Below are 55,947 nucleotides of genomic sequence, written 5' to 3' on the forward strand. Positions count from 1 at the left end.
ATGACCGAGACCAGCCGGGATGTGACCAATTTGCCGGAAACGGAGGCGAAGCTACGCGAGTTCGTGGAGCAGGGCGTCATATCGGGCGGCATCCTTGCGTGGGGAACCGCGGATGGTCCGGTTCGCTACCATGGCGAAGGCGTACTGGGCTATGCGCGCAAGGACGGCGTGGACGAGCGGTCCATCTTCCGCGTCTTTTCCCAGTCGAAGCCGATCACGGGCATCGGCGCGATGATGCTGATCGAGGATGGCATTATCGGGCTGGACCAGCCGATCGGCGAAATACTCCCGGCGTTCGCCGAGATGCGCGTCATCGAGGGTGACGACCCGGAAGTGACGCGGCCTGCGGCTCGCCCGATCACTGTCCGCCACCTGCTGACCCATACGGCGGGCTTTGGCATGGACGGCATGACGCTGGGCGAGCTTTACACGAAGCATGGCGTGGCCCCGGGTTCGCGGGAGTGGGTGCCGGGTCCGGGCGATCTCCCGGTTCCGGCAACGCTCGCCGAATTGGGCGAGCGTATTGCCGCCCTGCCCTTGGCGACCGATCCCGGCACACGGTTCGATTACAGCGTCGCGCTGGACGTGCTTGGGCTGGTGATCGAAGTCGCGTCGGGCATGCCGTTCGAAACTTTCCTGAAGACACGTCTGTTCGATCCGCTGGGCATGGTGGACACTGGCTTTTCCATCACGGCCGATCAGGCCGCCCGCTTTGCCGATCTCCCCCAGCAGGAGGAGGACGGAACATGGGCATTGGCCGATGATGCGGCGGACAGTCTCTATGCGCGGCCTTATTATCCGTCGGGTGGCGGCGGCATGGTGTCGACGGCGCATGATTATTCGCGTTTTGCGGCCATGCTGCTCAACGAGGGGGAGTTGGACGGCGTACGCATTCTGAAGCCGGAAACGGTGCGGATCGCACGGTCGAACCTGCTGCCCGAAGCGGTGACGCATGTGGACGTGCCGATCGGCTATACGCTGTCGAACGTCGGCATGGGCGCGGGCATGTCCGTTTCCTTGGCGCCGAGTGAGCAGACCAACAGCTTCTTCGACTGGCCGGGTTCGGTGCCAGCGGGTGTGTTCGGTTGGCCGGGTGCTGCGGGGACGGCATGCTGGATGGACCCCGAACGCAAGTTCTTCCTCCTGTATCTCACGCAGTATTGGCCATCCTGGCTGAACGGCAGCATGCGGCCAGAGATTGTGGCTGCGGCCTATCGCGATCTGGAGAAGCAATAAGGAGGAAAGCTGCCATGCCGATACTAGACAATGACGCCGACTTCACGCCTCGCCTGGGATCGCCTGGCACTGGCGTTGTGATCACGGGCGGAGCTTCCGGTATCGGCCTGGCGGCGGCGCATGCGCTGGCTGCCGTCGGGCGGCCGGTCGCCCTGTGGGACATCAATGCGGAAGGCGCGGCCGGATCGGCGAGCATCATCGAGAGTCGCTATGGCGTGCGCGCGGAGGGTTTCAGCGTCGATCTGCGCAACCCGCAGGCCGTGACCCCCGCCGCCATCGCGACAAGGGCGGCGATCGGTGCGATCGGTGGCATCGTGCATTGTGCTGGCACGGCCGAAGCCACGGGCATCGATGGAGTGACGCCGGAAAATTGGGACGCGGGACTGGCGCTGCATGTACGGTCGATCGTCCTCATGACCCAGGCTTTTCGTGAAGACCTGCGTAAGTCGCCCGGGAGCGCCATTGTCGCATTGTCATCCATTAACGCGACGCTGGGCAACGGGATGATCCCGATCTATAGCGCGGCGAAGGGCGCGGTGATATCGCTGGTCCATTCGATGGCGGATGAACTGGCTGCTGATGGGTCCGCATCAACGCGGTGAGCCCCGGCATGATCGATACGCCGATCATTGCGGAGACCAAGGCCCATTTGCCAGGGCATTTCGAGCGGCGGATCATGCTGGGCCGCTATGGCGCGCCGGAAGAACTGGGACGCGTCATCCGTTTCCTGATGTCGGATGAAGCGAGTTACATGACGGGCGCGGAGATCGTCGTGGACGGCGGCAACATCAATTCGCAACGGCAATAGAACTGCCATCGCACCGCGCTCGGGAAGAGGGCGCTGCGGTCAGGTCAGCCGTAGCCGACCCGCAGCAGCGCCCCGGCACGCCTTAGAGTCTTTCTGACTTAGATTGAGGCATATCCGGCTCCACGGATGTAATTGGCGCATTCTGCGGGCGGGAAGTGGTCGAGCAGTTTTCCGATGCGTCGCCATGTTGCCTCGACGGTGCGTTCGTTGGCCTTGCGGAGCAGACGCTTGAGCTTGGAGAACATCTCCTCGATGGGGTTCAGGTCGGGCGAGTAGGGCGGCAGGAAGAACAGCCTGATGCCCGCCGCCTTGAGCAATTTGCGCACGCGGCTGCCTTTGTGGCTGCCGAGATTGTCGACCACGATGATGCTGCCGGGTTCCAGCGCGGGGATCAGGAACTGCTCGACCCACGCGGTGAAGCTCTCGCCGTTTATCGGGCCATCGAGGACGCAAGGGGCCACGATGCCATCATGCCTGAGGCCAGCGATGAAGGTCAGCGTCTTCCAGTGGCCATGCGGCACCTTGTCGATCAGCGGCTCGCCCCGGTGATGCCAGCCATGGGTGCGGGTCATGTTGGTCTTCGCCCAGGTCTCGTCGATGAAGACCATGCGCTTGGGATCTACCCAGCGCTGGACCCAGCGCCAGCGGTTGCGGCGTCGGATGACGTCGGGCCGGTCCTGTTCCTTGGCGAAGAGCGTCTTTTTTTAAACGTCTTGCCCAAGCGGCCCATGAACCGCCACAGCGTGTCGCAGCAGACCACCACACCACGCTCTTCACGCAGCTGGGCCAGCAACTCGTGCAGCGTCAGGTCCTTCTTCTGCTCGATCCGCGCAAGCAACCACTCGCGCTCACGCGCCAGCAACGGGAGCATGTGACCGCCGACCTTGCCCGGCTCAACAGACCCGCGCGTTCGCCATGACTGCGCCCAGCGAACCCCCGTGGCCGGGCTCACCTCCAGCAACCGCGCAGCCCCCCGCGCCGACATGCCTCGATCCAGAGCCCGACAAAACCGAACCCGCAAATCCTGTGATAATGGCCTCATCCATGCTGGCCTCCTCACCAGTGGCCACCTTGAATCACACTTCCAACCGTCTGGAAATCCCCAACGATTCATTCAACATCGGAAAGACTCTAGAGGCGGTTCACTTCCTTGGCGGTCAGGCTGGTGACCAGACCCTTTTCCGCTGCACTGAGCGTGGTTACGGGAATAACCACGAAACGGCCGCTGTAGATGATCTGGACGGCGGTCGTTTCGCCAGCGTTATTCTTCAGGAGGCGATCGATATAGCCGACCTTGCGGCCGTCGACCGTCTTCACAAGTGCATTGGCCTTGATCGCAGGCGCGTCGGCGGCGATCGCCGCAGTGGAAAGCGATAGCGACAGAGCCGCCGCGAAGGCAAAAGAAAGCTTCATGATAATCCCCTTGTGGATAGACGAGGGGCCGATAGCACGCTGTAAAACGAATAATAAGACATCCCGTGTTGCAAAAAATGCAATTTGCGTTTCGGGTTCGGAATTTGGCGGATATGGGATGGGATCGGCGGCTGTCAGCGCCTGATGAATGGAATGGGGAGGTTTCAGCCGGGATGATTGGTGTGCTCTTCCACCTTCAAGAATGTTGGTTCGCATGACCGGGCAGGCGCGTGAGTCGGGGCCGCGCCTTGCGGCATTTTCCGTGACCAGCATCGCGACCGGCGGGTTCAACATTCCGCTCCAGACCTATTTGCCTGCCTTTTACGCGACGGTGATCGGCATGGATCTGGCGACCGTGGGGCTGGTCTTCATGATCAGCCGCCTGTGGAGCGCGGCGGCCGATCCGGTGATCGGATGGGCTTCGGACCACACACGCACACGCATTGGAAGGCGGAAACCCTGGATTTTGGGCGGCGGTGTGCTGTTCCTTCTGTCCCTGCTCGCGGTCTTTTCTCCGCCTGCCGGAGCCACGCCGCTCTATCTTGGCGGATGGTTGTTGCTGCTGTGCCTGGGGTGGACTGCGACCTCCACGCCGCTTTACGCCTGGGGCGGGGAGATGGCGTCATCGCCGGTCGAGCGAGCGCGTATTCAGGCCTATATCCAGACAGGGTCGTCCATCGGCATCTTTATGGTGCTGGTTCTGCCTGCTGTGCTGGACGCGTTAGGACGGGGTAATCCTGAAGTCCGGGTCGGATCGATGGGGGCGCTGGTCGCCGCTGTCCTCGCTGTTGGCATGGTGCTCATCGCCCTTCTCTTTCGCGAGCCGTCGCTGCCGGAACGCGCGCCCGCAGGCGCGAATTGGCGGCAGGGGATGAAGGCGGTGCTGACCGATGCAGCACTTTGGCGGATCGTGGCGTCGGATTTCTTCGTCGCGCTGGGGCAGGGCTTTCGCACTGCCGTGTTCCTGTTCTTCGTGACGCGTTACATGGGCATGGCTTCACCTGCCATGCTGCTGATGCTGCAATATGCATTCGGCATGTTCGCAGCGCCGTTATGGGCGCGGATCAGTTACCGGTTCGGGAGGCTAAGAACGCTGATCATGGCCGAGGGCGCGCAGGTTGCGATCAACCTGATGGTCCTGTTCCTGACACCGGATCGCATGTGGCTGTTCATCCTGCTGATCGTCGGGCAGGGGCTGACGCAGGGATCGGGCAATCTGATGCTGCGGTCGATGATTTATGATGTGGCGGATCGTCATCGCGAGGGTAGCGGCGTGGAACGGGCCGGGCTGTTTTCATCCGTGTTCAATGTGACGACCAATGCGGCCTATGCGATCGCAGTGGGCATAGCCTTGTCCGTAGTGGGCTTGCTCGGATTTGATCCAAGGTCTTCAGGATCGGAAGGGGTCGCGGGTGTGCATTTGTTCTTTGCGATAGGCCCCGCCGTTGGACATTTGCTGTCGATCCTTGTGATCAGCTGGAACCGCGGGAGCAGAGGTGGAAGGCTGGACGCGGAAAGCCGCCTGCCTTCCGCTTGATCCTCAGATTCCGATGAATGAGGGTTGCGTCAAAGGTCGATAACCTTGTCTGGGTTCATGATGCCATCCGGGTCGAGTGCCCGTTTGATCTGGCGCATCACCTCGACAGCGGCGCCATGCTCCGTAACGAGATGGGCTTTCTTGCCAATGCCGATGCCATGCTCGCCCGTGCAGCTACCCTCCATGGCGAGAGCGATTTCGACGATCCGTTCCGACAATGCCTTCGCCTTTCGCGTCTCGTCGGCCGAGTTTGGATCGAAGACGAGGATGACATGGAAGTTTCCGTCGCCGACATGACCCACGATCGGTGCGGTAAGGCCGCTTGCCTCAATGGCGCTGCGCGTTTCCTCTATACAGTCGCAAAGCCGCGAAATCGGGACGCAGACATCTGTTGCGATCGCCTTGCACCCCGGGCGCAACGCCAGATTGGCATAATGAACCTTGTGGCGTGCTTCCCAAAGCGCGGTTCGGTCCTCTGTCTTCGTCGCCCAAGTGAATTGGCCGGCGCCATTGTCCGCCGCGATCTGGCTGAAGCTTTCCGCCTGTTCCGCGACGCCTGCCGGTGTGCCGTGAAATTCCAGGAACAGCGTCGGACGTTCGCGATAGTTTGTCCGACTGTAGGCATTTATCGCGCGGATCTGTAGCGGATCGAGCAATTCGATACGGGCGACGGGAAGGCCGATCTGGATAGTCTGGATTACTGCGTTCACCGCGCCGCGCAATGTTTCAAATTCGCAAACGGCGGCGGAGACCGCTTCTGGCTGGCCGTAGAGGCGCAAGGTGACTTCGGTGATGATGCCGAGCGTGCCTTCGGACCCGACGAACAGCCCGGTAAGGTCGTATCCGGCCGCGGATTTACGCGCCCGCCCGCCGGTGTGGATGATCCGGCCATCGGCAAGCACCACCGTCAGTCCCAGCACATTCTGCCGCATCGTGCCGTAGCGAACCGCGTTGGTGCCGGAGGCGCGTGTCGATGCCATGCCGCCGAGTGACGCGTCCGCGCCCGGATCGACGGGGAAGAACAGGCCCGTGTCGCGCAGTTCGCTGTTCAGCTGTTTTCGGGTGACGCCCGCCTGCACGGTGCAGTCCAGGTCTTCCGTGCTGACGCGCAGGACTTGATCCATGCGGGAGAGGTCGATGCAAAGACCGCCTCTTGCCGCCAGAAAATTGCCTTCAAGCGATGTGCCGGTGCCGTAAGGCGTGACGGCGATGCCCCGTTCCTTGCAGAAAGTGACCGCTGCGGCGACTTCCTCCGTGCTGAGGGGGAAGACAACCGCGTCCGGGGGCATGGCCGGATAGAAAGTCTCTGCCCGGCCATGATGATCGCGGATGGCAGCGCTATCGCTGAACCGATCGCCGAACATGACGCGCAGGGCGGACCAGTCAGCTTGCGGGACATGTACCGCTGTTGCCATTTGCATCTCTCCTGTGGGTCAGTGACCCACGTTACAACGCTCCGGCATATTCCTCCACCGTGTTAGCTGGAGCGGTTTGAGCGCCCCTGACCAGCCGCCCCGGTCGCGCGCCGGTCGCGTTGTCGGTGCGGCGGATGACTTTGCCTGATACGATGGTGGCGACGAAACCCGTTGCCTTCTGGTCCAGCCGTCGGCCGCCTCCGGGCAGATCATAACGTATATGGGGGGCGTGGAGGCGCAGGGCTTCAAGGTCGATGATGTTGATGTCCGCCTTGTAGCCGGGCGCGATCCTGCCCCGGTCGCGCAGGCCCATGGTCTCTGCCGGGCGTGAGGTGAGGGCGCGGATGGCTTGGGGGATGCTGAGCTTTGGTCCGGCTCGATCGCGGGTCCAGTAGGTCAGCAGGAAGGTGGGATAGCTCGCGTCGCAGATCGCCGCATAATGAGCGCCGCCATCCCCCAGTCCCATCACCGTGTCCGGATGCATGATCAGGTCATGCACCGTGTCGAGGCTGCCATTATAGAAGTTGCCGAGCGTGTTGTAGAGCATCCCCCTGCCATCGCCGCCGTTCATCATGAGGTCGTAGGCGACCTCCTCCGGCGTCAGGTTCAGGCTGCGCGCTTGCGCGCCTACGCTGCTTTCCGCCGGTGGTTCATAGTTGGGCGGGTCGGAGAGGGGGAAGATCCAGTCCCAGTTGCGGGTCATCATCGCCAGGGGATGGCCCTCAACCGGCTGTTCCGCGATAAGTTTTGCGCGAAATTCCGGGTCGCGCAGATGCATGAGTTGTTGATCGAGCGGCAGGGTGGCGATCGCTTCATAGCTTGGGCAGAGCGAGAAGGGGTGGCTGGACAGTTCAAAGCCGCAGACCATGCCGACGGGGCGGGGAAGTATTTGCGGGCTGATCTTCAGGCCCTCTGCATTGGCCTCCTCGCAGATGCGTAGCGCGTCCTGCCAGACGGGCTCACCCGTGTTGGAGGTGCCAAGCGTGAAGGTGGCTGGCCGGTTCGCTGCCCTTGCGACGGTGAGAAGGTGGGCAAGCTCGTCAATCCAGCTGGAAAAGGGGGCGTCCAGCACCATCTGCAAGACGCCGGTGTCGGCGTCCCGCATGGCGCTCGCTATGGCTTTGAGTTCCTCGACATCGGCCTGATAGCTGGGGATATTCTCTCCAGCCTTTGTGCGGTGGATGAGCAGGCGGGAGGTTGCAAAGCCGATCGCGCCCGCATCCAGTGCTTCGCGGGTGAGGGCCTGCATCTTTTGCAGGTCGGCAGGGGTCGCGGTTTCGCGCTGCGCGCCGCGTTCGCCCATCACGAAGACGCGCAGCGGGCTGTGCGGCAGGAGCGCGGCAACGTCGATGTCGCGGGGGCGGCTTTCGAGGGCGTTCAGATAGTCTGGGAAGCTTTCCCAATCCCAGCTGAGCCCTTCGGCCATGACGACGCCGGGGATGTCCTCGACACCCTCCATCAGACGGATCAAACGGTCGTGATCAGCAGGGCGGCAAGGCGCGAAGCCCACGCCGCAATTGCCGATCACGACCGTGGTCACGCCATGGGAGGAGGAGGGGGAGAGGTCCTCCGACCAGATGGCCTGACCATCATAATGGGTATGGATATCGACGAAGCCGGGAGTGACGGTGAGGCCGGTGGCGTCGATGACTTCGTGGGCTTCGCCGGTAAAGGGGCCGACGCTGACGATCCGTCCGTCAACGATCGCGACATCGCCAACGAAGGGTTCGCCGCCGCTGCCATCGACGATGGTGCCGCCGCGGATCAGCAGGTCGCATGTGCTCATTCGGCTGCCCTCGCTACAGGTTCAAGGCTGGTTTTGCCGTCCGACGCCCAGAAGGCGCCTTCTTGTGACGTATCGACCTCTTCGACGCCGCGCACGCCCAGTGCTTCGCGCGCCTCGGTCAGCGGCAGATGGAATGCGGTTTCAAGCTTCTTCATGAAGAGGGCGTCGCTTTGCTGCCCCACCTTCATGCCGCGCTGGATCGCATTGACGGCGGTCGGCCACACTTCGGGATAATGCAGCATCGTGCGCACGGTGTAGCGGAGCGATCCAAAGATTTGGATCATGTTGACCTCCGCCGCTAGATGCGGGTTGCGCATATGTTTGGGCACGTTGGTCAGGCGATACCAGTAGGGCACCAGTTCGCCCATGAAATTGAAGCCGCCGCCGCACAGGATATGTTCGAAGTCATGCGTTTGGCCAGAGCGCAGATTATAATATTGAAGCTGCGTTTCGGGTTCTTTCCAGGGCGTGATCTGGATCTCATAATCTCCGGCAGTCATCTGCTGGTAGAAGATGCCGCCCAAAGAGCCGGGTTCATATTGTTGGAAATCTTCGATCTTGTAGGTGGAGATGAAGCCTTCGCTGAACCAGGCGTCCAGTTCGGGATTTACCTTCCTCTCCTGCGTAAACATGTCTTCGATCGCGTCAAAGTCGCGGAGTGAATCCAGGATCGGGAGGAACTCGTACATTTCCGCAGGCGGTGGCATGTCGGGACCGTTTCGCCGCAACAGGATCATCGCCAGCCATTCGCGCAGGCGCGGATTGTTCAGATATTTGGACGAGGAGATGAGTATGCTGCTGTCCGTTTCCACGGGCATCAGGCCGCGCGCGAGATAGGGAATGTCGACCATCTTTTGTCGTTCCTTCAATCAAGTATCAATTGCTTGTTGCCTGAACCCCAGGCGCTGATCCGCTCGTCCCCCACCTTGAATTGCGGCAGCAGGTCGAAGAAGCTCTTGTCCGCGACGACGATGCGCTGAAGGCGGCGGGGCGTTATGCCGGTGAGGTCGCCGCGCGCATGCTGGAGCGCGATATTGTCCCAGATGACGAGGTCGCCATTGTTCCAATGGTGGCGGTAGATGCGATCTTCGCGATAGAGTTCGGCAAACAGGGCGTTCAGCGTGGCGTCGCTTTCCGGCTGGTCCATGCCGGTGATGCGGGCGGTCTGCATGTCGCTGATATAGAGGATGGGCTCGCCGGTCCGGGGGTGGGGGATGATGACCGGGCGTATCTGATGCGGCATGTCGGTCGAACTATCGTAGCCGACCGTCCGGTGCGTCTGGATCGGCGCGATCATCGTGACGGCTTCCCGGCCTGCGACGGCAGCTTTCAGTTGGGGCGGCAGGGCGGCGGCCGCAGCCGCGCCGTTGGCGAAGTCGGTCCAGCTTTGTCCGTCATTTACGGCCACGGCATGGAGGGAGATGATCTTGAAGGGTTCTTCGGTGAAGGCCAGATCGCTGTGCCAGGTGAGCGGCCCTGAGCCGAGGGCGCCATCGCTGGATATTTCGCGATATTCACCGTGCGATCCCAGGACGCGGCCGAAGTTTTCGAGCAGCCGGACCTGATCGGCTTCGCTGAGCTTCTGATCGCGGAACAGGATGAGCTTGTGGCGATCGAATAGCTCGGTCAGGCGCTGTTCGAAGCCGTCGGGCAGCGGCCATTGCAGCCGAACGCCGATTTCGACGCCGAACGGTTCCAGCGGCCGCTCCGTCCATGGCAATGCCATTTTATCGCTCTCCATCTTTCTATATGACCGAACGGTATCGAACCGTTCGATTTTCGTCAAGAAGCATGGGTGCATCAATGTCTGAGCCTGTTATAGCCGGTCCCAATGTGCGGGGATGCTGGATGAAAGTGGTAGCGGAGGTCGGGAGCCAACTGGCGTCGCCGCGCGTCCGGCATTTGCTGTCGTCGGCGCGCGCGCAGTTTGTCGAGCGCGGTTTCGACGCGGTGAGCATCGATTCGATCGCCCGCACCGCAGGGGTCAGCAAGGAAACGATCTACCGCCACTTCCCCGATAAGGAAGCCTTGTTCCGCGCGGCGCTGGATGCGCAGGGCGCGGAGTTCGATGCTCGCGCGGCGGCGGTGCATGAAGGCGCGGCTACTGGCGGATCGGAACTGGCGGGACTTGCGCGGGCGATCCTTGATTCGGCGCTGGATCAGGGAATGTTCGGCGCGCTCTGGGTTGCCGCTGGCGTGGCGCACAAGATGCCTGATCTGGCAGCATCACTACAAAGCGGACAGGGCATGCGGCTGGAACCCGTGCGGCTGGCGCTGGAGGATTATGCGAAGGAGAAGGGCGTTGACCGCCCGGTGCCGCTGGAACTGGCGCTGGATTTCGGATCGCTGGCGGTGGAAGGCCCCGTTGTCCTCATGGGTTTTCCGCCTGCTCCGCCAGAACATCGCGAGCGGATAGCGCAGCAAGCGGTCGCGCTTTTCGTTCAGGGTATCCGGGCGGGAAAGCAGAGTGGCTTGCCTTCGCCGGAGCCGTTATTCGACGCCGAGCCGCCACTGCGTGAGGAGCCGCTTCCCCATATCCGAACCTTGCTCGATGTAGCAGGGCGCCATTTTCTGGATGAGGGGTATGAAGGCGCCAACCTGAACCTCATCGGGGAAGAGGCGCGGGTGGGGCGGGGTACGCTCTACCGGCATTTCGCAAGCAAGGCGGGGCTGTTTGCAGCTGCAATGCGCATAATGGCCGAAGATAGCGCGCCCGCGGCAAGCCCGCCAGCGTTGCCGTTAGGTGAAGCCGATCCGGCGGCATTAAGCCGCTATGTTGAAGCGGCCTTGGATAATCTGGCTTCCAGCCGTTCAATCCGGTTACACCGCGTCGTCATCAGTCAGTCCCGCCGGGACGCTGCATTGGCGCGGGACGTTTACCTAATCCTGCGAAGGCCGTGGGTGACGGGGTTGACACCCTGGCTGGAAAGCCTGGGCGTCAAAGAGAGTGCGGACTGGCATGCGCGCCAACTGTTGGTGCTTGCGATGCGTGGCAACCGTCTGCTGGCGGGCGGGCATTCCATCTCAAAGCTTGAACGGCGGCATTATGCGGAACGTGCGGCGTCGATATTCCTGCGTGGTTTCATGGCAGTGCTTTGAGCCTATCTCGAATCCGCCGAAGCTGGTGAAGAAGGTCCCCAATTCACATCCTACGGCGTGACAGGCGTTCCCGATCGGATGAATGCTGCGGTTTCGGGCTCGTCGGATTTCATCTGCTCCAGAAATTGCTGGATGCGTGGTTCCGCGACGCCAAGCCCGCGCGCGCAGAAGAGGATCGCGTCGCGCAACACGCGATCGTCCTCATAGGGTATCGCAGTTTTTTCATGGCAGCGCGCCACCAGCATCATCGTGCTGATATGTTCTATGAAAGCGCCGACATTCGTGGTCGAAAGCGCCTCTCCGGATATTCCCCCGTCGGCCCGTGCCGCCTGCAACGCCTTTTCCAGATTGGGCAGTGTCAGGCGCAAGGCCCGGCGATAGACGAGGCGAGCGTAGCCTCCGTCGCCGGCAAGGCTGCCTAAGACCATGCGCAAGCCTTCTGCATTGAGGGCGTACATCCCGGCGGTCGCATATCTGAAGGTGCGCCGCAAAATTTCGAGCAAGCCCTCTGTGCTGGCTTCGGCGTCACCGAATGATCGGAAGACCCTATTCTGGTCTGCGATCACCTCGCGCAATACGGCCCGATAGATGTGCGTCTTGGTAGGAAAATGGCGGAACAGCAGGGCTTCCGACACACCTGCGGCGCGGGCAATCTGCTGCGTCCGCGCGCCTTCCAAGCCGTGGCGCGCGAAAACCGCCCTGGCCGCCGCGATGATGGAAGCGCGGCGACCGACGCTGGAAAGACGGGTGGCGGACATCGTTTGTAATATTACTCCGGGATCAGGCTGGGCGGTCGGCGTCCCCGCCTCGGGAAATGTGAGAAAGGCAGTTTAAGGCGTTACGGATCGGAAACAAGGCAGATGCACGTTGACCCGCTATTCCGGCATGGCGCCTGCCGTGGCTTTCCCGTCAGGCCGGTCCTGTTCGATCGTCGCGATAAATCGGCTCAGCAGCGCCTTTTGCCGTTCGATCATCACTGGAGAGAGCGGGTCAATGCCTGCCAGTCCTCGGGAAAGAGGGGCGGCCCAGAAATAGCCGAACATCATGTTGAAGATGGCAACGATCTGGAGGATCAGATCCTCAGCCGGAGGCTCGACCTCGGCCGCGCGTGTGATCCGCCGTCCATAATCCATCAGCCGTTCTACCCAGGCCATGCCGATCTCGTCCCGATCCGATGGGGGCGACAGGATCGACCGGATAAGCAGCATGGACACATTGGGATGCTGCGCCAGCACATCGATCAGCCTGTCGGACAGCGTGCGAAAGGAGGCTTCTTGCGGCGACCGGCTGATGGTCTCTTCCATCTCGTCCGCCAAGGGTTGGAGCGCCCGTTGCAGAACTTGCCGGTACAGGGCGTCCTTGCTTTCGAAATGCTTGTAAAGGCCGGGCTGCTGGATGTTCGCCGCTGCGGCGATGTCGCGTAACGCCGTCGCTTCATAGCCCTTCTGCGCGAACAGCAGTTCCGCCGTGTCCAGCAAGCGGTCGGCGGTGCGCTGGCCCTTGCTGGTGCGTTGGACGACATGTTCGCTGATGGCGCGCTGAGCGGTGCTGGTCATGGGTTTGTTCGTAACGGGCCGACCGGGATTTGGCCATATGTCGCGGCTGATCTGGTCGGAAAGCACAGCCATTCCTATATGGTCAGGGCCGCCGCCACCCATGTGGCAGGTTGCGCATTGTCCTTGACAGTTGCGTGTGGGGGCGCATGAGCGCCTGCAAGTGCGGAACGGCGCATCCCATTGCTCAGAGGATCAGAGATGGAAGATATTTACATTGTCAGCGGCGTCAGGACGGCGATTGGCGATTTCGGCGGCTCGCTGAAGCCCTTCATGCCTTCGCAGCTCGGCAGCATCGTCGTGAAGGAAGCGCTGTCCCGTGCCGGTGTGTCGGCTTCCGACGTTGAGCATGTCGTGATGGGTCAGGTCATGCCGACCAGCGCCCGCGATGGCATGCTGTCGCGCACTATCGCGTTGCAGGCAGGGGTTCCGTTTGAGGTTCCGGCGCTGACACTGAACAGGCTTTGCGGATCGGGCGTGCAGGCGATCATATCGGCCGCGCAGATGATGAAGCTGGGTGAAGCGTCGATCACCGTCGCGGGTGGCGCTGAATCGATGTCCAATGTGCCTTACCATGATCATGGCGCGCGCTGGGGCCGGAAGATGGGCGACAATCCGGTAGAGGACGCGCTGGTCTGCGGGCTTCAGGATGCGAGCGGCGGATACCATATGGGCGTGACGGCGGAAAACTGCGCCGAACGGCATGGCATCACGCGCGAACAGCAGGATGCGCTGGCGGTCGAAGGGCATCAGCGCGCGGTGCGGGCCATCGCGGAAGGCCGGTTCAAGGAACAGATCGTGCCGGTCGAGGTCAAGACGCGCAAGGGCGTGACCATGTTCGACACGGACGAACATCCCCGTGCCGACACCAGCGCCGAGACGCTGGCCGCCATGCGTCCTGCGTTCAAGAAAGATGGCACGGTTACCGCAGGCAACGCGTCCGGCATCAATGATGGCGCGGCCGCCGTCGTCCTGGCGACGGCAAGCGAAGTGGAACGGCGCGCGCTGAAGCCGCTGGCGAAGATCCTTGCCTGGGGCCATGCGGGCGTGGAACCGGAATATATGGGTGAAGGCCCGATCAAGGCGGTGCCGGTTGCCCTGAAGCGGGCTGGGCTGACGCTGGATCAGATGGACGTGATCGAAGCCAACGAAGCCTTCGCGGCGCAGGCTCTTTCGGTAGCCAACGCGTTGCAGTTCGATGGGGAAAAGCTGAACCCGAACGGATCGGGCATCGCGCTTGGTCATCCTGTCGGCGCGACTGGCACGATCCTGACGATCAAGGCCGCTTATGAACTGAAGCGGATCGGCGGCCGCTATGCCCTTATCACCATGTGCATCGGCGGCGGCCAGGGCATCGCGCTGGTGATCGAGAATGTCGACTGACAATTGAATGTCACGCCGAACCCCGGACATTCGGGGTTCGGCCTGACTGTCGATGCCCGTAGGAAAGCAGCTCTGCTGCTTCCGACGGTCCTATCCTGAACATGATGCGTCATGTCCTCCCAATATTTCGAGAACTCAATCACTTGTCGTGCGTTTGGACGAGGCGGCGGTTTGACCACCCGCTGGCATGGAGTAGATCATGTCCGTTCTCGTCGAGTTTCCCGGAGGCGCATGCCGCGAAGTTCCCAGTCAGCTTCGGGCGATCGGTCCACGGCAGAATGGTGCGCCTGAATTCGAACAAGTTCCGCTCAATTGCGATCCCCAGTGGAAATTTGAACGCGAAGATGGCCGCTGGGTCGCGGTGCGTCGCCAGGGGCAGTTGTTGGCACTACGTCCCGCTACCCCTGCGTGGTGGCATTTTGTCACACTTATGATGGAGCCTGAACGGTTCTCGACCGCTGCGGGCATTGCGGATCAGGGAGTCGAGGCGGGGCTTCAATCGGCGGCCTAATGGGCAAGTGTTCGCGTCCTGATCAGGGCGCTTTGCGCCGCCGGGCCTGAATGGCCTCCAGTTGATCGATGCATCCAAATCCCGACCGATGGGATCACTGATCAATCCTGATCGGGATCATCCGATGATCCTGCGACCTACTTGTCCGAAGGTGAACTTGCGGTGGTCGGCCGGGTCGCGATAGCCTGCATCCAGCACGATCACCGGTGAACTGGCGACACAGATGCAACGGCTTCGGCTCGAGGGAAAACAAGCCTCAAGAGGAGAGAGAGATGACGGACATGTTGATCCGTGGCGGCACGGTGGTCGATGGCACAGGCGCGCCCGGCTATGCTGCTGACGTGCGCGTGGCAGGCGGCAGGATCACCGAGATCGGCGCGGGTCTGACCGCCGCCGCCGGTGAGGAAGTGGTGGATGCCAGTGGATGCTATGTGACGCCGGGCTTCATCGAAAGCCATACCCATTATGACGCGACGATGTGGTGGCAACCGGACCTTGATCCGCTGCCCGGCAACGGGGCGACCACGGTGATCCTCGGCAATTGCGGCTTTAGCGCCGCGCCGCTTTCGAAGGAAAAGGCCGCGCAGTTGGAGATGATCAAGATTTTCTCCTTCTTCGAGGATATTCCCTTGAAGCCCTTCCTCCAGAACGTCCCCTGGGACTGGGAGAAGTGGTCGGAATATAAGGCGTCGATGGCGCGCAACATCAGCCTGCCTGCCAATTACTCTGCGTTCGTCGGCCATATTGCCCTGCGTCTCGCTGCGATGGGCGTTGAAGCTTGGGATCGCGCGGCAACGGCTGAAGAGATTGCCCGCATGGCCGAATTGCTGGAGGATGCGCTGGCCGCTGGCGCTCTTGGGCTCTCGGACAATCTGCACGACCATGATGGCGACGACCGCGCCATCCCCACTTTGCTCGCCGATGATGCGGAGTTCGAAGCGCTATTTGCGGTGATGGAGCGCTATCCCGGCACCACCTATCAGGTCATCATCGACACCTTCATGCGCAAGACCGGACCGGAAAGTCTGGAGCGGCTCGGGCGGCTGACGAAAGGCCGGACGATCCGTATGCAGGTGGCGGGTGGCATTCCGACGCTGGAATTCCAGAAGGATATTCTGCCCCGATTGCAGGACACCCTTGCGAAGCTGAAGGAAGAAGGGATCGATGTCTGGCCAGGCTATGCGCATGTCTCGCCGACCAGCACGCTGAGCCTTGTCAAGTCGCTGATCTTCGCCCAGTCCAATGACTATGTCTGGCATGAGGTTGTCCTTGCCGAAACGCATGAGGAGAAGGCACGCTTGCTTGCCGATCCCGATTGGCGGGCGCGGGCGCGGGAGAGTTGGGACACCAAGGCGTGGCCGCATTCGCCGATGAACAATCCGCAGGACTTGTATCTGCTGGATAGCGAAAATGGCACCGGCCCCGTGGGCGGCACTTTGAAGGAATTTGCAGAGTCGCGTGGCCTGCACCGTTCGGACGCGATGGCGCAGTGGATTCTTGAGAATGGCACCAAATCCACCGTGCATATGGCGCCCTTCCCGAAGGATGAGGACTTGACCATCCAGCTTATGCTGGACCCGCAGACGGTTGGGAATATCTCCGACGCGGGCGCGCATCTTCAGATGCTGTGCGGTGGCGGAGAGAATATCCTGCTCTTCACCAAATATGTGCGGGAAGGCTTGCTGACGGTGGAGCAGGCGATCCATGTGAAGACGGGTAAGCTCGCCAATTTCTTTGGCCTGCATGATACGGGCGAGATCAAGGTCGGACGCCGCGCCGACATTGCCGTCTTCAACCTGAGTGAGGTCGAATATCGCAATATGGAAAAGCGGTTCGACGTGCCCGATGGCGACGGCGGTACGACATGGCGCTTCACCCGTCCGGCGGCGCCCATGCGGCTTACGCTGGTGAATGGGGTCAAGACCTTCGACGGCAACAGCTATACCGGCGCCCGTCCGGGCGAATATCTGGTGCCCACCGCTGCGGCGAATGACGCGCTGGCTTCGTTGGAAGCCGCTGAATAAAGAAACGGGTGCGGGCGGTGCATGCCGTTCGCACCCCATTCTTGCAAATGGGAATATCGATTTGGCTAAATTCGGTGCGATCGACCAGATCGGGATATTGGTGGATGATCTCGATGCCAGCATAAATCGCTGGATTGACCATTCGGGCGTGGGTCCATGGACCGTATTCCGCAATGTCGCGCTGGATGGCCAATATCGTGGCGAGCCGACGCGGGTCACAATGCATGTCGGATTGTCCTATCAGGACGGCGTGCAAATTGAACTGATAGAGGCTACGAACGACGCTCCGTCACCCTATCGAGCTGATGATGGGTCGCGCTTGCTGGGCCTTCATCACATCGCCCGCATAGTCGATGATCTGGACGCCGCCGTTGAAACGGCGGTGGCGGGGGGCATGGAAGTGCTTTTCACGGCGCATAATCCTGCCACGCGCGTCGCCTATTTGCGCGTCCCCGGCGAGCCAGGGCAATTATTCGAATTTATCTGCGGCCCTGACATGCGCGGCATGTGCGAAGCTGGGATGGCGGCGGCCCGCGACTGGGACGGCAGCGAGCCTGTAACGGTGATCGACTTCGCGGCAATGTAGTAGGCGGCTGCCCCTCATCAGAGGGGCAGTGCCAATCGTGATCTTACTCCGCCGCCATGGAGGGCATACCCTGATGGCTCGGCCTCGGGTCTTCGCTGATCGCGGTGGTCCATGCCCATTCACCGGGCTTTGGCGGATTGGTGATGCCGAATTCCTCGCGAATATCTGTCACCTGCCAGTCGAGATAGTCGCGATAGGGGATTAGGAAGAGGGGATGCTTCCAGTTACGACCCTGTGCTGCGCCAATGTCTTCAGCGTCCAGCTCTATCTTCACCGAATCAGGATAGAATAGCCCGCTCTTCATCATCGTCTTGGCGCGCAGATAGGAGCTGACGCGGTTGAAGAAGGATGCGAGTTCGGGTGTGAAATACTTATAAAGCGCTCGCATGTTCGCTGCCAGCAACGCTATTTCACCGGCATGATTGGTTTCAAAACCCGTGATCATATGTTCAATGTCATGTGTATGAGTCCGTTCCTTCATGTAGAAGTCGAAATCGGTCTCTATCTCCATTCCCTGGAAGAAATGGTCCATATTATAGCCGCTATTGACCACGAAATCGTACATTACAGCACGTAGCGTGCCGGGCTCGGCCCCTGCCAGTTCCTCATTTTTGAAGAGCGAGACCTTTTTGCCGTCCAGCCAGGTCTTGAATTCAGGAAGTCGCGCCTTTTCTTCCTCGAACAGCTGGAAGATGCGGGGCCAGTTTTCCAGTTCCATTAATATCTTCACGACGTCGGGAATATAGGCCGTGTTAGGCAGTTCAGCCCCGTTCCGCCGCAGCATCTCCTGAGCGATCAGCGCGCGCAGTTGCGGGTGGTTGAGATAGGGCGAAGAACTGATCAAGACGGAGCTTTCGGTCGTGAAGCCCGGTCCCGAGCCATTATAATATGCAAAATCCGCGCTGCTTACACGCGCTGCGATCTCGTTTTCCATCATCTCTCTCCTCTTCATTCTGTCTTTTAGAAACTCACCCCAAGTTCGACACCATAGGTCCACCCGCGTTCGTAGCTGCGGTCAACATATCTGCTTTGTAGGGAATGCCGCTCAATATCCCGCTCGTGACATTGCCGGTGGATACCTTGCCATAAGCGGTCATCCGGTTGGTTGGCCGCCAGATTACGATTGCACGTGGTGACGCGCAGCTGCCCGCTTTGCTCCGCCCGATGGCGGTCACGGCGACGGGCACCTTTTGCAGGCTTTCATCGCGCCGTTGTGCTGTCACCATGAGGTCGGCCAACTGCCCCTGAACCGCAGCCTGCGTGGCCGGGTCGGCAGTCTGCGCCAGAGCCGCTGTCGGGCCGAGCGATGATAGGCCCGCTAACGCAACGGCAATAGATGAACGCATGGCAATCCCTTCCTTTCGTCGGGCGATGCCATCCCTCGGTATAGGCCGTGCTTCGTTTAGAAGCCCGGTCCACCATCCGGGACCGAACACGCGTATGCGCATCCGAAAGCGGACGTTTGGCGGTGTTCCGCCATTATATTGTTCATGATGCAGCCTGATCTGCGACGCATGGCCGCGAGCCCTTTCTGCATCCTCTCCTGACAGCTTCGGCCACCGATCAGCTCTTCGGCCGAGCCATCTCGTTTGCATGCAGCGTGTCTTGAAATGATCCCTTCGTCAAGTATCATCCACAATCAGCGAGGTTTCAGCGGCGCCACCGGACATGCTACTGCAAGAACAGCGTGCCATTCCCCCGGCAGGGCCGAGGTGCGGCGATCCGCCTGCGCGATTTCCCGCAGTTCGGACCTGAAACGCTCGATCCTTTCCGCGACGCGCGCGACGCCCACGGGCGACAGCTTGACCGTTTCCACGCCGAAGATCGTATCGGGGTCGCCATAGTTCAAATTGAAGAACAGATGCTTCATATGCTGTTCGAAATGTCTGCGCATGGGCTCGCGTTGCCACACATGGGCCGGGTCCAGTCGCGCGCGCAGACGTCCTCCCGGCAGGCGATCGATCAGCGCCAGCCTTTCCAGTCGTTCGACATGTTGCGCGATATGTTCGGGCGGTATGCCAAAGCCTTCCTCGGCTTCGGACACCGGCCAACCCGTGACGATGATGAAGAATATGGTCGATAATTCGGGGCTTGTGGTCAGCGCCTTTTCCTGCGCCAGCGTCAGCTTGTCCGATGACCGATCGCGCACGGCGGCCTCTTCGGCGATTTCGGTGAGTGTGGTGTCGGCGAGCGCGCACAGTTGCGACAAGGTGCGCAGGCCCAGCCCGCGTCCATGCAGCCATCGTTTGACGGTAGCGGTGCCCACGCCAAGCTTTTTCGCGACGTCGGCCTGGGTCAGGCCCGCTGCTCGCAGTCTCCGTCGGAGCGCCGCCAGCAGCAGTTCATGTTCCATTCCGAAAGGGTCGTTGGACGGATGACAGGGGCTCATCAGATGATCCCTTCCCACGCTGCAAGGATGATATGGGTCGGCCACGGCGCTAGATCATATCCCGCGATGTTCGATCGTGGATGGTTCCGCGATCGATATCCATCCCTCGACTCTTCGGCTGCACGGCTTTCGTGCAGCCGAAGCTTCTTGTCTTCTCCAGTCATGGCCTCTCCAGCTTATTCTTTTAGGAAGGGTAAGTAACTCGACGCCGCTGACAAGGTCCAACTGACCCTCGCCCCACTGGAGCATTTTCCTATCGCATTCGCGCATGCTTGTGCATAGTTTCGCTCTAGGAGCAGCGTGGGGGGTGAATGGAATGAGCCAGTTTCTCGATTATCTTCAGGCGCGGGCGGACGAGGAAGACGTGTCGGACTGGTTCCTGGTCAGTCAGGATATGATCGACCAGTTCGCCGAAGCGACCAAGGATCATCAATATATCCATGTCGATCCGGAACGCGCGAAACAATCACCCTTTGGCGGGACGATCGCTCATGGTTTCCTGACGCTTTCACTCTTGCCGCACCTGTGCGCCGATGCGCGAGGCAACGTCGTTCCCGACGGCGCTACGGAGATTAATTATGGCAGCAACAAGCTCCGTTTCCTGGCGCCCGTTCGATCCGGCAAACGTGTGCGCGGAAGGTTCAAGCCGCTGGAGATCGTCGAAAAGCGGCCGGGGCAGCTTCAGCTGACTACCGAGGCGACGGTAGAGATAGAAGGTGAGAGCAAGCCCGCCCTCATCTGCGAATGGATAACCCAATTCCAGCTTTGATCCGGCAATCGTCGGAGTAAGCGGATTGGGCTATCCATTTAGGCTGCGGTGTTGGTCGCGTGGAGACCGAAGGCCATGCGCGCGGCGTTGATGGTGTATTCATACTCCTCGCCACCGGGTACGAGGTCGTGCCAGTTCTTGTTCGTGATCGCCGCGAAACTGTCCTGCCATATTTTGCAGGCGATCAGTTGTATTTCTGTTTCCTTGGGCGCGCGCTGTGCTTCCAGGCAGTCACGCAATATCGCGTGAAAAACGGCGCCCCTTAATGGTGCGTGCTTCATTGGCATCCTCTCCAGGCAACTGATTCTCTGTCCAGATTGCCGAGGGGAAAGTTGCATAGAGGAGAAAAGACGTCAACTACGTCTCAAAATTTCCACGGGTATTTAACGTGTATTATATTGTGGTTTGACTGTTGCCCTGTCCACTTTTACTTTATGAACACCGCCGTTCATTATGTAAGCCATTGATCGGGAAGGCCGCAGGTCTTTCTGGATGCGGCCTTCCCCAGCATCAGAAGCTGAACTTGATGCCGCCCCTTACCGTTCGCGGTTCGACCACGCGGCTTAGCCTCCCTTCGACAGGCTCCGCATCGGCGGCGGGAAGGTAGGATTCGTAATAATAAGCGATGTCCTTGTCCCGGCTGCCAAGGATGTTGAGCAGTTCGGCATAGACTTGCACCCGCTTTCCCTTCCACGCGGCGCGGGCGTTGACGACCGTGCTACCGGAATCGCGCACGCTATTGTCCTCGATCAGTGGCGAAGGGCCAAGGTGACGGACGCGGATGCTGGCTTCCCATGGGTCAAGCACGATGGCTGCGCCAGCGGACGCGGCATTTTTGAAGGCGTTGGGGATATGGTCGCCATTGGTGTAGCGGCTGTGGCTGGCAGTGTAGTTGCCGTCGAAAGCGAGCCAGGGGAGCGGCCGCCAGAAGGCGACAAGCTCATAGCCATGGCGGCGGCTGGCTCCGCTGGGTTCGACCGCGTTGGAGTCGCCGACGAAACGCAGTTCGCTGCCGACATTCAGCCACCAATAGGTCGCGGTGAAGGTTAAGCCGGGCAGTTGCAGGCGGCCGCCCAATTCCTTGCCGGTGCCGCGCACAAGCATGGGAACAGGCGTATCGACATTGACCGCGCCGCGCGCATCGTTGGAATGGAAGCCCCGGCCCCAATTGGCATAGAGTTCGACCTGCGGCGTGATCGCCCATGCGGCCGACGCCTTGGGCGAGATGAGCGTGTCCGAGCCGCTGCCTTCACCCAACGCGGCGGCGACGGCGTCCCGGCTGCGGACATCATAATGATAATAGTCGCCACGCAGGCCTCCCGTGATGCGCAGACCGGGGAGCGGCGTCACGGTCGCTTCGCCATAGAGCGCGGCTGACCCTTGCTTGACGCGACAGCGGCCGAGCGAGGAGAGGAAGACGCGGTTCGCGGTGCGGTTGACGCCGACATTGCCGATCGCGTCATAGCGGTTTTCCGTGCCCAGCTTCAATTGCAGCGCCGGGTCGACATCCCACCGCTTTTCGCCGGTGAAGCCGAGGACCCAGCGGCGGTCGAACTGCTCGATCTGCGCGCTGGTGCCGTCGGGATCGGTGTAGGTGGGGTTGGAGAACATCGTCCAGTTGTAGAATTGCGCGTAAAGATTGGCGCGCCATGTCGGCTGGACGGTGGCGAGATTGCCGATGATCCGCGTGGTTTCGCCGCGCGCTGACGGATCGGGCGAACAGAAGACATCGGGGCAGAGCGGCGTGCCGATGATCCGTTCGGGTATCTGCTCGGTTGGACGCCATGTCGCGCGATAGGCGTGGAGCGTGGCGTCGATCTTACCGGCTCCGGCAGGGAGGGTATATTTGGCGAAACCCGCATAGTGACGCAGATGTTCAGGCTCCTGCCATGGCCCGTCATAGGCCTTGGCCTGCGCGACCAGGGTGAGATGGCCCGCGCCCGCCTTTACCGTGCCGCCCGACGCCAGCCTGCGCCAGCCGAAGGATCCGCCCTCCGCCGCGACCCATGGTCGGTCATAGCCATCGATCGTGGTCATATAGGCGGCGCCCGCAAGCGCGAAGTCGCCGCCATCGGCGCGATAGGGACCTTTGCGAAAATCCTCCCGCGCGATGATTTCGGGGATGAGGCCGTTGAGGTCGAGATAGCCCTGACCATGGCCATGGCTGCGGAAGTTCATCTGAACCCCGTCAATATAGGTGGTGAAGTCCGACCCATGGTCGAGATTGAAACCGCGCAGGAAATATTGATTGGCCTTGCCGCTGCCCGAATGCTGGGCCGCGACCAGCCCCGGCACGGCTTCGAGCAGTTCGGCGACGCGCAGCAGCGGGCGGACGAGAAGGTCCGCGCCGCCGACGCTGCCTTCGCTGGCCGCATGGGCGGTGCCGATCTTGTCCTCTCCCCGGCCGAAGACGATGATGGTGCTGGCATCGTCGCTCGCGTCATTGGCGTCGGCGGCCAAGGCGGGGAAGGGGAGGAAAGTGGCGGTCAGCGCGCAGGCGGCGCGGTGGAAAGGATTGGGTAGTTTCACATCATGCACTCCGGGCGTCTGGCGACATCCGGCAAGAGACCTGTCGTCTGGCGACGACCGGCGCACGCAGGCGGCCGGACGCCCCCAAGGCGGCCGCCAGCGTCACCGAAGCGGCCTCTTGCCGCTCGTTCGTCGCTCAGACGGAGTTCACCGTGCCGCGGCCATCCCCTGGACCAAGGCAAGAGCGACCAGACGCTGGCAGGTATCCTGGCTCGCGGGTCATCGCTTGATGCACGGCCTTCCCAGGCCTCGCAGGATTTAGCGTCCGGCCCAGTGACTTGCCCTTCCTGCCTCTGAGGAAGGGCGATGTGCATCGCGCTCGCCGCTTACAGTTGCAGGGACAGCCTTGGCTTGGGGAGGTGGATGCCTCCTTTACCATGTTCCCTTTTAAGCCTCTTTCGAGGCACCGGCGCGATCATTTCCCCAGGGGTTGCCCGGGTGATGGGGGCGATAGCGGAGGTGTGGAGGTTGGGCAAGGGGGGGGTGATGAACGGTCTGTTCCCTCTCCCCTTCAGGGGTCGATGAGAGGCACGTGACTCTCATCGAGGTTAGGGAGAGGGGAGCGACGCTGGTTGCTTTACAGTCCCCTCTCCCGCCTTCGCTACGCTCGGCACCCTCTCCCCTGAAGGGGAGAGGGGATGAGGTGGGTATTCCTGCTCTTCACAGTTCGTCATCCCAGCGGAAGCTGGGATCTCCGGGTGAGGACGCGTGCGGTCGCTTGAGATGCCAGCTTTCGCTGGCATGACGGGAGGGGATGACGTGCGCCCGCTTGTCGCGCCAAGTCAGTTCAGGGTCGCGCCGCGCTCTCGTTGGAGGCGTAGGGCCATGGCTTGGTAGCGGACGGCGCGTTCGTTGTGGAGGGCGATGGTTGCCTGGTCGGCGCCGCGCAGGCGGGCTTCCCTGGCTTGCCGCGCTTCCTGGGCGGCGCAGGCGGAAAAATGTGACGCGTCATTGGGGCGCATGGCCCTTATCCTCTCTCAATCTCTTATGGCTCGAACGATAACATCGGCCTGTTTCCCGCCGCCATTACGCAGGTTAACTCCGGAAAGCTTCTGTTTTTTGACAGCAGGCTTGCAAATGATTTCAGAAGAGGATTTCTGCGCTTTTCAGGCAGTTAAGCGGGTGGCGCTAAGGTGCTTCTTGCTATCAGCCGCCCCGGTTCCACGATGCATCGCGGAAGGTTTCGCGCAAGAAGCCGATGAAGGCGTCCACGGCGGCGGGACGGCCTGCGGCGCGGGGGTGGACGGCGTGAACGGCGAGGTCAACGGGGCCTTCCCAGCTATCGAGGACGCGGACGAGGCTGCCTTTCGCCATCAGGTCGCCCACGTCCCAGAGCGAGCGCAAGGCGATCCCGACGCCGGTAAGGGCAAGTTCGCGCACGATTTCGCTGCTGTTGGTGCGGACATGGCTTTGGCCATCGATCAGCTTGCGTGCGCGGCCATTCACCAGCCGCCAGGGCAATTGTCCATCGGCCGCGAGCAGGCGGTGGCGGGGGAGGTCGGCGATCTTGTCCGGAATGCCATGCGCGGCGAGATAGGCTGGGCTGGCACAGAGGATGCGGCGGTTGGTGGCGAGATGATGCCCCTCCAAATGGAGAGGAATGTCGCTGGTGATGCGGATCGCCACGTCGATACGCTCGGCGAGCAGGTCTTCATAGGCGTCGGACAGGTTGAGTTCGAGGTCGACGCGCGGATGGAGGTCCAGGAAGCGGCCGACATGAGGTGCCACATGCAGGCGGCCGAAGGAGGTGGGAGCCGAAATGCGCAGCGGCCCGGACGCACTCCGGTGCCGACTGGTGACGCGTTGCTCCGCCTGCTGGATGGCGTCGAGGATGGCGACAAGGTCGCGGTGCAGGCTGGCGCCTTCCTCCGTCAGGGCAAGGCGGCGCGTGGTGCGATGGATGAGGCGGACGCCGAGGCGCGCTTCCAGCCGGGAGATGCGTTTCGACATCATGGCAGGCGAGATGTTCAATATGCGGCCTGCCGCCGAAAGGCTGCCTGCCTCCACCGCGCGGGCGAAGAGAAGATAATCGGGATCCATCGATGATCTTTTCCTGTGAGGAACAGATGCTTTGAGTTCTTGTTGTCTAGTGCGAGGATGGAGAGGGGTCTATAGGCTTTCGTCACAGTATTTTGGATGGAGAGTTGCCCATGGACGGCATGATCGAGAAATCGGGTCTTATGGTCGCCGCCGAGCTGGCGCGCTTTATCGATGGAGAAGTCCTGCCAGGGACGGGGATCGCAGCGGAAGCATTTTGGCAGGGCGTGGCTGCGATTTTCGAGCGGTTCGCGCCGCTTAATGCGGCTCTGCTGGAAAAGCGCGACGCGATTCAGGCGCAGATCGACAGCTGGCATGGCGAGCAAGCGGGGCGGCCGTTTGATGCGGAGGCTTATCGGGCTTTCCTGACCCAGATTGGCTATCTGGTGCCGGAGCCTGCGCCTTTTTCCATCGGGTCGGGCCGGGTGGATGCAGAGCTTGCGACCTTGGCGGGGCCACAGCTGGTGGTGCCGATCCTCAACGCGCGGTTCCTGTTGAACGCGGCCAATGCGCGTTGGGGCAGCCTTTACGATGCGCTGTATGGGACCGATGCGATCCCCGGCGCGGCGGCGGGCAAAGGCTATGATCCAGCGCGCGGCGCACAGGTGATTGGGTGGGCCAAGGCATTCCTGGATCGGGCGGTTCCTCTGGCGGAAGGAAGTTGGGCGGATTGGGCGGGTGGCACGCCGGTCTTGCGCGACCCCGCGCAACTTGCCGGGCGGGCAGGGGATAACATCCTGCTTCGCAACAATGGGCTGCATATTGAGCTGGTGATCGACGCAAGCCATCCGATCGGGCGGGATGACCCGGCGCATCTGGCCGATGTCGTTCTGGAATCGGCCCTGTCCACCATTTGCGATCTGGAGGATTCGGTCGCGGCGGTCGATGCGGCGGACAAGGTCGCAGCCTATGCCAACTGGCTCGGCCTGATGAAGGGCGATCTGGAGGACAGCTTCGAGAAGAATGGCGCGATGATGACGCGGCGGTTGAATGGCGACCGGGCCTATGTCGCGCCTGATGGAAGCGCGTTCACGCTGCCGGGACGGTCTTTACTGTTCGTGCGCAATGTCGGGCATTTGATGACGACGCCTGCGGTGCGGCTGCCCAATGGGAACGAGGCGCCCGAAGGGATATTGGATGGGATCGTTACCAGCCTGATTGCTTTGCATGACGTTCGGCGCGGCGGGCGGTTCGTCAACAGCCGGGCGGGCAGCATCTATATCGTGAAGCCCAAGATGCATGGGCCGGAGGAGGCCGCCTTTACCAATGACCTGTTCGACGCGATCGAGGATCTGCTGGGGCTGGAGCGGCATCAGTTGAAAGTCGGCGTGATGGACGAGGAGCGGCGGACTTCGGCCAACCTCGCCGCCTGTATCCATGCGGTGCGGGACCGGATCGTGTTCATCAACACGGGCTTCCTCGATCGTACGGGTGACGAGATTCATACGTCGATGCGGGCGGGGCCGATGATCCGCAAGGGCGAGATGAAGGGTGCGGCCTGGATCAAGGCCTATGAGGATCGCAATGTGCAGATCGGGCTTGCCTGTGGGCTTTCGGGCAAGGCGCAGATCGGGAAGGGCATGTGGGCGGCTCCGGACAGGATGGCGGACATGCTGGAGCAGAAGATTGGGCACCCGATGACGGGGGCGAATACGGCTTGGGTGCCTTCGCCGACGGCTGCGACCTTGCACGCTACGCATTATCATGAGGTTGATGTTTTTGCGCGGCAGGAGGAGCGGAAGGCTGAAGCAGTGGCGGGGTTGGACACGCTGCTGACGATCCCGCTAGCGGCCGGGGCGAACTGGTCGGCGCAAGATGTTCGCGACGAGCTGGATAATAATGCGCAGGGGATATTGGGCTATGTCGTGCGCTGGGTGGATCAGGGCGTCGGCTGCTCCAAGGTGCCGGATATTCATGACGTGGGGCTGATGGAGGACCGGGCGACGTTGCGGATTTCTTCGCAGCATATCGCCAATTGGCTGCTGCATGGGGTGTGTTCGGCTGACGAGGTTGACGCGGCGCTGCGGCGGATGGCGGCCAAGGTCGATGCGCAGAATGCGGACGATCCGCTTTACCAGCCGATGAGCGGGCGGGAGGAGGAGAGCATCGCCTTCCAGGCTGCGCGGGCGCTGGTGTTTGAGGGGGTGGCGCAGCCTAACGGTTATACCGAGCCGTTGCTGCATGCCTATCGGGCGCGGGTGAAGATGCCTGCTTGAATGGTCGTTCGGGCTTGGGTTTTCGCGCCGAGACGCGGAGAGGGTGCGTGTAAGGTGAGTGGGAGCATCTTGCTGGCTTCGCGTGGGAAGCGAGGTTTTTGAGGGATGCGCTGCGCGGGCTGGTTTGTCTCCACGGCGCCTCGTCTCCGCGTGAAAATTAGCCCTGGAGGTGTTTGATCAGGGCGCGGGCTGCTCTCGTGACGTCATCCCATGTCTCATCGAAGCCTTCGTCCTCGCCGAAATAGGGGTCGGTGACGCTGGTGCCTTCGCGGCCGGGGATCAGGTCCATGAGGAGACGGAGGTCGGCAGTGCCATTTGACGGGCGGATGCTGCGGAGGTTTTTGAGGTTTTCCGCGTCGAGGGCGAAGATATGGTCGAAGCGGTGGAAATCCTGCGGTGTGACCTGACGGCCGCGATAGGTGGATATGTCTATGCCGTTGCGCAGCGCGACGGCCTGGGCGCGGCTGTCGGGCGGGCAATCGACATGCCAGTCGCCGGTGCTTGCGGAGTCCACTTCGATGGGCAGGCCAGCGCGTTCAGCTTCGGCGCGCAGGGCGGCTTCGGCCAAGGGCGAGCGGCAGATATTGCCGAGGCAGACGAAGAGGATGGAGGTGCTCATCCTTCGGCTGCCGCCGTCGAGAGGCCGAGTTGCGGCACGCCGATCGAGCGGCGGCCGCCGAAATCGGTGCGGGCGACGATGACGCCGATCTTTTCCATATAGTCGATCAGGCGGCGGACGCGGCCCGGTGAGCTGGTGCCGTATGCGCGGGCGAGGGCGGCGTCATCCGGGCAGGGGAGGCCCTGCATCGCGGCGCGGGCGATGAGGAGGAAGGGGGCGAGCATGTCTTCGGGCAGGGGCTGGGCGGCCTTCATCGCGTCTTCCCAGCGGGGGTCAGCGGCGTCGAGCATGCCCGCCTGCGCCATGGCGAAACGCTTGCGGAAGGCGGAGAGGTCTAACGGGGGCGTGCGCAAGCCCTTCATACGGCAGCGGACGCCGAAATCCTGATAGAGGGTGGAGACGCTGGGTTGCGCATCGCCCAGGTCTGCGACGATTTCTTCAAGCACGGCGATGACCACCGGCTCATTTTGGCCGAAGTCGAGTTCGGGCGCGGTGGGCTTGGCGAGCGGCGCGGTGGCGAGCGCGCGCATCAGTTCCTCGGCAGGAAGCGGCGGCGGATCGGCGCGGGGCGGGGGAGGGGGTAGAGCGTCTTCTTCGCCTGCACCGGCGAACAGCAGTTCCTGAAAATTTTCGGTCGCGGCGACCGGCGGCGGCATCAGCTTGTGGGTGCCGCCGCGCGTGCTGGTTTTTACCGTGCCGATCTTCACCGCGACGGGTCGGCGGCAGATGGCGGGGCCAAGCGCGAGGAAACGGCCGCGTTCGAGATCGCGTATCTGTTCGGCCTGGCGGCGCTCCATGCCGAGCAGGTCGGCGGCTCGCGCCATGTCGATGTCGAGGAAGGTGCGGCCCATGAGGAAGTTGGAGGCTTCGGCCGCGACATTCTTGGCGAGCTTGGCAAGGCGCTGGGTAGCGATGACGCCCGCGAGGCCGCGCTTTCGGCCCCGGCACATGAGGTTGGTCATGGCGGCCAGCGACAGGCGGCGGGCTTCGTCGGAGACGTCTCCGGCAGCGACGGGCGCGAACATCTGGGCTTCATCCACGACGACGAGGGCGGGATACCAATGGTCGCGGGGGGCGTCGAACAGGGTCGAGAGGAAGGTGGCGGCGCATTTCATCTGCGCTTCCAGTTCCAGGCTTTCGAGGCTGAGGATCACCGAAGCGCGATGTTCGCGGATGCGCGCGGCCATCTTCACGATTTCGCGCTCATTATAGTCGCCTGCGTCGATGACCACATGGCCATATTTGTCGGCCAGTGTGACGAAGTCGCCTTCGGGGTCGATGACGACCTGTTGGACGAGGGGCGCGCTTTCTTCCAGCAGGCGGCGGAGGAGGTGCGATTTGCCGGAACCCGAATTGCCCTGAACGAGCAAGCGGGTGGCGAGCAATTCCTCGACGTCGATCGGAACGGGGTTGCCGTTGCCGTCGGTTCCTATGCTGATGGTGGCGGTCACGGACTTCCTTTGGCCCATGCGGTGGGATTCGCGCAAGGGTGGTGTGGCGAAGGGCACGCGCGAGCTTCGACAAGTTCAGCCCGAACGGGGGGAGGAGGTGTGGTGTGCTCCTGCGGAGGCAGGAGCCTTAGTCTGGCCTCTGAGCTGGGCTCCTGCCTTCGCAGGAGCACGGCGCATCAGGAGGCTTGACCGGGCGATTGTTGCGGCGCAGCATCGATCTCATGGCGACTCTTTCATCCCCTGTTCCTCCGGTCACGCAAAATCCGGACATTCGTTATCTTGGCCGACTGCTTGGCGATGTGATCCGGGCTTATGGCGGCGAGAGGCTCTATAGGCAGACGGAATATATCCGGTCGGCTTCCGTGGACCGGGCGCGGGGCATTCATGGCGCCGATGTGGTGGATACCGGGCTGGAGGCGCTGAGCTTGGACGACACATTGTCGTTCGTGCGCGGATTCATGTTGTTTTCGATGCTCGCCAATCTGGCCGAGGACCGGCAGGGGGTCGCGGCTGATCCGGACGCCGACGTGAAGTCGGCGATCGAGCGGCTCGAATCGCATGGGATTGGTCGCGATGCCGTAATGGCGCTGCTCGACCATGCGCTGATCGTGCCGGTGCTAACCGCTCACCCGACCGAGGTGCGGCGCAAGAGTATGATCGATCATAAGAACCGTATCGCCGACCTGATGCTTCTGAAGGATGCCGGGCGTGAAGAAACGGAGGATGGCGAAAATCTGGACGAGGCGATCGCGCGGCAGATCGCTCTGCTGTGGCAGACGCGACCTTTGCGGCGGCAGAAGCTGTTCGTGCAGGATGAGATAGACAATGTCCTGACCTATTTCCGCGACGTGTTCCTGCCGGTGCTGCCTGCGCTTTATGCGCGGTGGGAGCGGGTGCTGGGGGGCCGGCCGCCCAGCTTCCTGCGGGTAGGAAACTGGATCGGCGGGGACCGGGACGGCAATCCGTTCGTGCAGGCGCCGCAGTTGCGATCGGCGCTGGGGCGCGGGTGCGAGGCGGCGCTGGCCTATTATCTGGACGCGGTGCATGCGTTGGGCGCGGAACTGTCGTTATCGACGGAACTGGCGCAGGTGCCGCAGGCGGTGCTGGATCTGGCGGAAGCGAGCGGGGACAGCTCGCCGAGCCGGGGGGATGAGCCCTATCGCCGTGCGCTATCCGGTATTTATGCGCGGCTGGCGGCGACCTATCGGGCGTTGGTGGGGAAGGAACCGCCGCGTCCTTCGCGCTTGGTCGGGGAGGCCTATGCGCTGCCGGGCGATTTGCGGCGTGATCTGGTTACGGTGGCGCAGGGGCTGGCGAGTGAGGGCGATGGCGCTTTGGCGACCGGCGGGGCGCTGGGGCGGTTGATCCGGGCGGTGGAGACGTTTGGTTTTCACTTGGCTACGCTGGACATGCGGCAGAATAGCGATGTGCATCAACGCGTCGTTGCCGAGTTGCTGAAGGTCGCGGGCGTGGCGGAGGATTATGCCGCGCTGGATGAGGAGGCGCGGGTTGCCCTGCTGCGCGGCGAACTGGCGAGCAACCGGCCGTTGGGGTCGCGCTTTTCGGAATATTCGGAGGAGACGGCTTCCGAACTGGCGATCGTGCAGGCGGCGGCGGATGCGCACAAGACTTACGGGCCTGGCTGCATCAGCCATTATATCATTTCCAAGGCGGAGAGCGTTTCGGACCTGTTGGAGGTCAACCTGCTGCTGAAGGAAGCGGGGCTGTGGCGCGCGGGCAAGGATAGCGGCCCGGCGCAGGCGGCGATCATGGCGGTGCCGCTGTTCGAGACGATCGCCGACCTTGAGGCGGCTCCGGACATCATGGCGGCCTATTTTGGCCTGCCGGAGATTGCGGGTGTCGTGCGTGGGCGCGGTCATCAGGAAGTGATGATCGGCTATTCCGACAGCAACAAGGATGGCGGCTATATCACCTCCACCTGGTCGCTGTATCAGGCGAGCAAGGCGCTGGCCCCGGTGTTCGAGGATGCGGGGACGGGGATGCAGTTGTTCCATGGCCGGGGCGGTGCCGTAGGGCGTGGCGGGGGATCATCCTTCGCGGCGATACAGGCGCAGCCGCGTGGCACGGTGCAGGGGCGCATCCGGATCACGGAACAGGGCGAGGTGATCGCGGCGAAGTTCGGCACGCGTGATGTGGCGATGACCAATTTGGAGGCGATGACGAGCGCGACTTTGCTCGCCAGTCTGGAGCCGGAGGGGATTTCCGATCGGGATGCGGCGCGCTTTGCGGGGGCGATGGATGAGCTTTCGAAGACGGCTTTCGCGGCCTATCGCGAGCTGGTTTATGGAACGGGGGGGTTCAAGGAGTTTTTCCGGCAGCTGACGCCGATCCAGGAGATTTCGGGCCTGAAGATCGGATCGCGCCCTGCGAGCCGGACCAAGAGCACGCGGATCGAGGATTTGCGGGCGATACCCTGGGTGTTCAGCTGGGCGCAGGCGCGGGTGATGCTGCCGGGCTGGTATGGCATGGGGCAGGCGTTCGAGGCTTTCAAGGACAAGGCGTTGTTGGCGGACATGGCGCAAAGCTGGTCCTTCCTGCAATCAGCGCTCGCCAATCTGGAGATGGTGCTGGCGAAGTCGGATTTGGGGATTGCCGCGCATTATCTGCCGCTGGTCGAGGATCAGGCGGCGGGCGGGGCGATTTTCGAGCGTATTCGTGAGGGGTGGCAGCTGACGCATGACGGGCTGCTGGCGGCGTCGGGCCAGGCGCGGTTGCTGGAGAAGAATCCGAAGCTGGATGAATCAATCCGGCTGCGGCTGCCCTATATCGAGCCGCTGAACCTGTTGCAGGTGGAGTTGATGAAGCGCCATCGCGGCGGAGAGAATGATGCGCGCATCAAGGAAGGGATCGAGCTGTCGATCAACGCGATCGCCACGGCGTTGCGCAACAGTGGATGAGTGGGGGAATTCGGGACGGCTGCAGTCCATGCCGCCCCGAACCCCTGACCTCCCCATAAAGGGAGGCGCGAGCCGATAAGAACGGGCGCCTTGACGTGCGCCCGCTGTCCGAAATGCTAATCTATCCAATGAGATGAAGGTCGGATGAACATAATGCCGACACGCGACGAGCAGAGTCTGGCTTTCATTCACAACCAATTCAACCTGCGGGCGTTATCCTGTCTGTATTGGAGAAAAGGAGAAAGGCAATGACGTGGTCCGGACAGAAGTTTCTGGCTGCGATTAGCCTTGCCGGTGCGGTGGCACTGGGCGGCTGCGCCTATGATGACGGCTATTATGGCGGCGTGAGCGTGGGATCAGGCTATTACGGCGGTGGTTACTACGACGATTATTATGGCCCCGGCTACTACGGTTCGGGCTATTACGGTCCCGGCTATGGCTGGTACGGAGATTATTATTATCCCGGCAGTGGCTATTATGTGTTTGACCGGGGCGGACGCCGCCATCGCTGGAACGATGATCAGCGCCGGTATTGGGAAGGCCGTCGCAATGAACGAGGCGATCATTGGCGCGGCAGTTTGGCGCGACCGGAAGATGGCCAGCTCTATCGCGATGGACGCCCCGTGAGAGATGGGCGCTGGCGCGGGCGGGACCGTAATGATGCCACGACTGCTCCCCCGCCAGTTCAGAGCCAGCCGCGCGCGGGTAGTCCGCGCGGGAGTTGGGGCGGTGGACGGTCCGGGTCGGGATCAGGCTCAGGTTCGGGTTCGGGTTCCAACTCCGGTAATGGCAGTTCTGATGGGAATCACTGGCGCGGGACGTTGCGTCGCTGATGCGGGCTGGGTGGGGCGCTGTAACGCTTATCGCATGCCTCTCGCTCGCCGCCTGTGACGGGCGGGAGGAAAGTGCGATCGACAATCTCGCCAATGGCGCCAACGCGACGCAGGTGGAAAACAGCTTCCGCGCCGAGGCGCAGGCGGCGTTGGAACCGTTGAGGCCGCCGGAACCGGGCACGCCGGGTGGCCTTCCGCCGGACGCCGCGCCGATCGAGGAAGGATCGATCGATCCCAAGGGGCCGCAGGGCGCCGCGCAGGTAGTGCAGGGCTATTATGGTCTGTTGGAAGAACGCCGCTTCGACGACGCGCAAGACCTTTGGAATCAGAAGGGCGCGGTTGGTGCGGAGGATGACGAGGTCTTTGCTCGGCGCTTCCGTAATTTCAGCGAAATCCATGCGCATGTCGGGGCGCCCAGTGAGATGGAGGGCGCGGCGGGGTCGCTTTATGTGACGGTGCCGGTGCAGGTTTACGGGCGGCTCGCGGCCAATGGAAAGCCCTGGTACATGCTGCGGCAGGTGACGCTGCGCCGGGTAAACGAAGTGCCGGGGTCGAGCGAGGCTGACCGGCGGTGGCATATCGAGACGATCGGAGCTTATGTTGCGCCGGTTGAGGGTGAGGCTGAGGTCGGGAACAACGCCTCAGCGGCACGCTGATATTGGAGCGAGCGGAGATGGCTCCGCTCGCCCTTGCGCCTTATCAGGAAACGGCGGCCTTCAGAATCTTGCCCGGGGTGCGGGGCGGTTCGCCCTTGGGGAGGGCGTCTACATGTTCCATGCCGGAGGTGACTTCGCCCCAGACGGTGTACTGGCCGTCGAGGAAGGTAGCGTCGTCGAAGCAGATGAAGAACTGGCTGTTCGCGCTGTTCGGGTTCGACGAGCGGGCCATGGAGCAGACGCCGCGGACATGCGGTTCGCGGCTGAATTCCGCCTTGATGTCAGGAAGCTTCGACCCGCCCATGCCGGTGCCGGTCGGATCACCGCCCTGCGCCATGAAGCCGGGGATGACGCGGTGGAAGACGACGCCGTCGTAAAAGCCTTCCTTCGCCAGTTGAGAGATGCGTTCGACATGACCGGGCGCCAGGTCGGGACGCAGCTTGATGACGACGTCGCCGCCGCTGTCGAGGGTAAGGGTGAGCGTTTCGTCTGCCATGGAAATCTCCTCTTGAGGGGGAGTGGGGAAATGTTGGTCCATATAGAGCGTTAGGACCGGGATGGAAGCGCCTCAATCAATCTTTGGGGCATTGCTTTTAATTCATTCATGAGCAAAAGCAGCCAAATGTTACAGGAACCGGACAGTAGGGGACGCGATGAGCGAGCGAGCCGATATGGCCGAACCCCGGCCGGACGAACTGCCTGTTGACGACAAGATCGTTGAACAGCCGGAATCCCGTCATGACGAGGATGATCGGCTAAAGCCTGAATTTGTCTCCGCCGTGCTGGATGCGGTGGAGGATGAGGACCGTGATCGGGCGCGCGAACTGGTTTCGCCGCTGCATCCCGCCGACATTGCCGACCTTCTGGAGCTGACTCCGTCCGACCGGCGCGGGGAAGTGGCGGCGGCGCTGGGCGATCTGGTCGGCGCGGAGGTGCTGTCCGAGCTTAACGACTATGTCCGCGACGACCTGCTCGATGCGCTGGAGCCCAAGCAGGTTGCCGAATTCGCCGCCGAGCTGGACACCGACGACGCGGTCGCGATCATTGAGGATATGGAGGAGGCCGACCAGCAGGCCGTCCTTGATGCGATGGAGCCGGAAGATCGGGCGGCCATCGAAAACGCGCTGTCCTATCCGGAAGAATCCGCCGGTCGTTTGATGCAGCGCGACCTGGTCGCGGTGCCCGAGCATATGACGGTCGGGCAAGTGATCGACTATTTGCGCGACAATCGCGACCTCACTACGGATTTCTGGGAAATATTCGTGGTGGACGAGGCGCATAAGCCTATCGGCACCTGCCAGTTGAGCTGGATACTTACCTGCCCGCGTTCCATCGCGATGGCCGACGTCATGAAGCGCGAGCAGACGCTGATCCCGGTCGATATGGATCAGGAGGAAGTGGCGCTGCGCTTCCAGAAATATGCGTTGATTTCCGCCGCCGTGGTGGACGCGAGCGGGCGGCTGGTCGGCATGATCACGGTCGATGACATCGTCCACATCATTTCCGAAGAAGCGGGCGAGGATATCCTGCGCCTGTCCGGTGCGGGCGAAGGCGACATCAACCAGCCAATCCTGGAGACGGTGCGGACGCGCCTTTCCTGGCTGGTGGTAAATTTGGGCACGGCGGTGCTGGCCGCTTCGGTGGTCGGGCTGTTTCAGACCACCATTTCGAAATATGTGGTGCTGGCGGTGCTGATGCCGATCGTGTCCGGCATGGGTGGCAATGCGGGGACGCAGACCATGGCAGTGGCCGTGCGCGCGCTGGCGACCAATCAGCTGACCAGTTCGAACACGATCCGGCAGATCGCGCGTGAATTCCGCATTGCGAGCGCCAACGGTACGGCGCTGGGGATATTGATCGGCGTCGCGGTGGGGCTGATCTACGGCAATCATGACCTTGGCCTTGTCATTGCCATGGCGATGCTGATCAACAATCTGGTCGCGGGGTTGGCGGGCATATTGGTGCCGGTGACGCTCGATCGGTTCGATATCGATCCAGCGGTGTCTTCGGCGGTGTTCGTCACGACGATGACCGATGTGATGGGCTTCTTTTCCTTCCTTGGGCTGGCGACGATCTGGGGTTTGTGACGGGGCTTGACCGTTCGCGTTCAGCGCCCATCTTCTGCTGATGCCGCTCCATCTCACCAAGATCGCTTTTGGCAGTGAAAGCCCTGCGACGCTGCGTGCCTGGCTGGAAAGTCATGGCGAAGAGGCGCGATTGACCACGCGCTATTTGCCCAAGCGGGTGGCGGAGATGGAGGGTGGGTCGCTTTACTGGATACATCAGCACAGGCTGGTGGGGCGTAGTCCGTTGATCGGATTTCAGGAAACGGGGCAGGGACGTTTCTGGATCAGGCTGGAGCCCCGGTTGATCGCGGTGCGGGGTGCGGCGAAGCGGGCGCATCAGGGGTGGCGCTATCTGGAGGAGAAGGATGCGCCGCCGGATCTCGGGTCGGGCGAAGTGGATGATCTGGACGCTATGCCGCCCGCGATGCTGGGGGAGTTGGCGCGGTTGGGGTTGGTTTGAGGGCTTGGGGCGGAGATCTCCCCAAACGTCATGCTGAACTTGGTTCAGCATCCATTTCTCCCCAGGTGCCGCAGTTTTGTGGGGCAAGATGGATCCTGAAACGAGTTCAGGATGAAGCTGGGGTGGTGACATTTTTGAGCGAACGGAGGTTGAGAGCGAGGCGGGTCAGGCGGCTTTGCCCTGAAGCGCCTTCTGTCGCCGTCTTTGCACTGACGAGCCGATGCCTAGCGCCTCCCGATATTTCGCTACGGTGCGGCGCGCGAGGTCCATGCCTTTGGCGCGGAGCAGATCGACCAGAGTGTCGTCTGACAGGATCGCGTCGGGCGCTTCGGCAGCGATCAGGGCCTTGATGTGGCTTTTCACCGCTTCGGCTGAAACCGCGCCGTCGCCACTGGCCGCCGCGATGCCGCTGGTGAAGAAATATTTGAGTTCATAGACGCCGCGCGGGCAGGACAGATATTTGTTCGATGTCACGCGGCTGACGGTCGATTCATGCATGCCGATGGCTTCGGCCACCATCTTGAGCGTCAGGGGCTTTAAGTGCGCGACGCCCTTGCGGAAGAAATCTTCCTGGGAGCGGACGATTTCAGTCGCGACCTTGATGATCGTCTTTTGCCGTTGGTCGAGCGCCTTCACCAGCCAGTTGGCGCTGGCGAGACAGTCGGCGAGCCACGCCTTTGACGCGCGGTTTTGCGGGCCGGACGCGAGTTCCACATAATAGCTGCGGTTGATGAGCAGGCGGGGGAGGGTCGCGCTGTTGATTTCGATCGACCAGCCGACGCGCGCCGGATTGACGAACAGGTCGGGCGTCACCGGCGCGGCGCGATCGGTGGAATAGCGCAGGCCGGGCTTTGGGTCATAGCCGCGCAATTCGCGGATCATGTCGGCCATATCCTCTTCATCCACGCCGCAGATGCGACGCAGTTGGGGGATGGCGCCACGGGCGAGCAGGTCGAGATTAGTGAGCAGCTTCGCCATGCAGGGGTCGTATCGATCCGCCTCCTTGGCCTGAAGCGTCAGGCATTCGGCCAGCGATCGCGCGCCGACACCCGTGGGATCGAAGCTGTGGATGACGTCCAGAACTTGTTCCGCCTGCGCAAGTGGGACGCCGAGGGCGTGGGCGGTTTCGAGAAGATTGGCCTCCAGATAACCTGCCTCGTCAATCTGGCCGATCAACTGCGTGGCGATGAGCAGGTCCATGCCATCGAGCGCGCTGCGCGCCTGATCCATCAGATGTTCCTGAAGGCCGATTTCCGGATTGGCGAAGCTGTCGAAGTCGATCGCTTCGCCGCCGCCCTGACGCATGTCGGAACCACCAGACCCGATGGCGCTGACGGCGCGGTCGGACGGGCCATCGTCTATGAAGGTTTCCGCGCCATAATCGACGTCGAGCGGTGCGTCGGATTCGGCGCGGCCTTGACCGATCAGGGCGTCGATCGCGCCCGTTTCGGGGGCTAGGGCAGGAAGGTCGATCTGCGCGTCTATGCCATCGGCGGCGGGCGCGTTGTCTATGGGGGCGCCCGTCTCCAGCAACGGGTTTTTTTCAAGCTCGGCGGCGACGAAGGCGTCGATTTCGAGATTGGAAAGGGCCAGCAGTTTGATCGCCTGCTGAAGCTGCGGCGTCATTACCAGCGACTGGCTTTGCCGCAGGTCGAGACGAGGCCCGAGCGCCATCAGCCGGAGCCCTTGCCGTCATGCTGAAGGGAAGGGCTGGGGCCAGTCATTTCAGAGCGAGAAATTCTCGCCCAGATAGAGGCGGCGGACTTCGGCATTGGCGACGAGTTCGGTGGGGCTGCCGGTGAAGAGCACCTGCCCGCCATAGATGATGCAGGCGCGGTCGACGATTTCCAGCGTCTCACGCACATTATGGTCGGTGATGAGGACGCCGATTCCGCGCGTTTTGAGCTGCTTCACAAGGTCGCGAATGTCGGCGATGGACAAGGGATCAATCCCCGCGAAAGGCTCGTCGAGCAGGACGATGGACGGATTGGCAGCGAGGGCGCGCGCGATTTCGCAGCGGCGGCGTTCACCGCCGGACAGGGCCATGGCAGACGAGTTGGCGAGCCGAGTGAGGCCGAATTCGTCGAGCAATTGCGCAAGGCGAGCGTCGCGGGCGGACTTGTCAGGTTCCGCCAGTTCCAGCACGGCGCTGATATTCTGGGCGACGGTGAGGCCGCGGAAGATGGACGTTTCCTGCGGCAGATAGCCAAGGCCCAGGATAGCGCGGCGGTACATGGGCAGGCCGGTAATGTCCTCTCCGTCAAGGATGATGCGGCCATGATCGGGGCGCACCAGGCCCATGACCGAATAGAAGCAGGTCGTCTTGCCCGCGCCGTTTGGGCCGAGCAGGCCTACAACCTCACCCTTCCCGACTGTCAGCGAGACATCGGTCAGGACGGCGCGCTTGTCATAGCTTTTGGCGATGGAGACGACGGACAGTCCGTCGCTCACTTCCTGAGCGGACATGCGCGTGCTGGCGCTTTGTCTATCCTGAATCACGACGTCGTCCATTACTCACCCTTGCTGCGACATGGTTAGCGCCAAGTAAAATACCCGCGTGGCCGAGGCAATTGGCAAGCTTTGTGCATGGGATCGCCGCCGGGGCAAGGGGAAAATCGGTGATCTTGGCATCCAGGGCGTCAAAAGCTTGATTTGGTGGGCCGCAAGGGTCAGGGCGGTAAAGCTGAGCCACCCGGTTGCAGGGCCAAGCTATACGCTACTGTGCAATCGACGGGGATAATAAGAGGCGAGGAATGAGGATAGAAGCGCTGATCCGGGAGCCGGTGGAGTCGCTGATCGAGCAGGCCGAGGCGATGACCTTGGCCTCGTTCGGGGCGACCGTCACCTATTCGCGCAAGGTCTTCATCCCGCTGACGCACCTGTGCCGTGATGTTTGCCATTATTGCACCTTTGCCAAGGCGCCGCGCAATGCGGGCGCGCCCTATCTGTCGATCGAGCAGGTGCTGGAGATTGCGCGCGCGGGGGAGGCGGCGGGATGCCGAGAGGCGCTGTTCACGCTGGGGGACCGGCCGGAGGATCGCTATTCGGTGGCGCGGAATGGGCTGGCGGGGCTGGGTCATGACACGACGCTCAGCTATCTGCGTGAGGCGGCGGCTGCGGTGCTGGCGCAGACCAGCCTGCTGCCGCACCTTAACCCCGGCATTATGGGTGACGTTGATCTGGCGATGCTGCGGCCGGTCGCCGCATCCATGGGGCTGATGCTGGAAAGCACGGCGGCGCGGCTGTGCGCCAAGGGCGGGCCGCATCATGGTTCGCCCGACAAGGTTCCGGCGGTGCGGCTGGCGGCTATCGAGGCGGCGGGACGCGCGCGGGCGCCCTTTACCACCGGGCTGCTGATCGGCATCGGCGAGACGCGGATGGAGCGGATCGAGGCGCTGCTGGCGATCCGCGACGTTCATGCGCGGCATGGGCATATTCAGGAAGTTATCATCCAGAATTTCCGGGCCAAGCCGGGGACGCGGATGGCCGATCATGTCGAGCCGCCGCTGGAAGAGCATCTGTGGACGGTCGCCGCCGCGCGGTTGATCCTGGGGCCGGAGATGACGATCCAGGCGCCGCCTAATCTCCAGCCCGATGGCCTTGCGGCGCTGATGCGCGCGGGGGTCAATGACTGGGGCGGGGTGTCTCCGGTAACGCCCGATCATGTGAACCCGGAAGCACCCTGGCCGCATCTGATGGCGCTTGGCGCGGCGACGGCGGCGGCCGGGCGCGTGCTGACCGAAAGGCTGGCGGTGGGGCCGGTCTACGCCAAGGAGCCGGAGCGCTGGCTGGAGCCGGACATCGCGCTGAAGGTCCGGCGGGCGGTGGATGCGCGGGGCCTGCCTATCGTCGAGCGGTGGCGTGCGGGAGCGAGTGAGGCGCCGCCACCGTTGTCACTTTCGGGGCAGACGCTGTCGGCCAAGCGGATCGATGCGATATTGGACAAGGCGACGGCGGGCCGGGGGCTGGACGAGAGCGAGATCGTCACGCTGTTCCTGGCTACGGGTTCCGATGTGCGGCGGGTTATGGATGCCGCCGATACATTGCGGCGCGAGGCGGTGGGTGACGCGGTCACTTATGTCATCAACCGCAACATCAATTATACGAACATTTGCACCTTTAAATGTGGTTTCTGCGCCTTTTCCAAGGGGACGGCGAAGGCGCTGCGGGGACCTGCCTACCGGCTCGATCTGGACGAAGTGGGCCGCCGTGCGGCAGAGGCGCAGGCGCGGGGCGCGACCGAAATATGCCTCCAGGGCGGCATCCATCCGGACTATGACGGCCACACCTATCTGTCGATTGTGAAGGCGGTGCGGGACGCTGCACCGGGCATCCATGTCCATGCCTTTTCTCCTTTGGAGATTACGCATGGGGCATCGACGCTGGGCATGGGGCTGGAACCCTATCTGGCGATGTTGAAGGAGGCGGGGCTGTCGACCTTGCCGGGCACGGCGGCCGAAATACTACATGAGGAGGTGCGGGCGATCATCTGCCCGGACAAGCTGTCGGCGGATGAGTGGGTGGCAGTCATGCGCGCCGCACATAGGGTTGGCCTGAAAACCACCGCGACGATCATGTTCGGGCATGTCGATGATTATCGCCACTGGGCGCGGCATCTGCGGGTGGTGCGCGACCTTCAGGCAGAGACGGGCGGCTTTACCGAGTTCGTGCCGCTGCCCTTCGTCCATATGGAAGCGCCGATGTGGCGGAAGGGCAAGGCGCGGTCTGGCCCCAGCTTCCGCGAGGCGATGCTGATGCAGGCGGTGGCGCGGATCGCGCTGCATGGTGCTATTCCGAACATTCAGGCGAGTTGGGTGAAGCTGGGTGAGGAAGGCGTGATCGCGGCACTTGGCGCGGGGGTCAATGATCTGGGAGGAGTGTTGATGGACGAGTCGATCACGCGTGCGGCAGGTGGCGCGCATGGCCAATTTTTCGATGTGGAGCGTATGCACCGCACGGCCGAGGCGGCTGGCCGTTTCGCCCGCCAGCGCACGACGCTTTATGGCCTGATCAAGCAGGAGGTAGCCGCCTGATGGGCGATGAAACTGGAACCCCCCGGTCGCGGCGCTTGCGATCATTGCTATTCGTACCGGGCGATCGGCCCGAGCGGATGCGCAAGGCGTTGGGAAGCGGCGCGGATGCGCTGATCCTCGATCTTGAGGATTCCGTTGCCATCAGTGCCAAGGCGGGAGCGCGGGACGAGGTTGCGGCGTTTCTGAAGGAAGCTGCGGACAGCGAAGTCATGCTTTTCGTCCGGGTGAATCCGCTCGACGGCGGACTCACGGATGCGGACCTCGACGCGGTGATTGAGGGCCGCCCGGCCGGGATCATGTTGCCCAAGGCAGAGGGCGCGGCGTCGATCAGGGATCTGGACGAGCGATTGCGCAAGAGAGGCGATGGCCGGGCGCTAATCCTGCCTATCGCCACGGAAACGCCCAAGGCGATCTTCCGGTTGGGTGAATATGGTGATGTGCCGGAGCGGTTGGCGGGCCTTACCTGGGGTGCGGAGGATTTGCCCGCCGCGATTGGTGCCCTTTCCGCGCGGCATGCCGATGGTAGCTATACGCCGCCTTATGAGATAGCGCGCGCGCTCACGCTATTTGCCGCCTGCGCCGCTGATGTGCCGCCGATCGAGACAGTTTATCCGGCGATTCGGGATTTGGACGGACTCGCGGCCTATGCGCAGCGGGGTGCGCGCGACGGTTTTCTGGGCATGATGGCCGTGCACCCTGACCAGGTGCCCGTGATCAATGCCGCCTTTACGCCGTCGGAAGAGGAGATTGCGCGGGCGCGGGCGGTGGTCGATGCCTTTGCGGCCAATCCCGGCGCGGGGGTTCTGACATTGGATGGCAAGATGATCGACCGACCTCACCTTAAAAAAGCGCAGGCGCGGCTGGCTCGTTGTTGAGCCTGATCCGCCCGGCTTGACGGTCCCTCTCCCATATGGGAGAGGGTTGCATGGGTTCTCTCTGGGCTGATCAGAATGAGCTGTTCCTGCCTCTGGTGGACGGCATTCATGAAAGTCCGCCTTTTGGCGCCTTTATCCGCAATCTGGTGGGGCGGACCTATGCGCGGCGGGCTTTCCTGATCATCTCACTGGCCAATGCCATGCCTGAGCAGGAGCCGACCGTCATCCACATCGCTGCGCCGCGCGCGTCGCAGGAGCCGCCTTTGGACTTTCGGCGGCTGGATGCGTTGCGCCTGCACCCTTATGGATCGCTGCGTCCGGGGCGCGTCTATGCGTTGGACGAGATGCTGAATTATGATGACGCGGATGAACTGGCGCGGCAGCGCGAGGCGCTGAATGAAATGAACATCCGCTATGGCCGGTGGATGCGTGTGGCGGCGGGCGGGGTGGCTGACGCGCATTTTCTGCTGGTGAGGGAGCGGGAGGATTTTTCCGCCTCTGCCGTTGCTGTGCTGTCGAGCATTGTCCCGCATTTCGCTGCGGCCCTACGGACGCTGGTGGCATTGATCGAGGCGCGATTGCAGGTTGCCATGGCGCAGGGCGCGCTGTCGCGGTTGGGCGTTGCGCAACTGGCGTTCGATTGGGGCGGTCGGGTGATGGCCGCTGATCCTGCGGCCGAGGCGCTGCTGGCCTTCACGATGAAGCCGGGACCAAGTCCGGAGCGGCGGTTGCAATTGCTGCCCGAAGCTGCCCATGCGCTCAACCGGGCCTGCGCTGAAATGGCGTCGGCGCCGCCCGGCGCGACGCGGGTGATCCGGATCGACGATAGCAGGGATATCGACCTGCTGCTTCGCAAGTCGGACCTGGCCTTAAGCGAACCGTGCGCCTTGCCTGCGGTGATCGGCATAGTGCGCACCGCCCGCCGCGAGCCTGCGCAGGCGGCGGTGGGGACTTTGGCGGCGTTGCACGGGTTGTCGGGCAGCGAGGCGGCACTCGCTCACGCGCTGAGTCTGGGCGAAAGCATCGTTGGTGCGGGTGAGCAGCTTAATCTGACCACGGAGACGGCGCGTAATTATTCCAAGCGGATATATGAAAAGACGGGGGCGAAGGGGCAGGCGGATCTGGTTCGGCTGATTCTCACGGGGCTGGCGCCCTTTGCGTGATAGGGGGCGATCCAGCCATTTCCGCTGTTTTGAAACTGCAGATTTTTCGTTGTTCGGCTGCAAGTTTCGCGGCCTGTTGTCTGGCGCTTTGACGGAAAAGTGGATAAAGGGCCGCCCAACGCTACGCATATCAATTTGGAGGGGCAGGCGACTATGAGCAATAAGAAGGCAGCCCTCGAAGGCATCCGCGTCATCGACATGACCCGCGTGCTCGCAGGCCCCGTGGGCGCGCAGATATTGGGCGACCTGGGCGCCGACGTGATCAAGGTGGAACGTCCGGGCGTGGGAGATGATGGCCGGGTATATGGCCTTGCCGAGGTGAAGGGTAAGGACGGGATGAACGTCCGCCAAGCGGGCTTTTTCACGGCGGCTAACCGCAACAAGCGGTCGATCACGCTGAACCATAGCAAGCCCGAGGGGCAGGAAATCCTGCGCAAGCTGGTGGAGACGGCGGACGTCCTGATCGAAAATTACAAGGTGGGCGATCTGAAGCGGTTTGGCCTGGATTATGAGAGCCTGAAGGCGATCAATCCGGGCCTCATTTATTGTTCGGTTACGGGCTTTGGCCAAACGGGGCCGATGGCTGCGCGGCCGGGCTATGATGGTTTGTTTCAGGCGACGGGCGGGATGATGGCCGTCACCGGCATTCCGGATGGGCAGCCGGGAGCTGGGCCGCTCAAGGCGGGACCGAGCCTCGTTGATTTCATCACCGGCCATAATGTCGCCATTTCCATACTGGCGGCGCTCCAGCATCGTAACCAGACTGGTGAAGGACAGCATATCGATATCGCCCTTCTGGATAGTTCTGTGGCGATGGTCAGCCATATCATGCAAGATTATCTGCTGAGTGGCGTGGTCCCGCCGCGCCTTGGCAATGGCGGCAACGGCGGTGGTCCCGCCGATCTTATCCATACCAAGGACGGCATGCTGTATCTCACCGCTGGCGGTGACGAGCATTGGCGGCGCTTGACGGTGCTGATGGGCCAGCCTGAACTATATCAGGACCCCCGCTTCGATGAGAATTTCAAGCGCGGCAAGTTGAACCGCATGGAATTGATCGACATCATCAACGTTTGGAGCCGGACCTTCACCTCCGAGGAGCTTCAGGCGAAGTTCGATGAGGTGAGCATTCCCGCCGCGCGCTACAATGAGCTGCCTGAGGTTTGGGAAGATCCGCAGGTCCAGCATCGCGGCCTTCGGGTGACGACGCAGCATCCCTGGGCGGAGGCTGGTACGGTCGACCTGATCGGAAGTCCGCTGGCCAATATGTCGGAGTCTCCGGCAACGATCCGCCGCGCGCCTCCGCTTCTTGGCGAACATAGTGCCGAGGTGTTGGGCGAACTCGGCTATGACGAAGCGCGCATCGCCGAACTGCAAGAATCGAAGATCATCTGATCGGATGGCTCCGGCGGCGCTTATGGTGCCGCCGGAGCTTATCCTCATCCTCTAGGTTCTCTTGGCATAGCTAATCCGCGTTCAGCGATGATGTTGCGCTGGATCTGGTCGGTTCCGGCATAGATGGTGTCGGATCGGGACATGAGGTGCATGGTTGTGAGGGAGCCCATGCGTTCGTCGTTTATGCCGATTTCGCCCTGTTGGCCCATGACCGCCATGGCGAGGTCGCCCAATGCGACGTGCCAGCGGGACCAGTAGAGTTTGTAGGTATAGGCGGCGCCTGTGAGTTCGGGGTTGGCTTCGCCGCCGGAGAGCATGCGCAGGGCGTTGTAGCGCATGATCTTGAGGCCCGCATGGGCGGTGGCGATTTTCTGGCGGACGAGCGGGTCTTGTGCCTTGCCGTTGGCCTTGGCGATGGCGATGATGTCGTCCAGTTCGTTCCTGAACTGCATCTGCTGGGCGAGGGTGGAGACCCCGCGTTCAAAGCCGAGCAGCGCCATGGCGACCTTCCAGCCTTCGCCTTCCTGGCCGATGCGGTCGATCGCGAGCGCCTGCGCGCCATCGAAGAACACCTCGGCGAACTCGGCCTCGCCGGTCATCTGGCGGATCGGGCGGGCGTCGACCCCGGGCTGATCCATGGGGACCATGAGGAAGGAGAGGCCCTTGTTGCCGACGCTGCCGGGCTCTGTGCGGGCAACGACGAAGCACCAGTCGGCGATCGTGCCCATCGAGGTCCAGATCTTCTGCCCGTCGATGATGTAGCGGTCACCCTCCAGGCGCGCCTTGGTCTTGACGTTGGCAAGGTCGGAGCCTGCGCCGGGTTCGGAATAGCCCTGGCACCAGATCGCCTTGCCGGTGGCGATGTCGGGCAGGAACCGGGCCTTCTGCTCCTCGGTCCCCATGGCGATCAGCGTCGGCCCGAGCAGCTCGACGCCAAGGTGCCCGGCGCGGGGCGGACCCTTGGCGCGGGCATATTCCTCGGCGAAGATGATCTGCTGCGCGATCGAGGCACCCCGCCCGCCCCATTGCTCGGGCCAGCCAATGACGCTCCAGCGCGCCTCGCCCAGCGCCGCTTCCCAGGCGCGGCGTTCCTCGACATTGTCGACCTGATTGGTCTGGCCGCGAATGGCCTTGAAGGGACCGCTAAGCTGTTCATTGAGCCAGCTGGCGGCCTCCTCGCGGAAGGCTTTGAGTTCAGGGGCGAAGGCAAGTTGCATGGATCAGGCGACCTCGAACAGACCGGCCGCGCCCATGCCGCCCGCGACGCACATGGAGACGACCACATATTTGACGCCGCGGCGCTTGCCCTCGATCAGGGCATGGCCGACCAGACGCGAGCCGGTCATGGCGAAGGGGTGGCCGATGGCGATGCCACCGCCATTGACGTTGAGCTTCTCAGGATCGATGCCGAGCGTGCGCTGGCAATAGATCGCCTGGTTGGCGAAGGCTTCGTTGAGTTCCCAGAGGCCAATGTCGTCGATCTTGAGCCCGGTGCGCTCGAGCAGCTTGGGGATGGCGAACACAGGACCAATGCCCATTTCGTCCGCGCCGCAGCCTGCGACCTGGAACCCGCGATAGATGCCTAGGATGGGGAGGCCTTCCTTCTGCGCGGTGGCAAGGTCCATGACGACCTGGGCCGAGGCGCCGTCGGAGAGCTGGCTGGCGTTGCCTGCCGTCACATGCTTGCCTTCCTTGATGACCGTGCCGTTCTTGAACACGGGCTTCAATTCAGCGAGCTTTTCATAAGTGGTGCCAGCGCGGATGCCCTCGTCCTTGGTGAGGGTCAGCTCTTCCTTGCCGGTCTCATTGCCTTCCTTGTCGAAGAGGGCCTTGGTGACCGTGATCGGCACGATTTCGTCATCGAACTTGCCCGCTTCCTGGGCGGCGGCGGCGCGCTGCTGCGACTGGGCGGCAAAGCGGTCCTGGTCCTCGCGGCTGATGCCATAGCGTTCGGCGACGATCTCGGCGGTCTCGATCATCACCATATAGGCGTTGGGATCGCGCGCCTTGATGAACTCGGAGCGGTTGCGGAAGGCGGGATAATGTTTGTCGATGGTGAGCGACACATTTTCCACGCCGCCCGAGACGGCGCAGTCGATCTCGTTGGCGATGATGCCGCGCGCGGCGAACGCCAGCGCGTTCAAACCGGACGAGCATTTGCGGTCCATCGAGAAACCGGCGGTGGTGTCGGGCAGCACCGAGCCATGGACGGTCAGGCGCCCGACATTATAGCTTTGCGTGTTCCACTGGTTGGCAACGCCCAGATAGACGTCATCGACGCGGGCGGGATCGATCCCGGCGCGGGCGATGGCGGCATCGACCACATGGGAGGACATGAACGGCGCTTCGGTGTCGTTGAACGCGCCGCGATAGGCTTTGCCGACGCCCGTGCGGGCGGTGGAAATGATGGCTGCTTCACGCATCGAACAATCCTTTACTCAAAAACCGTGCATGTTGGTGGGACCCCAGAAGGCGCGCATTTCGACGACCTCATTGGCTTCGTTGAAGCGGAAGGTGTCGATGACGTCGATGCGCTTGGGACCGCCGTCGAAGTTGAGGTTCACCGAGAAGGGGAAGACGGCATAGTCGCCCGCGACCCGGATGGGGCCTTCGAGCTTCAATTTCGCGCCGGTCTTCATGGATTCAGCGTAGAAGGCGCGAACCGCCTCGCGGCCCTTGTGGATGGGCGAGCCGATCGGGTCTTCGACGGTCGCATCGTGCGCATATAGGGTGGCGACCTGGTCGGCGCTACCGGCCTCGAACGCGGCGACATATGCGTGGACGGCGGCTTCCATCTTGACGGGATCGGGCATGGGTCTTGCTCCAGCAGGGGTGGCGAGAAGGCTAAGGGCGCAGGCGAGGATGGTGCCCCGGCTCATGTCAGCTTTCGGGAAAATAGCGGTTGATGGTATCGACCACGCAGGCGGGCTTGTCCTTACCTTCGATCTCGACGGTGACGCGGATCACCGCCTGGATGGCGCCGCCCTTGACTTCCTCGACCGAGACGATTTCGCCGGTGCCGCGGATGCGCGAGCCGACCACCACCGGATTGAGGAAGCGGGTCTTGTCCATGCCGACATTGACCCCAGCGGAAAAACGCCGGACCTCGACGATCTGCGGCATGAACAGGTTGACGAGGCTGAGCGTCAGATAGCCATGGGCGATGGTGGCGCCGAAGGGACCGTCCTTGGCGCGGACCGGATCGACATGGATCCACTGATGGTCGCCGGTGCAGTCGGCAAAGGCGTCGATGCGCGACTGTTCGATCGTCAGCCACTCCGACGTGTCGAGCTTCGTGCCCTCCTTGCCGAGGAGATCGCGCGGGTTTTCGAAGATGGTCGCCATGTTTACGCCCGCTGGCTCGAGACCGCGACGATCTCGCCGGTCATGTAGGAGGAGAGGTCGGAGGCGAGGAACATCATGACATTGGCGATTTCCCAGACCTCGGCGGGACGCTTGAAGGCTTCCTTCTCGACGAGCTTGTCGAGCGCCTCCTGCGTCGTCACCTTGGCGAGGAAGGGGTGCATGGCAAGGCTGGGCGAGACCGCGTTGATGCGCACGCCATGTTCGGCCGCCTCGATCGCGGCGCAGCGGGTGAAGGCCATGACCCCGGCTTTCGCGGCGGCATAATGGGCCTGGCCCTTTTGCGCGCGCCAGCCCAGCACCGAGGCGTTGTTGACCATGACGCCCGACTTGTTGGCGTACATCGAGGGCAGGAACGCGCGGGTCATGCGGAACAGCGAGGTCAAGGTGACGTCGAACACGCGCGCCCACTGCTCGTCGGTCATGTCGACGATATCGGCCTCGCCGCCCAGCCCTGCATTGTTGATGAGGACATCGACCTTGCCGAGATGGCCAAGCGACGCGTCGCGCAAGCCCTGCACGGCTTCCTCGCTGGTGACGTCGCACACGAAGGTGGCGGGACGCTCGACCTTGGCTTCATCGGCGATGCGGTCGGCTGCTTCATTGAGGCGGCGTTCATGGAAATCGCTGATGAGGAGCCTGGCCCCTTCTTCCGCCGCGCGCTTGGCGGCGGCAAAGCCGATGCCGGTGCCAGCGGCCGCGGTCACGACCACGGTCTTGCCCTTGAGAAGCCCCAAGGGCGTGGGATAGGGGGGAACGGGCGAGGTCGGGGTCATGCGGCGTCCTTCATGATGATCTTGGCGAGCGCTTCGCGATGCTGGTCCGGCGTGCCGAGCCAGCTGGCGGTTGCGCGGGCGCGCTTGAAATAGAGGTGGGCGTGATGTTCCCAGGTGAAGCCGATGCCGCCATGGAGCTGGATGGCATCGCCCGTGACCGAGCAATAGGCGTCCGACACATAGGCGCGCGCGGCGTGGGCGGCTTCGGCCAGTTCCTCGCCGTTATCGTCGATCGCGGCGGCGGCATAATAGGCGGCCGAGCGCGAGGCTTCGACGAGCAGCATCATGTCGGCGAGCATATGCTTATAGGCCTGGAAGGAGCCGATGAGGCGGCCGAACTGGACGCGCTGCTTGGCATAATCGACCGTGGCGTCGAGGCTGTACTGCATGCCACCGGTTTGCTCGGCGGTAAGTAGCCCGGCGCCGATGGTGAGGGTACGCTCGATCGCCGCCTTGGCGCTGCCGGGCGCGCCCAGCACCATGGCGTCGGTGACGGCGCAATCGAAGGTGAGGCAAGCAAAGCGGCGGGTGCGGTCGAGCGCGGGCAGCGCCTCGATGACAAGGCCGGGGGTGTCGGCTTCGAGGACGACGAGGCTCTCGTCAGCGGTGGCGACGATGATCAGCTGCGCGACATGGCCGAAGGTCACGAACTGCGCCGTGCCGGTGAGGCGGCCATTGGCGAGAGTGGGGCGGCTTGCTGTGCCAGCGAAAGTTGCGCGCGTGCCCGACGCGAGGCGGGGCAGCAGCGCCGCCTTCTGTTCCTCGCTGCCTGCCGCGAGCACCGCCTGCACGGCGAGCACGGCGGTCTCGAAGAAGGGCACGGGCGCAAGGACGCGGCCGGTTTCTTCGAGGACCAGCGCCATTTCGACAGCGCCCAGGCCCAGGCCACCCAGGCCTTCCGGGATCATGAGCCCGGTAAAGCCCATCTCGCCAAGGCTGTCCCACAGGCTCTCGTCAAAGCCGCTCGTCCCTTCGACGGCGGCGCGGATGACGTCGGGGTTGGCGGCATCGGTCAGGAAGTCGCGCGCGGCGTCCTGGATCGCGCGCTGGTCGTCGCTGAGCGCGAAGTCCATCAGGCGGCTCCGTAGACGGGCTTTGCCGGTTCGCGGGTTTGGAGGAGTTTGCGCACGATCGCGTCCATCTCGCTGGCTTCAATCCGCGCGCCCTTGTCGAAGGCGGGGCTGTCGGTCCAGCCCTGCGACAGGAAGACCTGGCCGCCCTTCAATTCAAACACCTGGCCGGTGACGCCCTTCGACTGTTCGGAGACCAGATAGGCGACCAGCGGCGCCATGTTTTCCGGGGCGAACAGGTCGAACTCGCCTTCTTTCGCCTCCATGTCGAACGCGCCGGTATTGGTCATGCGGGTGCGGGCATTGGGGGCGAGCGCATTGGCTGTGATGCCAAGGCGCCCCAGCTCGGCGGCCTGCACCAGCGTCAGCCCGGCGATCCCGGCCTTGGCCGTCGAGTAAGCCGACTGGCCGACCGATCCTTGCAGGCCTGCGCCCGAGGTCGTGTTGATGATGCGCGCATCGACCGGGTTGCCCGCCTTGCTCTGCGCGCGCCAATATTCCGCGGCATGGCGCGAGGTGCAGAAATGGCCGCGCAGATGGACGCGGATCACCGCGTCCCATTCTTCGGGGGAGCAGGTGAAGAACATGCGGTCGCGCACGAAGCCTGCATTGTTGACCACGGCATGAAGCGCGCCGAAGCTGTCGAGCGCCTGTTCGACCATCCTCTTGCCCGAGTCCCATTCGGCGACATCGTCGGTGTTGGCGACGGCCTGCCCACCCATCGCCTTGATCTCGTCCACGACCTGCTCGGCCGCGCCCTTGGTCGCGCCTTCTTCGCCATGAGTGCCAACGCCAAGGTCATTGACCACGACCTTGCAGCCTTCCGCGGCGAGGCCCAGCGCATAGGCCTTGCCCAGCCCATTGCCCGCCCCGGTCACGATCGCAACACGTCCTTCGCAGATACCCACTTGCCTTACTCCTTCATTGCGCTGCGACGGGGATCAGCAGATGCTGGCTCAGGTCCCCCACCAGATCGAGCAGGGAATAATCCCGCCCGGAAAAATGCCATGCCCCATCCATGTAGGTGAAGCTGTCATGATAGCGGCCCGCGCAGATCGCCTGCAAAGGCAGGTCCGGGGTCGCCTGAAACACGGTATAGTAAGAGCGGCAGGTGGCGGTGCCTGCCACCTCGTCCACCTCGATAATGGGGTTGGTGATGACATGCTTGGTGCGCGGCGTGCCATCGTCATGGATGCGCACATGGGCGCGCCAGAGCGCCAGCATCGGCGCGGAACCCTCGACCGTCTCGCCGCCGCCAGTCTTGATCCGGGCGCGTTCGAACAGGGCGGCGACGGCTTCAAGGTCGCCTGCGTCCATCAGCTCCGCATAGCGGTAGAGGAGGTTGGTGATGGCGGTGGCGCTGCTCATGGTTGACCCTCTCGCTGCGCCGCCTGGCGTTCGCGATGCTGCGCGGTTTCGCCGGTCAGGCGCACGGCGACAGCGTCCGACGCCACGCGCTGCGCCTGCCGCTCCGGGCTTGCTGCGCGCAGCGGCTCGGCCTCGACCAGCCCAGTCAGCGCGGCGCGGGCGAGTTTCTGATACTCCCCCTCGCCATTGTTGCGCCAGGTGACCTGATGCGGCTCGAACGTCTTGACCACCTTGGCCGGATTGCCGACGACCAGGCTGCGCGGCGGGGTCACCGTGTCGGACTTCACAAGGGCAAGGGCGGCGACGAGATTTTCATCGCCGATCACCGCATTGTCCAAAATCACCGCGTTCATGCCGACAAGGGCATTTTCGCCGATCTCGCAGCCATGGATGATGCTCCCATGGGCGATGGTCGCGCCGCGCTTGATGATCGTGTCGCGCAGCTGGTTGGCATGGACCGACACATTGTCCTGGATCGAGCTGTCGCCTTCCACCACGATCCGCCCGAAATCCCCGCGCAGCGAGGCGCCCGGCGCGATGAAGCAGCCCGGCCCCACGATCACGTCACCGATCAGCGACGCCAGCGGATGGACGTAGCTGGTCGGGTCGACGACGGGTGTGATCCCCTGATAGGCGTAGGCGGGCATGGGGGCTGGGTCCCTTAGAGCCGCTCGATGATGGTGACGTTGGCCTGGCCGCCGCCTTCACACATGGTCTGCAGGCCATAGCGCCCACCCGTGCGCTCCAGCGCATTGAGCAGCGTCGTCATCAACCGCGCGCCGGTCGCGCCGATCGGGTGGCCCAGCGCGATCGCGCCGCCCTGCACGTTAACCTTCTCATGCGGGACATCCAGTTCCTTCATCCACGCCATGGTGACGCTGGCAAAGGCTTCGTTGCATTCGAACAGGTCGATGTCGCTGATCGACATGCCCGCCTTCTTCAGCGCATATTGCGTGGCCGGAATGGGGCCGGTCAGCATCCACACCGGGTTGGCGGCGCGCACCGACAGATGATGGATGCGCGCGCGGGGCTTCAAACCATGCTCCTTCACGGCCTGCTCGCTGGCGATCAGCAGCGCGGCGGCGGCGTCGCAATTCTGGCTGGCGACGCCTGCGGTGATGATCCCGCCTTCATTCACCGGCTTCAACGACGCCAGCCCCTCAAGCGAGGTCGTGGGGCGGATGGTTTCGTCCTTGGCCAGGCCCTCAAGCGCCACCACTTCCTTGTCGAACCAGCCATTGTCCCAGGCGGCCTGCGCGCGCTGGTGCGACGCGAGCGCGAACTGCTCCATCGCCTCACGGCTGATGCCCCATTTGTCGGCGATCATCTCGGCGGACTTGATCTGGTTGACCTCTTCCATGCCATAGCGCTCGACCCAGCCCTTCGACCCGTGGAAGGGGCTGTCGAATCCATATTGCGCGCCTGCGATCATCGCGGCCATGATCGGAATCTGGTTCATCGCCTGGCTGCCGCCCGCGACGACCAGGTCCTGCGTGCCGCTCATCACGCCCTGCGCGGCGAAATGCACGGCCTGTTGGCTTGATCCGCACTGGCGGTCGACGGTGACGCCGGGCACTTCTTCAGGCAGGCCAGCGACCAGCCAAGCGGTACGGCCGATGTCGCCCGCCTGTCCGCCGATGGTTTCGGTGCAGCCCCACACCACATCGTCCACGCGCGACGGATCGATGCCGGTGCGCTTGACCAGCTCGCGGATCGGGTGCGCGCCCAGATCGGCAGGATGCACCTGCGCCAGGCTGCCCTTCTTGCGGCCGATGGGCGAACGAACGGCGTCGACGATATAGGCTTCAGGCATGTTCATTTTCCCGGGCAAAAGTCTGGTCCGGCCCCATGGGCTGGCTAAAGATGCGCGCGGCGATGTGCGCACGGTGATAGGCGGGCGTGCCCCATGTCTGCGTCAGCGCGACGGCGCGCTTCAGGAACAGGTGGACATCGACTTCCCAGCTGTACCCCATCGCGCCATGCACCTGGATCGATGCGCGGGCGGCCTTGTCGGCGGCTTCCAGCGCCACCAGCTTGGCATGGCTGACGCGGGCGCGGGCCTGCACGTCGCGCGCGCCGATTTCCGCAGCGGCGGCGGCGACCACAGGCTTGGCGAACTCGATCGCGACCTGAGCGGAGGCAAGGTGATGCTTGACCGCCTGATAGCTGCCGATGGGCTTGCCGAACTGCTGCCGTTCCTTGGCATATTCGACCGCCAGATCGACCGACCGCTGGGCCAGCCCCAGCCCGAACGCCGCGTTGAACAGCGCCGCGCGATCGAGCGCCAGGTCCCAGTCAGCCTTACCGAGCGCCGTCGCCTTGTCCTTGTTCCACTCGACGCTGAACAGGCGGCGGAAGGGATCGATGCTGGGCTGCGCCGTCAGCGTCACCTGGTCGGGCGTCACCAGATACGCCTCGCCATCGCCATGCAGGATGATCGCCGCCGCACTGTCGGCATTGGCGACATAGGGATTGGCCGGATGCTGGATCGCGATAGTGGCCACCGGGTCGCTCAGCAATGCATGATCAGGCGCCAGCGCGGCCAGCATCGGCGCGGCAACGCCTGCGCTTTCGACCAGCGGTTCGGGCAGCGCGACATAGCCCGCTTCCCGTGCGATCAGGGCAAAGTCGGCTTCCGCCAGCCCGATGCCGCCCGCGCTTTCGGGCAGCAGCACCAAGGTCAGGCCGGTTTCGACGATCGATGCCCAACGCGCATCGTCGCGCGCGACCCCGGCTTCCATCATCTTGCGCCAATGGTCGGGCGTGCAGCTGTCCGCAAACAGCGTCCGCGCCGTCTCTGCAAACATCAGCTGTTCGTCGCTCAGGGTGAAGTCCATCTCTCTATTCCCCTTAGCGCGGCAGGCCGAGCATGCGCTCAGCGATGATGTTGCGCTGAATCTCGTTCGACCCGGCATAGATGGGGCCTGCGAGCGCGAAGATATAGTCGTCGATCCAATCAACGGCGCACGCGTCCGGCGCGTCATGCGTCAGTTCCGCCTGCGGTCCCAATATGTTGAGCGCGGTCTGCGTCAGGTGGATGTCCAGTTCCGACCAGAAAATCTTGTTGGTCGACGCCTCCGGCCCGATCTTCGCGCCCGCCATCAACCGCGATGCGGTCTGATAGATGTTGAGCGCATAGGCGTCGGCATTCATGTGCGCGCGCACCACATCCGCCTCCAGCGCCGGGTCCGCCGTCTCTTTATGCTCGGTCCACAGCTGCGCCAGCTTCTTGGCCGCCACCTGATAGCGGGCAGGCGACCGCAGCATCAGCCCGCGTTCGAAACCCGCCGTCGCCATGCAGATGTGCCAGCCCTGACCCTCGTCACCCAGCCGGTTGAAGGCAGGCACACGGACATTCTCCAGGAAAATCTCGGCAAAACCGACATGGCCGTTGATCTTCTTGATCGCATTGACCGTGACGCCCGGCGCGTCGAGCGGGAAGAAGACCAGGCTCATCCCCTTGTGCCGCTCGCTGCCCGGCTCGCGGAACAGGCCGAACGCCCAGTCGGCGAACACCGCGCGGCTCGACCAGATCTTGTGGCCATTGAGGATATAGTCGTCGCCATCACGGACGGCGGTCGCCCGCACGCCTGCCAGGTCGGACCCGGCCATCGGTTCGGACCAGGCCTGCGCCCAGATTTCCTCGCCGCTCGCCATCTTGGGCAGGAAACGCTGCTTCTGCTCATGGGTGCCGAATTCGATCAGCGTGGGCCCCAACAGGAAAATGCCATTCTGGTTGACGCGGCCCGGCGCACCGGCGCGATAATATTCTTCCTCGAAAATCAGCCACTGGATGAGGTCAAGGCCGCGCCCGCCATATTGTTTGGGCCATGTCACCATGCCCCAATCGCCGGACTTCAGCGTCTTTTCCCACTGGCGGTGCGCTTCGAAACCTTCGCGCGTCGCGTCGAAATGCTCCAGCGTGTCCTTAGGCACATGGGCTTCCAGCCAGCTGCGCACTTCGGCGCGGAACGCCTGCTGTTCGGGGGTATAAGTCAAGTCCATCAGAATTTCGCCGCGCCCTTATTGTCCACAAAGGCGTCACGCGCCTTCTGGCTGTCTTCATGCATGTACATTTCGAGCGTGAAGCCCTGCTCGATCCGGTAATGGGCCGACGGGTCGGTCGGTTCGATCAGGTTCAGCGCCTGCTTGGCGATGACCAGCGCGGCGCGGCTCTTGGACGCAATCACCTCGCAAAAGGCGTAGGCCTCGTCTTTCAACTGCTCCAGCGGCACCACCTTGTGCACCGAACCGTGACGGTAGGCGTCTTCCACCGGAATGCGGCCGCCGGTGAAGAAATTGGCGCGCACCATCTGGACCGGGAGCATGCGGCTCATGAAGGCCGCGCCGCCCATCGCGCCGCGATCGATTTCAGGCAGCGAGAAATAGGCCCCTTCCGCCGCGATCAGCGCGTCGCAAGCGCCCGCGATATTGACGCCCCCGCCAATAACGAAGCCATGGAGCGCGCCCACCACGGGAATCGCGCATTCGCGGATCGCCTTGAAGGTGAGGTAATTATCCTTGTTCAGCTTGGCGATGCGTTCGGGATGCGCGGCCATCTCCTTGATGTCGACGCCGCCGCAAAAGCCCCGGCCTTCCGCGCGGATCAG

Annotated in this window: 51 protein-coding genes, 1 pseudogene and 1 riboswitch (1 of these 53 only partly in view); of the genes and pseudogenes, 19 read left to right on the forward strand and 33 right to left on the reverse strand. The window is 62.8% G+C overall.

The annotated features are described in order from the left end of the window. Both ACZ5YV_RS13400 and ACZ5YV_RS13405 read left to right on the forward strand, forming a co-directional pair. Positions 1-1,236, forward strand: a complete 1,236-nt coding sequence (locus ACZ5YV_RS13400; RefSeq protein WP_464789599.1) for a serine hydrolase domain-containing protein — start codon at positions 1-3, stop codon at positions 1,234-1,236. Positions 1,237-1,250: 14 nt separating this feature from the next. Next, positions 1,251-2,044, forward strand: a pseudogene (locus tag ACZ5YV_RS13405) (SDR family NAD(P)-dependent oxidoreductase). Between the two features lie 98 nt (positions 2,045-2,142). Here the strand turns inward: ACZ5YV_RS13405 and ACZ5YV_RS13410 are convergent. Together ACZ5YV_RS13410 and ACZ5YV_RS13415 are read right to left on the reverse strand one after the other, a co-directional pair. Further along, positions 2,143-3,086 (reverse strand): IS630 family transposase gene (locus ACZ5YV_RS13410; RefSeq protein WP_464786945.1). Its coding sequence is split into 2 segments (ribosomal slippage): positions 2,143-2,748 and positions 2,751-3,086, totalling 942 coding nucleotides; the frame shifts between segments, so codons are not numbered across the junction. A gap of 89 nt (positions 3,087-3,175) precedes the next feature. Next, on the reverse strand, positions 3,176-3,457 hold the full coding sequence (locus ACZ5YV_RS13415) for a hypothetical protein (RefSeq protein WP_464789600.1): 282 nt from the start codon (positions 3,455-3,457) through the stop codon (positions 3,176-3,178). 214 nt (positions 3,458-3,671) lie between these two features. Here ACZ5YV_RS13415 and ACZ5YV_RS13420 point away from each other — a divergent pair, with 214 nt between their 5' ends. Further along, positions 3,672-4,994 (forward strand): MFS transporter, encoded by a 1,323-nt coding sequence (locus ACZ5YV_RS13420; protein ID WP_464789601.1) that lies wholly within the window; start codon positions 3,672-3,674, stop codon positions 4,992-4,994. 29 nt (positions 4,995-5,023) lie between these two features. Here ACZ5YV_RS13420 and ACZ5YV_RS13425 read toward each other — a convergent pair whose 3' ends face one another. The 4 genes from ACZ5YV_RS13425 to ACZ5YV_RS13440 are packed head-to-tail and all read right to left on the reverse strand — an operon-like array spanning position 5,024 to position 9,921. Beyond that, positions 5,024-6,409, reverse strand: a complete 1,386-nt coding sequence (locus ACZ5YV_RS13425; RefSeq protein ID WP_464789602.1) for an FAD-binding oxidoreductase — start codon at positions 6,407-6,409, stop codon at positions 5,024-5,026. A 31-nt stretch (positions 6,410-6,440) separates the two neighbouring features. After that, positions 6,441-8,195, reverse strand: a complete 1,755-nt coding sequence (locus tag ACZ5YV_RS13430) for an N-acyl-D-amino-acid deacylase family protein (protein ID WP_464789603.1) — start codon at positions 8,193-8,195, stop codon at positions 6,441-6,443. Then, complete coding sequence (locus ACZ5YV_RS13435; RefSeq protein WP_464789604.1) at positions 8,192-9,046, reverse strand: hypothetical protein; 855 nt, start codon at positions 9,044-9,046, stop codon at positions 8,192-8,194. The genes ACZ5YV_RS13430 and ACZ5YV_RS13435 overlap by 4 nt, the downstream gene beginning before the upstream one ends. A 14-nt stretch (positions 9,047-9,060) precedes the next feature. Next, positions 9,061-9,921, reverse strand: a complete 861-nt coding sequence (locus tag ACZ5YV_RS13440; RefSeq protein WP_464789605.1) for a TauD/TfdA dioxygenase family protein — start codon at positions 9,919-9,921, stop codon at positions 9,061-9,063. Positions 9,922-10,043: 122 nt separating this feature from the next. On the opposite strand from ACZ5YV_RS13440, the gene ACZ5YV_RS13445 reads away from it, so the two are divergent. Next, positions 10,044-11,294, forward strand: a complete 1,251-nt coding sequence (locus ACZ5YV_RS13445) for a TetR/AcrR family transcriptional regulator (RefSeq protein ID WP_464789606.1) — start codon at positions 10,044-10,046, stop codon at positions 11,292-11,294. Positions 11,295-11,344: 50 nt separating this feature from the next. Here ACZ5YV_RS13445 and ACZ5YV_RS13450 read toward each other — a convergent pair whose 3' ends face one another. Together ACZ5YV_RS13450 and ACZ5YV_RS13455 are read right to left on the reverse strand one after the other, a co-directional pair. Continuing rightward, the gene (locus ACZ5YV_RS13450; RefSeq protein ID WP_464789607.1) at positions 11,345-12,052 is read right to left on the reverse strand and encodes a TetR/AcrR family transcriptional regulator; all 708 of its coding nucleotides are present in this window, start codon (positions 12,050-12,052) and stop codon (positions 11,345-11,347) included. A 117-nt stretch (positions 12,053-12,169) separates the two neighbouring features. Then, a complete protein-coding gene (locus ACZ5YV_RS13455; RefSeq protein ID WP_464789608.1) occupies positions 12,170-12,922 on the reverse strand; it encodes a TetR/AcrR family transcriptional regulator in 753 nt (250 codons plus the stop codon). A gap of 126 nt (positions 12,923-13,048) precedes the next feature. Between ACZ5YV_RS13455 and bktB the strand changes: the two genes are divergently transcribed. The 4 genes from bktB (at position 13,049) to ACZ5YV_RS13475 (ending at position 17,351) form a co-directional block, all read left to right on the forward strand. Then, positions 13,049-14,230 (forward strand): beta-ketothiolase BktB, encoded by a 1,182-nt coding sequence (gene bktB / locus ACZ5YV_RS13460; RefSeq protein WP_464789609.1) that lies wholly within the window; start codon positions 13,049-13,051, stop codon positions 14,228-14,230. Between the two features lie 199 nt (positions 14,231-14,429). Continuing rightward, positions 14,430-14,741 (forward strand): hypothetical protein, encoded by a 312-nt coding sequence (locus ACZ5YV_RS13465; RefSeq protein ID WP_464789610.1) that lies wholly within the window; start codon positions 14,430-14,432, stop codon positions 14,739-14,741. Between the two features lie 272 nt (positions 14,742-15,013). After that, positions 15,014-16,765 (forward strand): N-acyl-D-amino-acid deacylase family protein, encoded by a 1,752-nt coding sequence (locus tag ACZ5YV_RS13470; protein ID WP_464789611.1) that lies wholly within the window; start codon positions 15,014-15,016, stop codon positions 16,763-16,765. 55 nt (positions 16,766-16,820) lie between these two features. Continuing rightward, complete coding sequence (locus ACZ5YV_RS13475) at positions 16,821-17,351, forward strand: VOC family protein (RefSeq protein ID WP_464789929.1); 531 nt, start codon at positions 16,821-16,823, stop codon at positions 17,349-17,351. 43 nt (positions 17,352-17,394) lie between these two features. On the opposite strand, the gene ACZ5YV_RS13480 is transcribed toward ACZ5YV_RS13475, so the two are convergent. From ACZ5YV_RS13480 to ACZ5YV_RS13490, 3 genes are all read right to left on the reverse strand, one after another. After that, the gene (locus tag ACZ5YV_RS13480) at positions 17,395-18,285 is read right to left on the reverse strand and encodes a hypothetical protein (protein ID WP_464789612.1); all 891 of its coding nucleotides are present in this window, start codon (positions 18,283-18,285) and stop codon (positions 17,395-17,397) included. Positions 18,286-18,319: 34 nt separating this feature from the next. Beyond that, positions 18,320-18,697, reverse strand: a complete 378-nt coding sequence (locus tag ACZ5YV_RS13485) for a hypothetical protein (protein ID WP_464789613.1) — start codon at positions 18,695-18,697, stop codon at positions 18,320-18,322. 293 nt (positions 18,698-18,990) lie between these two features. Further along, complete coding sequence (locus tag ACZ5YV_RS13490) at positions 18,991-19,740, reverse strand: helix-turn-helix domain-containing protein (RefSeq protein ID WP_464789614.1); 750 nt, start codon at positions 19,738-19,740, stop codon at positions 18,991-18,993. 316 nt (positions 19,741-20,056) lie between these two features. Between ACZ5YV_RS13490 and ACZ5YV_RS13495 the strand changes: the two genes are divergently transcribed. Beyond that, positions 20,057-20,509, forward strand: a complete 453-nt coding sequence (locus ACZ5YV_RS13495) for a MaoC family dehydratase (protein WP_464789615.1) — start codon at positions 20,057-20,059, stop codon at positions 20,507-20,509. Between the two features lie 38 nt (positions 20,510-20,547). Here ACZ5YV_RS13495 and ACZ5YV_RS13500 read toward each other — a convergent pair whose 3' ends face one another. The 4 genes from ACZ5YV_RS13500 to ACZ5YV_RS13515 all read right to left on the reverse strand — a co-directional run bounded on the left by ACZ5YV_RS13500 (position 20,548) and on the right by ACZ5YV_RS13515 (position 25,078). Continuing rightward, positions 20,548-20,790: a hypothetical protein gene (locus ACZ5YV_RS13500; RefSeq protein WP_464789616.1), complete on the reverse strand. Its 243-nt coding sequence runs from the start codon at positions 20,788-20,790 to the stop codon at positions 20,548-20,550. A gap of 229 nt (positions 20,791-21,019) precedes the next feature. After that, positions 21,020-22,969 carry a TonB-dependent receptor gene (locus ACZ5YV_RS13505; protein WP_464789930.1) on the reverse strand — a complete coding sequence of 650 codons (1,950 nt, stop codon included), beginning with the start codon at positions 22,967-22,969 and terminating at the stop codon, positions 21,020-21,022. A 249-nt stretch (positions 22,970-23,218) separates the two neighbouring features. Further along, positions 23,219-23,464: riboswitch (cobalamin riboswitch) on the reverse strand. A 356-nt stretch (positions 23,465-23,820) separates the two neighbouring features. Further along, positions 23,821-24,000 (reverse strand): hypothetical protein, encoded by a 180-nt coding sequence (locus ACZ5YV_RS13510; RefSeq protein ID WP_449469801.1) that lies wholly within the window; start codon positions 23,998-24,000, stop codon positions 23,821-23,823. Between the two features lie 184 nt (positions 24,001-24,184). Then, on the reverse strand, positions 24,185-25,078 hold the full coding sequence (locus ACZ5YV_RS13515; protein WP_464789617.1) for a LysR family transcriptional regulator: 894 nt from the start codon (positions 25,076-25,078) through the stop codon (positions 24,185-24,187). A gap of 110 nt (positions 25,079-25,188) precedes the next feature. Here ACZ5YV_RS13515 and ACZ5YV_RS13520 point away from each other — a divergent pair, with 110 nt between their 5' ends. Beyond that, positions 25,189-27,291, forward strand: a complete 2,103-nt coding sequence (locus ACZ5YV_RS13520; RefSeq protein ID WP_464789618.1) for a malate synthase G — start codon at positions 25,189-25,191, stop codon at positions 27,289-27,291. 157 nt (positions 27,292-27,448) lie between these two features. Here the strand turns inward: ACZ5YV_RS13520 and ACZ5YV_RS13525 are convergent, their stop codons facing one another. Continuing rightward, the gene (locus ACZ5YV_RS13525; RefSeq protein WP_464789619.1) at positions 27,449-27,910 is read right to left on the reverse strand and encodes a low molecular weight protein-tyrosine-phosphatase; all 462 of its coding nucleotides are present in this window, start codon (positions 27,908-27,910) and stop codon (positions 27,449-27,451) included. Next, positions 27,907-29,361 carry a helicase HerA domain-containing protein gene (locus ACZ5YV_RS13530; RefSeq protein ID WP_464789620.1) on the reverse strand — a complete coding sequence of 485 codons (1,455 nt, stop codon included), beginning with the start codon at positions 29,359-29,361 and terminating at the stop codon, positions 27,907-27,909. Before ACZ5YV_RS13530 ends, ACZ5YV_RS13525 begins: the two co-directional genes overlap by 4 nt. 221 nt (positions 29,362-29,582) lie before the next feature. On the opposite strand from ACZ5YV_RS13530, the gene ppc reads away from it, so the two are divergent. The 3 genes from ppc (at position 29,583) to ACZ5YV_RS13545 (ending at position 33,768) form a co-directional block, all read left to right on the forward strand. Continuing rightward, positions 29,583-32,279: a phosphoenolpyruvate carboxylase gene (gene ppc / locus ACZ5YV_RS13535; RefSeq protein ID WP_464789621.1), complete on the forward strand. Its 2,697-nt coding sequence runs from the start codon at positions 29,583-29,585 to the stop codon at positions 32,277-32,279. Between the two features lie 248 nt (positions 32,280-32,527). Beyond that, positions 32,528-33,112, forward strand: coding sequence for a hypothetical protein (locus ACZ5YV_RS13540; protein ID WP_464789622.1), 585 nt, complete (start codon positions 32,528-32,530; stop codon positions 33,110-33,112). After that, positions 33,112-33,768 carry a hypothetical protein gene (locus ACZ5YV_RS13545; RefSeq protein WP_464789623.1) on the forward strand — a complete coding sequence of 219 codons (657 nt, stop codon included), beginning with the start codon at positions 33,112-33,114 and terminating at the stop codon, positions 33,766-33,768. Before ACZ5YV_RS13540 ends, ACZ5YV_RS13545 begins: the two co-directional genes overlap by 1 nt. A gap of 43 nt (positions 33,769-33,811) precedes the next feature. Here the strand turns inward: ACZ5YV_RS13545 and ACZ5YV_RS13550 are convergent, their stop codons facing one another. After that, entirely contained in the window at positions 33,812-34,264 is a 453-nt protein-coding gene (locus ACZ5YV_RS13550; RefSeq protein WP_449469813.1) for a peptidylprolyl isomerase, read from the reverse strand. A gap of 157 nt (positions 34,265-34,421) precedes the next feature. Between ACZ5YV_RS13550 and mgtE the strand changes: the two genes are divergently transcribed. Continuing rightward, a complete protein-coding gene (gene mgtE, locus ACZ5YV_RS13555; protein ID WP_464789624.1) occupies positions 34,422-35,855 on the forward strand; it encodes a magnesium transporter in 1,434 nt (477 codons plus the stop codon). Between the two features lie 40 nt (positions 35,856-35,895). After that, positions 35,896-36,294, forward strand: coding sequence for a DUF1489 family protein (locus ACZ5YV_RS13560; protein ID WP_464789625.1), 399 nt, complete (start codon positions 35,896-35,898; stop codon positions 36,292-36,294). 165 nt (positions 36,295-36,459) lie between these two features. Here ACZ5YV_RS13560 and rpoN read toward each other — a convergent pair whose 3' ends face one another. Both rpoN and lptB read right to left on the reverse strand, forming a co-directional pair. Further along, entirely contained in the window at positions 36,460-37,968 is a 1,509-nt protein-coding gene (rpoN, locus tag ACZ5YV_RS13565) for an RNA polymerase factor sigma-54 (protein WP_464789626.1), read from the reverse strand. 51 nt (positions 37,969-38,019) lie between these two features. Next, positions 38,020-38,805, reverse strand: coding sequence for an LPS export ABC transporter ATP-binding protein (gene lptB, locus ACZ5YV_RS13570; protein WP_464789627.1), 786 nt, complete (start codon positions 38,803-38,805; stop codon positions 38,020-38,022). 242 nt (positions 38,806-39,047) lie between these two features. Here lptB and cofH point away from each other — a divergent pair, with 242 nt between their 5' ends. The 4 genes from cofH to ACZ5YV_RS13590 all read left to right on the forward strand — a co-directional run bounded on the left by cofH (position 39,048) and on the right by ACZ5YV_RS13590 (position 44,760). Beyond that, positions 39,048-41,327 carry a 5-amino-6-(D-ribitylamino)uracil--L-tyrosine 4-hydroxyphenyl transferase CofH gene (cofH, locus tag ACZ5YV_RS13575; protein ID WP_464789628.1) on the forward strand — a complete coding sequence of 760 codons (2,280 nt, stop codon included), beginning with the start codon at positions 39,048-39,050 and terminating at the stop codon, positions 41,325-41,327. After that, complete coding sequence (locus ACZ5YV_RS13580; RefSeq protein ID WP_464789629.1) at positions 41,327-42,202, forward strand: HpcH/HpaI aldolase/citrate lyase family protein; 876 nt, start codon at positions 41,327-41,329, stop codon at positions 42,200-42,202. The genes cofH and ACZ5YV_RS13580 overlap by 1 nt, the downstream gene beginning before the upstream one ends. A 50-nt stretch (positions 42,203-42,252) precedes the next feature. Beyond that, positions 42,253-43,365 (forward strand): helix-turn-helix transcriptional regulator, encoded by a 1,113-nt coding sequence (locus ACZ5YV_RS13585; RefSeq protein ID WP_464789630.1) that lies wholly within the window; start codon positions 42,253-42,255, stop codon positions 43,363-43,365. Between the two features lie 153 nt (positions 43,366-43,518). Beyond that, positions 43,519-44,760: a CaiB/BaiF CoA transferase family protein gene (locus ACZ5YV_RS13590; RefSeq protein WP_464789631.1), complete on the forward strand. Its 1,242-nt coding sequence runs from the start codon at positions 43,519-43,521 to the stop codon at positions 44,758-44,760. 44 nt (positions 44,761-44,804) lie between these two features. Here ACZ5YV_RS13590 and ACZ5YV_RS13595 read toward each other — a convergent pair whose 3' ends face one another. The 13 genes in view from ACZ5YV_RS13595 to ACZ5YV_RS13655 are tightly spaced (at most 15 nt apart) and all read right to left on the reverse strand, a layout consistent with a single transcriptional unit that may run on beyond the window. Next, complete coding sequence (locus ACZ5YV_RS13595) at positions 44,805-45,977, reverse strand: acyl-CoA dehydrogenase family protein (RefSeq protein ID WP_464789632.1); 1,173 nt, start codon at positions 45,975-45,977, stop codon at positions 44,805-44,807. A gap of 3 nt (positions 45,978-45,980) precedes the next feature. Then, a complete protein-coding gene (locus ACZ5YV_RS13600; RefSeq protein ID WP_464789343.1) occupies positions 45,981-47,183 on the reverse strand; it encodes an acetyl-CoA C-acyltransferase in 1,203 nt (400 codons plus the stop codon). A gap of 15 nt (positions 47,184-47,198) precedes the next feature. Continuing rightward, positions 47,199-47,639, reverse strand: a complete 441-nt coding sequence (locus ACZ5YV_RS13605) for a nuclear transport factor 2 family protein (RefSeq protein ID WP_464789342.1) — start codon at positions 47,637-47,639, stop codon at positions 47,199-47,201. A gap of 1 nt (position 47,640) precedes the next feature. After that, a complete protein-coding gene (locus ACZ5YV_RS13610) occupies positions 47,641-48,105 on the reverse strand; it encodes a MaoC family dehydratase (RefSeq protein WP_464789341.1) in 465 nt (154 codons plus the stop codon). Positions 48,106-48,107: 2 nt separating this feature from the next. Beyond that, positions 48,108-48,899, reverse strand: a complete 792-nt coding sequence (locus tag ACZ5YV_RS13615) for an SDR family oxidoreductase (RefSeq protein WP_464789340.1) — start codon at positions 48,897-48,899, stop codon at positions 48,108-48,110. Next, positions 48,896-49,972, reverse strand: coding sequence for an acyl-CoA dehydrogenase family protein (locus ACZ5YV_RS13620; protein WP_464789339.1), 1,077 nt, complete (start codon positions 49,970-49,972; stop codon positions 48,896-48,898). Before ACZ5YV_RS13620 ends, ACZ5YV_RS13615 begins: the two co-directional genes overlap by 4 nt. Further along, the gene (locus ACZ5YV_RS13625; protein ID WP_464789338.1) at positions 49,972-50,877 is read right to left on the reverse strand and encodes an SDR family oxidoreductase; all 906 of its coding nucleotides are present in this window, start codon (positions 50,875-50,877) and stop codon (positions 49,972-49,974) included. Before ACZ5YV_RS13625 ends, ACZ5YV_RS13620 begins: the two co-directional genes overlap by 1 nt. Before the next feature lie 13 nt (positions 50,878-50,890). Then, on the reverse strand, positions 50,891-51,337 hold the full coding sequence (locus ACZ5YV_RS13630) for a nuclear transport factor 2 family protein (protein ID WP_464789337.1): 447 nt from the start codon (positions 51,335-51,337) through the stop codon (positions 50,891-50,893). Further along, positions 51,334-51,984, reverse strand: a complete 651-nt coding sequence (locus ACZ5YV_RS13635) for a gamma carbonic anhydrase family protein (protein ID WP_464789336.1) — start codon at positions 51,982-51,984, stop codon at positions 51,334-51,336. The genes ACZ5YV_RS13630 and ACZ5YV_RS13635 overlap by 4 nt, the downstream gene beginning before the upstream one ends. A 14-nt stretch (positions 51,985-51,998) precedes the next feature. After that, on the reverse strand, positions 51,999-53,150 hold the full coding sequence (locus ACZ5YV_RS13640) for an acetyl-CoA C-acetyltransferase (RefSeq protein WP_464789335.1): 1,152 nt from the start codon (positions 53,148-53,150) through the stop codon (positions 51,999-52,001). Further along, entirely contained in the window at positions 53,143-54,174 is a 1,032-nt protein-coding gene (locus tag ACZ5YV_RS13645) for an acyl-CoA dehydrogenase family protein (RefSeq protein ID WP_464789334.1), read from the reverse strand. The genes ACZ5YV_RS13640 and ACZ5YV_RS13645 overlap by 8 nt, the downstream gene beginning before the upstream one ends. Before the next feature lie 13 nt (positions 54,175-54,187). Then, the gene (locus tag ACZ5YV_RS13650; RefSeq protein WP_464789333.1) at positions 54,188-55,342 is read right to left on the reverse strand and encodes an acyl-CoA dehydrogenase; all 1,155 of its coding nucleotides are present in this window, start codon (positions 55,340-55,342) and stop codon (positions 54,188-54,190) included. Then, on the reverse strand, positions 55,342-55,947 hold the 3' portion of the coding sequence (locus ACZ5YV_RS13655) for an enoyl-CoA hydratase family protein (protein ID WP_404956637.1). It continues 144 nt past the right edge of the window; the window shows 606 of its 750 coding nt (coding positions 145-750); the start codon falls outside the window, past its right edge — the gene reads right to left on this strand; it ends in the stop codon at positions 55,342-55,344. Before ACZ5YV_RS13655 ends, ACZ5YV_RS13650 begins: the two co-directional genes overlap by 1 nt.

Source organism: Sphingobium sp. TomTYG46 (assembly GCF_055396345.1).

What these genes read in the sequence shown, in the direction of transcription:
- ACZ5YV_RS13645 (WP_464789334.1), bottom strand. Translation starts at nt 54,174, where the DNA reads ATGGACTTCACCCTGAGCGACGAACAGCTGATGTTTGCAGAGACGGCG.
- rpoN (WP_464789626.1), bottom strand. Translation starts at nt 37,968, where the DNA reads ATGGCGCTCGGGCCTCGTCTCGACCTGCGGCAAAGCCAGTCGCTGGTA.
- mgtE (WP_464789624.1), top strand. Translation starts at nt 34,422, where the DNA reads ATGAGCGAGCGAGCCGATATGGCCGAACCCCGGCCGGACGAACTGCCT.
- ACZ5YV_RS13620 (WP_464789339.1), bottom strand. Translation starts at nt 49,972, where the DNA reads ATGGACTTCGCGCTCAGCGACGACCAGCGCGCGATCCAGGACGCCGCG.
- ACZ5YV_RS13650 (WP_464789333.1), bottom strand. Translation starts at nt 55,342, where the DNA reads ATGGACTTGACTTATACCCCCGAACAGCAGGCGTTCCGCGCCGAAGTG.
- ACZ5YV_RS13440 (WP_464789605.1), bottom strand. Translation starts at nt 9,921, where the DNA reads ATGGCATTGCCATGGACGGAGCGGCCGCTGGAACCGTTCGGCGTCGAA.
- bktB (WP_464789609.1), top strand. Translation starts at nt 13,049, where the DNA reads ATGGAAGATATTTACATTGTCAGCGGCGTCAGGACGGCGATTGGCGAT.
- ACZ5YV_RS13455 (WP_464789608.1), bottom strand. Translation starts at nt 12,922, where the DNA reads ATGGCTGTGCTTTCCGACCAGATCAGCCGCGACATATGGCCAAATCCC.
- ACZ5YV_RS13560 (WP_464789625.1), top strand. Translation starts at nt 35,896, where the DNA reads ATGCCGCTCCATCTCACCAAGATCGCTTTTGGCAGTGAAAGCCCTGCG.
- ACZ5YV_RS13540 (WP_464789622.1), top strand. Translation starts at nt 32,528, where the DNA reads ATGACGTGGTCCGGACAGAAGTTTCTGGCTGCGATTAGCCTTGCCGGT.
- ACZ5YV_RS13420 (WP_464789601.1), top strand. Translation starts at nt 3,672, where the DNA reads ATGACCGGGCAGGCGCGTGAGTCGGGGCCGCGCCTTGCGGCATTTTCC.
- ACZ5YV_RS13415 (WP_464789600.1), bottom strand. Translation starts at nt 3,457, where the DNA reads ATGAAGCTTTCTTTTGCCTTCGCGGCGGCTCTGTCGCTATCGCTTTCC.
- ACZ5YV_RS13430 (WP_464789603.1), bottom strand. Translation starts at nt 8,195, where the DNA reads ATGAGCACATGCGACCTGCTGATCCGCGGCGGCACCATCGTCGATGGC.
- ACZ5YV_RS13450 (WP_464789607.1), bottom strand. Translation starts at nt 12,052, where the DNA reads ATGTCCGCCACCCGTCTTTCCAGCGTCGGTCGCCGCGCTTCCATCATC.
- ACZ5YV_RS13600 (WP_464789343.1), bottom strand. Translation starts at nt 47,183, where the DNA reads ATGCGTGAAGCAGCCATCATTTCCACCGCCCGCACGGGCGTCGGCAAA.
- cofH (WP_464789628.1), top strand. Translation starts at nt 39,048, where the DNA reads ATGAGGATAGAAGCGCTGATCCGGGAGCCGGTGGAGTCGCTGATCGAG.
- ACZ5YV_RS13545 (WP_464789623.1), top strand. Translation starts at nt 33,112, where the DNA reads ATGCGGGCTGGGTGGGGCGCTGTAACGCTTATCGCATGCCTCTCGCTC.
- ACZ5YV_RS13490 (WP_464789614.1), bottom strand. Translation starts at nt 19,740, where the DNA reads ATGAGCCCCTGTCATCCGTCCAACGACCCTTTCGGAATGGAACATGAA.
- ACZ5YV_RS13495 (WP_464789615.1), top strand. Translation starts at nt 20,057, where the DNA reads ATGAGCCAGTTTCTCGATTATCTTCAGGCGCGGGCGGACGAGGAAGAC.
- ACZ5YV_RS13605 (WP_464789342.1), bottom strand. Translation starts at nt 47,639, where the DNA reads ATGAGCCGGGGCACCATCCTCGCCTGCGCCCTTAGCCTTCTCGCCACC.
- ACZ5YV_RS13550 (WP_449469813.1), bottom strand. Translation starts at nt 34,264, where the DNA reads ATGGCAGACGAAACGCTCACCCTTACCCTCGACAGCGGCGGCGACGTC.
- ACZ5YV_RS13425 (WP_464789602.1), bottom strand. Translation starts at nt 6,409, where the DNA reads ATGGCAACAGCGGTACATGTCCCGCAAGCTGACTGGTCCGCCCTGCGC.
- ACZ5YV_RS13500 (WP_464789616.1), bottom strand. Translation starts at nt 20,790, where the DNA reads ATGAAGCACGCACCATTAAGGGGCGCCGTTTTTCACGCGATATTGCGT.
- ACZ5YV_RS13580 (WP_464789629.1), top strand. Translation starts at nt 41,327, where the DNA reads ATGGGCGATGAAACTGGAACCCCCCGGTCGCGGCGCTTGCGATCATTG.
- ACZ5YV_RS13470 (WP_464789611.1), top strand. Translation starts at nt 15,014, where the DNA reads ATGACGGACATGTTGATCCGTGGCGGCACGGTGGTCGATGGCACAGGC.
- ACZ5YV_RS13595 (WP_464789632.1), bottom strand. Translation starts at nt 45,977, where the DNA reads ATGCAACTTGCCTTCGCCCCTGAACTCAAAGCCTTCCGCGAGGAGGCC.
- ACZ5YV_RS13585 (WP_464789630.1), top strand. Translation starts at nt 42,253, where the DNA reads ATGGGTTCTCTCTGGGCTGATCAGAATGAGCTGTTCCTGCCTCTGGTG.
- ACZ5YV_RS13520 (WP_464789618.1), top strand. Translation starts at nt 25,189, where the DNA reads ATGGACGGCATGATCGAGAAATCGGGTCTTATGGTCGCCGCCGAGCTG.
- lptB (WP_464789627.1), bottom strand. Translation starts at nt 38,805, where the DNA reads ATGGACGACGTCGTGATTCAGGATAGACAAAGCGCCAGCACGCGCATG.
- ACZ5YV_RS13630 (WP_464789337.1), bottom strand. Translation starts at nt 51,337, where the DNA reads ATGAGCAGCGCCACCGCCATCACCAACCTCCTCTACCGCTATGCGGAG.
- ACZ5YV_RS13480 (WP_464789612.1), bottom strand. Translation starts at nt 18,285, where the DNA reads ATGGAAAACGAGATCGCAGCGCGTGTAAGCAGCGCGGATTTTGCATAT.
- ACZ5YV_RS13610 (WP_464789341.1), bottom strand. Translation starts at nt 48,105, where the DNA reads ATGGCGACCATCTTCGAAAACCCGCGCGATCTCCTCGGCAAGGAGGGC.
- ACZ5YV_RS13510 (WP_449469801.1), bottom strand. Translation starts at nt 24,000, where the DNA reads ATGCGCCCCAATGACGCGTCACATTTTTCCGCCTGCGCCGCCCAGGAA.
- ACZ5YV_RS13635 (WP_464789336.1), bottom strand. Translation starts at nt 51,984, where the DNA reads ATGCCCGCCTACGCCTATCAGGGGATCACACCCGTCGTCGACCCGACC.
- ACZ5YV_RS13485 (WP_464789613.1), bottom strand. Translation starts at nt 18,697, where the DNA reads ATGCGTTCATCTATTGCCGTTGCGTTAGCGGGCCTATCATCGCTCGGC.
- ACZ5YV_RS13640 (WP_464789335.1), bottom strand. Translation starts at nt 53,150, where the DNA reads ATGCCTGAAGCCTATATCGTCGACGCCGTTCGTTCGCCCATCGGCCGC.
- ppc (WP_464789621.1), top strand. Translation starts at nt 29,583, where the DNA reads ATGGCGACTCTTTCATCCCCTGTTCCTCCGGTCACGCAAAATCCGGAC.
- ACZ5YV_RS13445 (WP_464789606.1), top strand. Translation starts at nt 10,044, where the DNA reads ATGAAAGTGGTAGCGGAGGTCGGGAGCCAACTGGCGTCGCCGCGCGTC.
- ACZ5YV_RS13525 (WP_464789619.1), bottom strand. Translation starts at nt 27,910, where the DNA reads ATGAGCACCTCCATCCTCTTCGTCTGCCTCGGCAATATCTGCCGCTCG.
- ACZ5YV_RS13400 (WP_464789599.1), top strand. Translation starts at nt 1, where the DNA reads ATGACCGAGACCAGCCGGGATGTGACCAATTTGCCGGAAACGGAGGCG.
- ACZ5YV_RS13515 (WP_464789617.1), bottom strand. Translation starts at nt 25,078, where the DNA reads ATGGATCCCGATTATCTTCTCTTCGCCCGCGCGGTGGAGGCAGGCAGC.
- ACZ5YV_RS13615 (WP_464789340.1), bottom strand. Translation starts at nt 48,899, where the DNA reads ATGACCCCGACCTCGCCCGTTCCCCCCTATCCCACGCCCTTGGGGCTT.
- ACZ5YV_RS13435 (WP_464789604.1), bottom strand. Translation starts at nt 9,046, where the DNA reads ATGGTCGACATTCCCTATCTCGCGCGCGGCCTGATGCCCGTGGAAACG.
- ACZ5YV_RS13590 (WP_464789631.1), top strand. Translation starts at nt 43,519, where the DNA reads ATGAGCAATAAGAAGGCAGCCCTCGAAGGCATCCGCGTCATCGACATG.
- ACZ5YV_RS13465 (WP_464789610.1), top strand. Translation starts at nt 14,430, where the DNA reads ATGTCCGTTCTCGTCGAGTTTCCCGGAGGCGCATGCCGCGAAGTTCCC.